Source organism: Microcoleus sp. F4-D5 (assembly GCF_036704885.1).
Taxonomy (GTDB): Bacteria; Cyanobacteriota; Cyanobacteriia; order Cyanobacteriales; family Microcoleaceae; genus Microcoleus.
This window is the reverse complement of the sequence record NZ_JAUBSX010000069.1, coordinates 1-40,421: the sequence shown is the minus strand read 5'-3', so window position 1 is coordinate 40,421 and position 40,421 is coordinate 1. Positions and strand designations below refer to the sequence as shown.

Below are 40,421 nucleotides of genomic sequence, written 5' to 3'. Positions count from 1 at the left end.
TCATTGGTTTTCTCACAGGATGGTCTTGGATCTTACATTCTTTATCTCTAGCACATCTTTAGAAAAATGGTATTAGGCTGTCCTTAATTTGGCATCTGATTCGATAGTTTGCAGCCACACGCTAGAATTAGGAAATAGATAAAATATTTTCATCCTCGATCATTTTCTTGTCGCGCCGCGCGAATGGTTGCGGGAAATACGCCTACTAAAAGTGCCAAAGCTTCATCGGGAATTTGTGCCACCGTTTCCGAATCCAAATATTGTTCAAACTGAGTTAAAATCATTAGTGCGCGTTCCAAAGCTGCCGGCTTTGCCGTTAACTGTTCCATTAACCGCACCCAATGCCGCCGAATTCCAAAAGCTTTCTGTCTTTCTTCGGGAGATAGAGGGCAAACCAAACAAAAATCCCCCACGGGAATCGCCTGCACAGAATTAACATCAAAAGCACCCCCAACGGCAGCCCCAGGCCCGGCAAACTCCGCGTGGAAGCGTTTAATCAAAATTAGACCGTTCCGGCGACGGCTATCTACCATCAACAGCTTGCCGCTGTTGATTTCTGCGAGAATGTCAGAGGAGTGGGGGTGTTCTGTCAAATCGGTGCCAAGGTGTCGATGTCGCAAGTCCGGGTCAGCAGAAAAGCCGGCGCGGATAAATATCGCTAGAGTTAAAATCAGAGCTGGATTAAGTATCAAATCTGCGATACTCCAGCGATCGAGATTATTCATTTAAAGTTATAAATTAATACTGTCACAAGGTGGTAGCGTGAGCGCGCTCGAATATCAAATGCAGGTAGAACAAGCAGTAGACACCCTGAAAGCGGAACTCCCGACGCTTTTTGAAAAAGATATCTCCTACGACATCTACACAAAAGATGTTTATTTTCAAGACCCTGTTAACAAATTTAAAGGAAAAATCAACTATCGCATTATCTTTTGGACTCTGCGATTTCACGGGCAGCTATTCTTTAGCGAGATTTACTTCGACCTGCACGGTGTAAGTCAGACAGACCCTGATACTATTGTGGCAAATTGGACTGTTCGCGGCATCCTGCGGGTTCCCTGGAAAGCTCGGATTTTTTTTAACGGCTACTCTACTTATAAACTCGATAAAGACGGCTTAATTTACGAACATATCGACACCTGGGACAGAGCTCCCGGAGAGATTTTAAAGCAGTTTTTCCGCAAGGGGGAGGATGGGAGCCTAGGATAAGTCAAAAAGGTCGATCGCGCGGGTCTATCAGGGGCGGCAACCAAAATAACTTATAATGAGTAAAATAATCATCAGCCCTCCGATTCATTTTCTGCTATTTGTAAATTGCTAAAATGAATCGTCGCCCCAGATTTATTTTCTGCTATTTGCACTCCCCAAAAACATCATGGCTGATATTGTCCAGACTGCCACCAATGCCGGCTCTTTCAAAACACTTGTGACTGTTATTGAAGCGGCTGGTTTGTTAGATTTATTGCAAAGTCCGGGCCCCTACACCGTCTTAGCACCAACTGACGAGGCATTTGCCAAAATACCTGCGAACACTATTGCCTCTTGGTTGGAAGACATACCAAAGCTCAAAAAAATTCTCACCTATCACATTCTGTTTGGCGAGGTACTAACTGAGAACTTGCTTGAGTTAAGTTCTGCTGAAACAGTGGAAGGTTCTGTCGTGGGAATTGAGACTTCAGACGGCATTAAAGTTAATGATGCTAAAGTTCTCACTCCCGATATTCTTGCCGACAATGGCGTCATCCATATCATTGATGCGGTGCTCGTACCCGCAATGGTTGCAGCATAACTAAACTTGCGGCATCTCTAAATTTAGTAGGGTGCTTATGGGCGCACCTTACATTTTAAACTAGAGAACTTATACAAGTGTCACAATTAGTAAGGTGGGTCAGAGCCCAAACCATCGCTCATCCGTCCATAACTCGGTCTGACGCACCCTACAAGTCGATTGGATCGTGACACTTGCGTAATTGCTGAACTAATTATCCTAACCTAAAATCAATCCCGATCGCGCCTGCAGCATCAATTCTAAATGCCGAGTTTCCCCTTCACCTTTCCAAACAAACTCGCCTTTCCCAAACAGCAATTTCTCGTGAGGAGATTTCAAATTAGCTGCCTCAAAGCTAATATTAGCTTCTTCTGTCGCGACATTGACAGCAACAACTATTTCCTCATCCCCCAAAATTCGGGCAAAAACGTAAACCGTTCCCTCAGCAAACAGAATTTGGTACGATCCAGTACGGAGGGCAGCATATTTGTGACGCAAAGCTATCAACTGCTTGTGATAATCTAAAACATCAAGTTCCCAGTGAGATTCTAAGGGAAAACCGCGGCGAGAATCGGGATCTAGAGCACCGGGCAAACCAACTTCATCGCCGTAGTAAATGCTGGGAGCTCCAGGAAAAGTTAACAGCAGCAAAGTAGCTAGTTCGACGCTAGCTTTATCGCCCCCAGCAATTGACAGCAACCTAGCTGTATCGTGACTGGCCAACAAGTTAAGTTGAGTTAGCTGTATCTGCCACGGGTACAGTTCTAAAACCTGTTTAATTTTTTCGCCGTACTGTTTAGCAAAAAGCGCCGGATAGGGATGGTAAGAACGGCCTTCAATTTGAGCTAAATCTACCCTGTCGCCCGCTGCAAAAGCAATAGTCGGCCCGGCAAAAAGATAATTCATTACTCCGTCAAATTGACTGCCGTCGAGCCATTCTCTCGCATCTTCCCAAACTTCGCCGACAATGTAAGCTTCGGGATTAATTGCTTTAACTCGATCGCGAAATTCCTGCCAAAATCCCGGGCTTTTAATTTCAAAAGGAACGTCCAGCCGCCAGCCGTCGATGCCGAATTTAATCCAATATTCGGCGATTTCCATAATGTATTCTCGCACTTCTGGATTGTCGTGATTGAATTCAGGAAGTGCTCGATTCCCGTCCCAACCGGCATAGTTAGCAGGAAAATTGCCGTCGTAGGCTGATAGCGGCCAACCTTCAATTTTAAACCAATCCAGCCAAGGAGAATGGGGGCCGTTTTCGAGGATGTCGTGAAAGAAGAAAAAGCCGCGGCTGGCGTGGTTGAATACGCCGTCGAGGACAATTTTGATGTTGCGATCGTGAGCGGCATCTAAAAGTTCTTTAAAAGCCGGATTGCCGCCCAACATCGGATCGACTTGATAGTAGTCGTGGGTATGGTAGCGGTGATTGCTAGCTGACTGAAATATGGGCGTGAAGTAAATTGCGTTAATGCCTAAGTCTTGCAAGTAGTCTAGCTGTTCCATCACGCCCCACAAGTCCCCGCCTTTGTAGCCTTGGAGGGTGGGGATCTCGTGCCATTCTTCCCACATGAAGTTTTGCAGGAGGCGTTTGCGGGGCTGTTTGCTTTTGGCAAAGCGATCGGGGAATATTTGGTAGAATACGGCGTGTTTAACCCAGTCCGGCGTTTGAATTTGCATACACTTTTGCTAGCTTTTACGCCTTAGGCTACAGTAGCAGAGGTTGGTAGGGGATCTAGCTTTTGGTAGAGAATAGACATTTTATCCAATTTTGTCGATCGACAAATTGCAAACTCTTAGACAAATTTCCAGTCAATCTCAGATTGAAAGCTGACTCAACCTAGAAAATCATCGTCCCGACGGGCGGCGCTGCCTGACTGCTGTGAAGTTGGACAAATTCACCGCAGTCAGGAACGCCAGTAAAAAGAACGAGCTCGAAACCAAGCAGAACAAGGACGCCAGCGGGCGCAAACAGAGCATCAGCGGGCGCGGTGCGATCGACCCGTCTTGAAAAAGAACAACAGCGCGATGAGCCTGGATGGAGAAATTGCCAAAAGGGGGAATTAACCCAAGAAACTTGTAATTAAAAGCCCAAACCCCCAACCTTATTCTTTCCTTAAACTGCCTTTATTTATTGAAGGGTATGTTAACTCACAACTCAAAACTTTTTTAAATATCCATTATGGATTGATGGGTATTTTAACTCACAGATCGAAACTCCTAACTCCAGTCCCGGACGCACTCCAACTCTCATAAACCGGGTTTTTTAACTCTTATTGAGGGTTTGAAGAAGTATTTGGATTAAACAATCCGCTTTCTGTGTAAGCGACTCAACTCAAAACTCAAAACTCAAAACTTCCTTGCTCCCCCCCCTTGTCAAGAAGCCCTCACCATCCGACACTGTACTTGGAGAGTTAATCGACCCTAGGGAGAAAGTTCCTTGAAAAAAGTTTTAGCCATCATCCTCGGTGGCGGTGTAGGCACCCGCCTTTACCCCCTAACCAAACTGCGAGCCAAACCCGCAGTTCCCCTCGCAGGCAAATATCGCCTCATCGATATTCCTGTCAGCAACTGCATCAACTCGGAAATAGTCAAAATCTACGTCCTCACTCAATTTAACTCGGCATCCCTCAACCGTCACATCGCTCGCACCTACAACTTTTCCGGCTTCACCGACGGATTTGCCGAGGTACTCGCCGCCCAGCAAACTCAGGAAAACCCCAACTGGTTTCAAGGGACAGCCGACGCAGTTCGCCAATATCTGTGGCTGCTAGAAGAGTGGGACGTTGACGAATACTTGATTCTTTCGGGCGATCACCTCTACCGCATGGACTACCAGAAGTTTGTGCAGAGGCATCGCGAAACCAACGCCGATATCACCCTCTCAGTTTTGCCTATGGACGAGAAGCGGGCCTCGGATTTTGGTTTGATGAAAATCGACGACAGCGGCCGCATTGTTTCTTTCAGCGAAAAGCCCAAAGGCGATGCGCTCAAACAAATGCAGGTGGATACTACTAAACTGGGATTGACAGCGCAGCAGGCTAAGGACAGTCCTTACATTGCTTCGATGGGGATTTACGTCTTCAAAAAAGAAGTTTTGATTAAACTGCTGAAAGAATCTCCAACCCAAACGGATTTTGGTAAAGAGATTATTCCGAATTCTGCAAAAGACCACAACGTTCAAGCTTATTTGTTTGACGATTACTGGGAAGATATCGGAACTATTGAGGCTTTTTACGATGCTAACTTGGCGCTGACCAAACAGCCTCAGCCTCCTTTCAGTTTCTACGATGAAAAGGCTCCGATTTACACTCGCCCGCGTTTCTTGCCTCCGACTAAGCTTTTAGATACTCACGTGACGGAATCGATTATTGCTGAAGGCTGCATTCTCAAAAAGTGTCGGATCGACCATTCTGTGTTGGGAGTTCGATCGCGCATTGAAGCTGGATGTACGATTCAAGACACCCTAGTCATGGGTGCTGACTTTTACGAACCCGACGCCGAACGGCATTCGAGTTTGGACAACGGCGGCGTCGCTCTCGGTATCGGTGCAAATACTACAATTCGCCGCGCGATCGTGGATAAAAATGCCCGCATCGGCCACAACGTTCAAATAATTAATAAAGACCGAGTGGAAGAAGCCAACCGCGAAAGCCAAGGTTTTTATATCCGCAGCGGCATTGTCGTAGTCCTGAAAAACGCCACGATTCCTGATGGAACTATCATTTAGTTATTAGTCATTAGTCATTAGTCGTCAGTCATTAGTTTTTTAAGTTAAAATCTGTTACCTTTAACCAAGTGACTGATGATAAATAAGTAAATTAGTGACAGATTACCAATGACCGATGACTGATGACTGATGACGAAATTAATTTTTTTTTGATTATTAATTCCAACCGCTGATGCGAGGTTGTCGAAATACTTGGCTTTATTCAAAGGCTCGCGCATTATTTATAAGGGAAATTCTCTGTTACTGCCTGCGGTGATACAGATAGGTGCGATCGCCGGTGTCGGGCGAATAGCTTCTGATTCTTGTATTTGCGCTGGTAGCACGACTGACAAATGCGCTGCCCGTTTCTGAGTACAACACAACTCTCGGAACTATCTTTCCACTCGTCGCAGCAGCCGCAAGGCCAACTTAGCAAATAATTCATCATGTTAGCACCCTCGTAACATTTAAAGCAGATCGCTTTTTAGTATTCTATCTTAATTTTTAGATAAGTGTGTGATGTAGTTAACAGACAACGGAGAGATTATGTTATATTACTTTGACTTAAATCTATTCAGACGTAATAAAAATAAGACGGTATAGGCTCGGTCTGGGGTGAGGAAAAAAGATATCGAAATGTTGGCAAATGACTGCGGACTTTAGGGTATAACACAGTCACAATTTAGGCGCCAGATTCGACCGGACTTGCTGATGAGAACGTGCTAAGATTGGCATCGGGTGAAAAGCTCCTATCGAGAAATTCGATCGCACGTGCAGAAAAAAAAGCTCGATCGTCGGCACCAGTCAATCGATTTGAGATTTGAGATTTGAGATTTTAGAGGCGACCCCACGGATAAATGCTCTTTCTTGAGGATTTTCGATTTGCGATTTTGGATTGATTCCACGGATAAATCACGTGGCGGGTACCACCTTTGAAATTCGCTTGTCAACCAGACGGGTATTCGCGCCAGCAACAGCAGCAGCTTTCCCCTCATCGCTTCAAGAGGGCTGCTGCCCAAAGCTTTCGCCGCCTCCGGAAATCCCGAAGGCGCACAACTCCTCAAAACATATCGTGGCAAAAGTTTTCACAGTCTAAAAGCTCAAAGGTATAGCAACCGCCTGTAGGCTTAGGACGTTCTTAATCGATCGAAGCATTGTTTTTCTGGTCGAATGCCTTTTGCTGCTGCTGCGGCTGCCTTCAGGATAGGCTTTCAGCGTAAGTGCCCAATGCTATAAAATCTCAAACAACAGCAGCGGGGTGAGGAAATTGCGATCGAACGCCAAGCAACAACCGAACTCGATCGAGTCCAAACCTTTGATAACCTATAATTTGAATGAGATGCCGCAGGCACTTTTACCCCTGGCATCAAACTAATTCGCCATCGGGCTGCTAATTTGGGATTTATTCTTTCTAACAACTAACAACTAACAACTAACAACTAATAAAGAGGGGATTGCTTAATGGCTGCAACAGATTTTAAAGACTATTACGCTATTTTGGGACTCAACAAAACTGCCAGTTCTGACGAAATTAAAAAGACTTTTCGCAAACTAGCCCGGAAATATCACCCCGACATGAACCCCGGGAACAAAGAAGCCGAAGCTCGTTTTAAAGAAGTAAACGAAGCTTACGAAGTGCTATCAGACCCAGAAAAACGCAAGAAATACGACCAATACGGTCAATACTGGAAGCAAGCGGCTGCAACTTCCGGCGGATGGCCGGGCGGGGGCGGTACTGCGGTAGATTTTGGCGGGGTTGACTTCAGCCAGTACAGCAGTTTTGACGAATTTATCAATGCCTTGCTCGGCCGCGCAGGTAGCCCTGGTGCTGGTGTTGGCCGCAACGGCAAGTGGAATTACAGCAACTACCGCGCCGGCGGGCCCACCGGTTTTGGCGGATTTGAAGATTTCGTCGGGTACGACAACCGCACTGCAGGAAGCTCTCTCGACACTGAGGTGGTGATTTCCCTGACTTTGGGGGAAGCATTTCGCGGTACTTCCAAGCGAGTCGCCACGGGCGAAGTTTCGATTCCTGCGGGAGTGAAAACCGGCAGCAAAATTCGGGTAAAAGGCAAAGGTCAAATTGACCCCTACACCAAGCAGCAGGGAGATTTGTACCTAAAACTAGAAGTTTTGCCTCACGCTTTCTTCCAATTTGAGGGAGAGAATTTGGTCTGCGAAGTGCCTATAACTCCAGACGAAGCGGTATTGGGAGCTTCAATTGAAGTGCCGGCACCTGAAGGTATGATAACTGTAAAATTTCCAGCCGGGATGCGATCGGGTCAGTCTTTGCGCTTGCGGGGCAAAGGATGGCCGAAACCGAAGAAAGACGAGCGGACTGATTTGTTAGTAAAAATTGCGATCGTGCCGCCGAAAGAAATTAGCACTGTAGAACGCGAATGCTACGAGAAAATTAAAGCAAATCGCACTTTTAATCCTCGGAGCAATTTAAACCAAGCGCTAATTTAAACAAACTTGCAGTGCCCGTACCAAACAAAATCACGAAGGAAAGCGAATCATCTCTTGGGTTTAGGCGGGTTTACAAATATCCTGGAGCTGAAGTCATCGATATTCGTGAACCCGCGCCCGAGCGGATTTAGCTCGCTCGACCTATTCACAATTGAGCGTTCCACTTTCTCAAGACTCTTCGCTTGCTTTTAGCTGACTGGGTTGGCGACCTTGTTTGATGTTGATGCTAATGTTTTTAGCTCCTTTCTTTTCCAAGTCTGTGATGTAGGCGTTAGTGTTATTAGAAGCTTCATCCTTGCTGTCGTAGGGGCCAAAGTAATAGGTGTGCTTGGGCGAATCTGTGTCAACTTCCACCCACCACTCGCGACCTCTACCGCTGGCCATCGGTTGAGTCAGTATCGAAACCGCCGCCAGGAACATACCTAACATATAAAGTTCAAACATAATTCCCCCTCTGCAACAAGTTAAGTAGTGTTTACTCTTCTCAACTTATCCGGGAAAATAACTCGATCGGCTCGTCCTCAGTGCTGATTTGACGGAGGTAATTTTTGAGAGTTGCTGCTGTCTAAAATCAGCATTTCGGTGGAGGAGAGTTTTAGGCTGGGCGACTCTAAGTCCCTGCTACACACACAAAGTCTGCAAGGCAAGGACTGGGAGAAGAGCGTGTTTATATTTTTGTTGAGCTTTGAGTTAACTCAAAACTCAAAGTCATTAAATCGTCAAACTTTCTGAGACTTCATCTTCACAAATTGTGAGATGCGAAGGCTGACAGCGTTTGATGCGGATGCTAAGCCTTTTGGCTCCTTCGCTTTCCAAGTCTTCGATGTAGCCTGGAGTATTGCTTGATGCTTCTTTGTTGGTGTCGAAGGGGCCAAAATAGTAGGTACAGTGGGGCAAATCGGTGACAATTTCTACCCACCATTTCTCAGACCGGCGGTGCCGAGGCCCGGCAAACACGGACAAGACTGCGACGTAGATACAAAATAAATAAAATCCGAGCATCTTTATTCTTGAGGGTGATTTAATTTATTATTTAAATGTATCAAAATAATTGCCCCCCCCGAATCAACCTCTGTGCTGATTTTGAGTCGATCGAACTGAGATTTGAGATTTGAGATTTGAGATTTTCCTCGCATCTAAAATCTAAAGCAAAACCCGCCGGTGCGGGTTATTTGCTAACTGAAAAATACTGTTTTTCCGAACTATAGGGCTGGGCAAACCTCAGCAGGCTGAGGTTTAGCGCTTGCCTTTGGGGAACTGTTCGATACCAGCCCAACCGTAGAAAACCAGCTCGTCGTTCTGAACTCGGCAGCGGTCTACTCGCAGTTGAGTCCCCTCTAAGGCAAATTTGTCTAAGTCTAGCAAGTTATTTACGTGGGCAATTATAGCTTGACCCAAGTCTACTGCTTGCCCGTCACCGCCGTAAGTAACGCTGACAAATTGGATTTTGCGTCTGTCTTCTACTTGCAATTGAGCTGTGATATCTATGTTGACGGGTTCGCTGGCATCGCCTACGGTAATTTCGGACTGAAGCCGAATTGATTTGTCGGTTCCGAAGCTGACTTCAGTGTTTTGAAAGTGCAGAGATTGCTCTTGGTACTTCAGCTTCTGGAGTTTTTCAACTACAAAAGGTGTATTGAATGAGGTGGTTAAATCCGATCGACTTAAAACTACTCGCATATTTGCCTGGGTAGGCTGCCGCAATTTGACTTGACCTGCAAAAATTGCCCCAAAATCAATTGAGACTGCTTGCAGGTATAGTTCCATCACTTCTATGCGGAGGCCGTTGTACATCAACATACCTTTGCCAATGAAGTCGAAACCGTCGATGCTTCCCTGCAAGAGTTTGGCTACGGGTTCGACTCGGATGTTGGCTTCGGCCTTTTCAGAACGTTTGAATAAGGCTGCGATCGCAGCTCCTGCTACTTTACTAACAAGGCGATCGCCACTTTGACCTTGAAAGGATGTACCGCTAAACAAAGCTGCTACCATTTATTCGTTTGCTCATCTACAGTCGCCATTATAACCTCCTATTAAGAAATGTTAAAATAGCTTGTGCTTATTCACATCATAAGCACGGATTGTTTTCACGGTGTGCGTGAAAAACAACATTTTTGATCTTTTAATTGCTCAGGGGGGTGCCTTGGAGACAGGCGCGATCGAGCAGGGCTCCATCCCAAACGGTTTGTTCGATCGAGGCGCACAGCAAATTAGCCCCCGTCAGGTTAGCGCCGCGCAGTACGGCTCCATTCAGGATCGCTTCTTCCAAGTCAGAGCCCGACAAATCAGCGCCGGACAAATTGACATTGCTCAAATCGGCAGAGTGCAAAATTGCCCGAGCCAAAGCAGCGCCGCGCAAATCGGCACCCCGAAAATCGACACCGCTCAAATCCAAATTGCCGATGGATGCCCCCGTCAAAAAAGCACCCCCAAAACTTGCCTCGCGGACTACAGCGTTAGCGAACGAAGCTCCCCGCAAATCGGCATTGCGAAAATCAGCGCCGCTCAAGTCAGCGCCGCTCAAGTCAGCGCCGCGGAGGTTGGCTCGCAATACGGCCCGCTGCAAGTTAGCGCCGGCGAGATTAGCTCCACTCAAGTTGGCTTGAGACAAGTCAGCATCGGCGAGATCGGCTCCCGCTAAGTCTGTACCCGCTAAATCGGTGCCGGCCAACATCAAAATTTTGCCTTTGCGTATGGCTTCGAGGTCATTAGTCATGAGTTTTTAGTCATCAGTCATGAGTTTTTAGTCATTAGTAGAGCGGTAGGGCGCGCACCGCGCACAGAGAGGCTGCGACTTCCAGCAAGAGCGGTAGGGTGCGCACCGCGCACAGAGAGCTGATTTTTCTAGTGTTGGAAAGGATTTGTGCCCGAGTCCTAAATGCCCGATACTTCGGCTACCCTCTGTACAAGTTCCCAATTACCAATTACCGATCGCCCATTACCCATCCAGTTATTTTATAATGCCGGAGCGGCTGCGGTCGTTCGATCGCCCAAATCCTCCAACCATACATTCGGCAGTTGGCTCGGGCGGTTCGGTAACTCCATCAAACCCATTTCTGCCAGCCTGACGACGTTGCTGAGAGTTTCCACCAAAGCCGGATCGAAGCGAATGCCGCAATGTTGCCGGCACTCTTCCAAAGCTTCGCTCAAACTCAAAGCCGGACGATCGCCGCGCGGTTGAGTCAATTCTTGAAAATAAGCGACCAACCCCAAAATCCGCGAAGCAACGGGTATCGATTCGCCTCGCAAACCCTCTGGCTTGCCGCTGCCGTCCCAATATTCGAGTTTGTGCTTGACAATTTCCGCAACTGGTGCTAACTCTGGCATTGCTTGCAGCAGTTGGGAACCGATGAAACTGCGATCGCGCCAAAATGATAGCGTTGCTTGGTCGAAAGCATCGGGAGTGCGATCGAACACCTCATTCGGGGCCGAAACTAAGCCGACTCGAAACAGCAATCCGGCCAGCCGCAGCCTGCGCAACTGCAAAGCCGGCAAATCCAGCAGTTGACCCAAAGTTTCCGACAAAGCCGCCACCTGCAAAGACGCTGTAGGATTTGAGGTATCCCGTTCGTCCACGCGCTGGGCCATCCGCAGAAAAGCTTGAAGTTTGTTAGCGTTCAAATTGCGGCTGACGCGCAAAGCTTGACCTTCCAATTCCCACAACTCGCGGGTTTGGCGGTTAATTGCTACCATTTGCTGCTGAGAACTTTGCAGGTAACTGACTATCCGCGATACCACGCCGCTAATGTCTGCCAAGGGCGGGCCAATGGTAGCCTGGATTTCGCGGTACATTTCCAGCAAATTGTCTGCCAGGGGAGAGTTGTAATGTCGCGTCTGTTCTATAAAAATTTCTGCTGCCGCCGACACCAAAGACTGGTCAAACGACCACAAACCGTAGAACTTTCGTTCTGCATCTACTTCTGGCTTGCCTTGGGGCAAGTATTCCTCGGCTGAAAGTTCGCGGCAAAGCACCATTGCTTTGTATGTCGGGGCGAGGATGATTAAATTCCATTCTTGGATTAACGGGTCGATCTCATCGAGATTTATTAAAGATACATTTTCTAATTGCCCGGTTTTGTGGGTAGCGAAACCGCTGTCGGCTACTGCACCGATGACAACGCGCCGAGAGGCATTAGCAATATCTAGGTAGCGATCTGCTTCCTGTAAATACCATTTACCCTGCTGAAACGTCACCAAAACTAGGGGTTTGAGTTCGATATCGTCCCCGCCGCTAGTTTGCAAAATGTGGTCTTCTAGGGCGTGACACAGGGCTACTAGGGTGTTTTTGAAGTATACCCCGTAGCTAGAAGGCAGTTTTCCGTCGGGAAGCGTAGCTTGTAGTCTAGCGAGAGTTGATTCTGAATTCATTGCAAAAAGCGGTGCCTGCTCTTACTTATTGTAGCGGGCGATCGAACTTCTCGAAAAGACTTTTGGTAAAAATCCGAGTTTTTGATTTTTCACCGCTTCGCAACGGACTCAACTTAGGGTGCGAACCTTACTAATTTTAGCCATTTTCTGGAAACCCTCTGTCTTTGGCTGAGTTTTTTTTATATGAGAAACCTGCCGACAGGAAGACGCTAACTTTATTAAGTATTAACTACTATTTTGGAAACAATAATTAGTAGGAATTCTGAGCGTGCTTCAACAAAATAGAAGTTTAGGGGAACAGGCGATCGACAAAGTGGCCGAGATTGCTATTGCTAGCAAATTAGACGAATCGGAAACTTTGTCGGTCACAGTTAACACCGATCCTGGCCAGCTAGCCCAGGGAGAAGTAGAGGCCGTTGCAGTTGAGGGCAAAGGACTGGTAATGCAGCAAGATTTGCGGGTGGAAGAATTGCAAATTCAGGTCAAGGATATTGCTGTCAATCCCCTGACCGCTATGTTTGGCAAAATAGAACTGAACGGGCCTGCCTTCGGTGGGGCGCGCGCAGTTTTAACAGAAAGCGATATCAACCGCGCTTTTAATTCCGAATACATCAGCAGGAAACTGAAAAACTTAAAAGTTACTGTTGACGGACAACTGGTGACAATAGACGTTAAAACTATTGAGTGCCAATTGCTAGCTGGAAAAATCGCTTTAAATGCTGAGGTATTGGTGCGGGAAAGTGCCTCAACTGAAAAGATTTATTTTACAGCAAAACCTCTGATCGCAGCGGGCGGTTGGGCAATTTCTCTTCAGGATGTCGAGTATCCCGAAAACAAGGAGTTTTCGCCGGAGTTAACTGAAGCTTTGGCGGACAAAGCTGGTGAAGTTTTAAACTTGCGAAATTTTGAACTTGAGGGAATGTCCCTGCGAATTCAACAGCTAAATGTAGAAGCTGGTTTGCTGACTTTGCAAGCTGAAGCGAAAGTCGAAGAATTCCCAAATTAGCAGTAGCGTTCTCAGCTTAGTAGCTGGTAGGGTACGTCAATTGATGTTAGATTTTAGATTTTAGATTTACTCTCCAGATGAATCTGGAATCTTGAACCTGAGTCTAAAGATTTTAGATTTTAGATTTTAGATTTTAGATTTACTCTCCAGATCAATCTGGAATCTTGAAACTGAGTCTAAAGATTTTAGATTTTAGATTTTAGATTTTAGATTTACTCTCCAGATCAATCTGGAATCTTGAACCTGAGTCTAAAATTTTTAGATTTCCACGGCAGGAGTCGTTCGCAAGTATCGGTTTTTGGGCGCGGTCAAAAACCGAAAAGCTTTTGTCATCGAGCAATTATTGGAACGCATCCGAAGACTGCGCTTTGAAACTACCTCCGCCCTTTTCTTCTCGGTCGGGTACGCGAGTTTCTCAACCGAAATTTCTCTAGAAACCCGGTAAAAAAAACCGGGTTTCTAGATACTGGCTTGTTAGTCCTAACAAAAATAATCTATCGAAGGCGATCGCACTTTTTAAATCCCTCTAAAGTTATAAAAAAATAGATAGCAATATGCGGCAAAGTATCACCGCCGTTAGAGGCAGCTATGGGGAGTTTATTTTTACTCTTGACAAGTAGTAGGAAAAATTTGGAAAAATTTTGTGAACACTGTAACTGCTTTTTTTAAAAGACTGCGTATCGGTCAATTTTTGACTCAATTTTTGACTGTATTTATGGCAGGTGTGCTGCTGTTTACCAGCACCGCTTGCAATTCGGGCGATGTTCGAGGTGCTCGGCCTGAGAATCCTCCCGTTCAAATGGGAGGAATGAATAACCCCCACAAAGCCGGTGGAGATGGATACACGAATTATCAAATGTCTACCGACCCTAAAGTCAATCAATCGCCTGCTAAAGCCGAAAAGAATCGGGCTGATTTGTCGATCGCACGCGATCGTCTCCTGGCCTGAACAAACGCTCAATCTAATTCCTCAAGGCTGCTCGATCCGGGCTCTGCACCGATGGAAACTGACAAGTTTGACCCCGCACTCGGGGGAGATAGAGCTCTCTTAGAAGCGCCAGACGGACCGCCGACTCAGGCTCAACCCGTATTCGATCGCAGCGAGCCCGATGCCAATATCTTAGAGAGAGTAGGCGCCGCCTTTAAGGATGGTTCTGCTTTCCTGAAAGATAGCGCTGAAGATGCCAAAGAAAGTTCGGTTAGGCAGCTCAATCCGCTGCAAAAACAAGCAAGCATAACTAGCGCGGAATAGCCAATTTGTAGGGGCTTTTTCTGAATAGTCCCTACACAATATTCACAAGACTTATCCAGAACTTCTATATCAGTCTTAGACCCAGCATCTGTCAGTTCACTGGGCGCACCTGACGCTATATGTATCGTCTAAAACTACTTTTTAGCCTTATTCTTGTATATGTGGGGTGCTTAGAGGCGCACCTTAATTGTAGATTGTAGATTGGGATTTGAAATTTCTAGGACTTGTGCAAAAAATGGAAAAGCGCACCATTGAAATTGCCGCTCCGGCTGGCAATGACAAACTCGCAATAACCGAGTTTCCTCATTAATGCACAAGTCCTGCTTTTATTCCTCTAAAGAAACTTTGTTTTATTTACGTTTCGAGTCAGAAACATCAGCAATCAAATCGTCTTTATCAACTTTCGGAACAAAATCAGGGCGTTCTTTGGATTCCCAACCGGGGGGGCGCTTGGAGTTGTACCAGGCGATCGAGCCGATCGTAACTGCGGCAACAAAGCCAACACCAAGAACTGCTATTGGAGCGGTCAAGCTGACACTTGATTCCGGCACTGGCTGCTGCATCAGCAGATCGATCGTTACTTGCTTGATGGGTGCAACAAGAACTGCCATGGGAGCGGTCAAGCTGATATCTATCATTAGGCTAAATCCTTATCTACTCTACTTTTACATTATCTTAAGTGCTAATGCCGTCTGGTTGATATATCGGAAGACAGAAAAATTGACAGAATTGCCGTCATAATGTTTGGAGGTTGAAAATAGGAGAGCTGATTTTATGCCGTTGGGGACAATAGCATTGCTGTTGGCTGCTAGTTTCAGCCTGGGTGCTTTACCGCTAACGGGATGGGCGGTGCGAGTCTTTACCCGCCGAGATTTGAGGGCGCTGGGCACGGGGAATGTGGGCGTGTCGGCAGCTTTCGTTCACGGGGGGAAATTAGCGGGAATTGCTGCGGTGTTGGTGGAAATTGCCAGGGGTATTGTGCCGGTGTTGGCGGGGCGATTTTGGTTTCCGGATGCACCGGAGATCGCGATCGCCCTGTTAATTCCGCTAGTTGCGGGCAGATATGCGATCGCCCGAGGTGGAGGGGTGACAAACGCTGTTTGGGGTCTTTTGGTATTTTCGCCGCCGGTGGCTGTTTCATCGGGCATTTGGGGGCTGCTGGTGTGGGGTTTGGCACAGCGGTGGTGGGGTGAGGGCGATCGGGCGAGACTATTTGCTTCCCGTTGCGGGTGTCTGTGCACGCCTATTTGGGTTTGGGTGTGGCGACAATCAATGCCCGAATTTTTAGCAGCAGCAGGATTAGCTGTTTTGTTAGCAGCAATTAATTTCAGTCAGGGTGATGATATGGCTTTATCTAAATCAGATCGATTGTTTTCTCTTGATGACTCGTTAGATGCGGCAATCTGCGGCGATAAAGCTGCTAAATTGTCTCAACTTAAACGGGCAGGTTTTAACGTACCTGCTGGTTGGATATTATCACAAGAAGCGCGCATCGGGCATCGGGCATCGGGCATCGGGCATCGAGGAAATAGCGATGAATTGTCGTCAATTCCCAATGCTGTCATTCAAACTCTAAAATCCCAAATCCAAAATCGAATGATTGTGCGCTCTTCTGCTGCGGGAGAAGATGGCGATACCAGTTCCGCTGCCGGACAATATCAAACAATTGGGCCTGTTTCAACTAAATCAGAATTGCTTGATGCAATTAATCGCTGCCGCCAGTCTTATTGGACTTCCGAAGCTGTGGCTTACCGCCGACAGCGACAATTGCCCGATACCCAAATGGCTGTATTAATTCAGCCTTATATTGACAGCCAAATTGCGGGAGTCATGTTCAGTCGCAATCCTTTAGATGGTGGTTCCCAGGTAATTATAGAAGCTTTACCGGGAGGAGCCGAGGCTGTTGTCGGCGGACAATGTACTCCGGTTCACTTAGAAATTGATTTTAGTACACCTGAATCCTTAGAAAAACAATTAAATGAACTTCAAAGTAATTCAATAATTCCTCAATATATTATAGCAGAATTGGTGAAACAAGCCCAAGCGATAGAAGCATTTTTTCACGGAATCCCGCAGGATATTGAGTGGAGTTGGGACGGGGAAAAAGTTTGGATTTTGCAAAGCCGCCCAATTACTAATTTGCAGCCTTTTTGGACGCGCACTATTGCAGCAGAAGTGATTCCCGGTGCAATTCGCCCGCTAACTTGGTCGATTAACCGGCCGCTGACTTGCGGGGTTTGGGGAGAAATATTTAAGGTGGTTTTGGGCGATCGCGCGATCGGCTTAAACTTTAATGAAACGGCAACTTTGCTGGGTTCTCACGCCTATTTTAATGCGACTTTGTTGGGCGAAATCTTTCGGATGATGGGATTGCCGGAGCAGGGTTTGGAATTTTTGCTGAGAGGGCAAAAAATGGGCAAGCCGCCTTTGGGGAAGATTTTGCCCAATTTGCCCGGTTTGTGGCGTCTGGTGCAGCGGGAGAGGGCGCTCAATGCAGAATTTAAGGGCGATCGTACTTCTATTTTCCTCCCGGCACTGCAAAGTCTGGATAAGGAAGAGGGAAGAGGGAAGAAGGAAGAGGGAAGAGGGAAGAGGGAAGAGGGAAGAGGTTCGAGCGAAGAAGCAATATTAATGCCCAATGCCCAATGCCCAATGCCCAATTATCAATATTTGTCGGAATTGTTGGAGAGAGCGGAGCAAATTCAGGAGTGGCTGAAACCGATTACTTACTACAATATATTAGGGCCGATCGGGCTGGCTATTCGCAAGGCTATTTTTCGAGTTGACGATGACTGGCTGGAGAATGATAGCGCTCCTGAAATTGCTTCGGTGCGAGCTTTACAGCAGTTGGCTCAGAAATTGCGGCAAGCTGCTGTTTCGCAGCCTGACGAAACTGTTTCAGTGGCACATTTAGCACAGACATTTGCCGAAACTCCGGCTTTACAAGCAGAATTTGAAAAGTGGCTTGATACTTACGGATATTTGAGCGAGGTGGGAACGGATATCGCTGTTCCTACTTGGCGAGAACAGCCGGAAGTTTACCAAAAACTGCTAATAACTATGGCTCAAAAAGCCGAAACAAATTTAGTCGAAAAGCGGAAGTTAGGCTTGACTTTTGGGCAGAATTCGCGATTAGATAAATGTCAAGAAAGAGCGATCGTCAAAAACGAAATTAGCGAAATTTACGCGCGGTTGTTGGCTCACCTGCGCTGGACTTTTTTGGAGATTGAAGCTTGCGGATTGGCAATGCAGGTGTTTCAGGAAAGCGGGGATATTTTTTATCTGGAATTTGGGGAAATTCAGCAGTGGATTCGCAGCGGCGCGAGTGTTTCTTTTCAGGATACAATTAGGGAAAGGCGCGATCGCCTGGTAGCCGATCGCGATCGCCCGATTCCCCCTGTAGTCTACGGCAATTTGCTGCCAAATTCTCAGAAAAGGTCGATCGACTCTGCAACATCTGCAACTAATATCCTCCAGGGAATTCCCGCAAGTATCGGTCGTGTCGAAGGCTTTGTCAAGATTTGCCGCACCGCGAGCACAGATTTAGGAGAAAATGCGATCGCCGTAGTCCCCTACACCGATGCAGGCTGGGCACCGCTGCTGTTAGGAGCAACAGCAATTATCGCCGAAGTTGGCGGCCAACTATCTCACGGAGCAATTATCGCTCGCGAGTACAAAATTCCCGCAGTGATGAATATTCCTGAAGCTACAACTCGCTTGCGAGACGGTCAAAAAGTCCGAGTAGATGGGTATCTCGGCACTGTAGAATTGCTCGAATAAACGGGAAGAAGAGTCTAAAAACTTGTTTGTAGTAACGTGAGTTTGACCGTCAGGCGATCGCCCTGGTAAACTTAGAGTGCGATCGGCATTTCTCACTCAACTGTAACTAGACGGTAAGTAGTTGGATAAAAATAATGTACCAGGACTTACGCATAAAAACCCAAGAAACCGGTTTTTGGCAGCTTCTGCCATCTGTAACATATTCTGGGGAAAAAACCCGGTTTCTGACCACCCGCTGCGATGCTTAGAAACCGGATTTTTTACGGTTTCGGCGGGCGGCAGCGAAGAGACTCGAAAAAACCCGGTTTCTGGGCCGTGCGTAAGTCCTGTGTACATCTTCAAAACCCCAGTTTCTCCAAGAAACCGGGGTTCGGGAAATTTCCCAGCGATTGTTAACTAGTCTCACGAACTTCCGGGGTAATTCCTTCAGGTTTTGCTGTTGTAGTCAGAAATTCCAAAATTTGGTCAGGAGTTAACTTTGGATTCGCCTGAAGCATTAGAGCAACTACACCCGCAACATAGGGAGCAGCCATAGACGTTCCCTGCAGGAAGCCATAACCTACATTTTCCGGCGTAATCGGAATTGTAGATAAGACTTCATGGCCCGGAGCAACCACAAAATTTATTGGTATCGAACCAGCAGGATTGGAAAAAACTGTTACCTGTTTGCCTGGAAAACTTGTTACTGCTCCGACAGCTATTCCCAAATTATCGAAAGCATAAAATGCTGGAAAACCTGGTTCGCTAGAGTTGACTTGGGCCCTCTCATTTCCCGCTGACATCACCACAAAAACTCCGCGTTGCTTGGCATATTCTAGGGCTTTTCGTTCTTCCTGCCCGTCTGCCATTCGTCCGCCGAAACTCATGTTAATCACATTTGCGCCATTGTTAACCGCATAGTAAATGGCATCAACGACAGTGGTAGTAGATTTCACACCTCCAAAACTTCCCACCCTAATTGGCATAATTTGAGCATCATAAGCAACCCCATTCATTTCGTAGCTGTTATTGGGAGAATTGATGTCAATTCCATTTCTTTTCGCCCCAATGATTCCTGCTACGTGAGTTCCGTGAAACCCAAGCTGATCGTTTGAATCTGGGGAGACAGTAGCATCGCCATCTACAAAATCCCACCCATTTACATCATCAGGAACTTTGTTGCCATCGTCATCAATACCATTCCCCGGAATTTCTTTAGGATTCCGCCAGATGTTGCCCTTTAAATCGGGATGACTCAAGTCAACGCCACTATCAAGTACCGCAACCACAACACCTTTACCCGTGTATCCTGCTTTCCAGGCTGGGGCAACATTGAGGAGGTTTAAGTCTCCTATGTTATTTTTTACCGCTGCACTGGTGAGCGGGTTAGCAGCATCCAACGGTTTACCAGTGGCCTTCGCAACTGCCGCTGCTGCATCCACCAGTCCGTAGCCAAACAAGGTGTTGAACTTATCTGTTGTCGGTGCAGCTAAGATGCTGAGGTTGTAGAGCGTGTCGCCTTCAAAAGAATTGACTCCGAGATAATAAGTACCTGCTGACAAACCTTTAAAGGAAATTTCCTCTGGATTGTTGCCTTGCTGTTGAGGAGTGTCAACAATTTCACCAAAATCAACCTTGTTGTCTTGGTTGACATCCTGAAACAGCACTAAATCCGCATCTGTACCCGGAGACATTCCCCGCAAGTTGACTTGAAGGTTGCTGGGCTGTGGGAGATCGAATTTGTAGAGTTGCACAGGTTTGTTTTTTTCAACAAAGCCGTCCAACGAATACTTGACTTCGCTGCTAAATGTGCCGACAAGTGGAGGAATAGCTTGGTTCAGCGATAACTGAATTAGCTTGACATTTATATCCAGGTTGTAGCTGGTGTTAGCGCCCGCTACACCCTGTTGAACGTACTGTTGAACGTAGACATAGTATTGGCCCGGTAAAAGAAAGCGATTTTCAATTACTTCTGGCAGACTTCCAAGATTTAGGGAGCCAGAAGCAGAGGCGATTTCGTCTGGACTCAGTTCACCATCATCATTAGCATCCCTCACCAAGAATAAATCAGCGTCCGCACTCAAACCGTTGAGTCTCAATGTGAGACTGCTGAGTGTGTCAGTGGTGAAAGGGTAAATATGTCTGAACTTGTTTTCATCTACGAAGCCATTCAGGCTAATTGAATTTTTCAGGGTACCGAGGTCTGTTACTCCTACTGCTGCTGCTTTTAGTTCGGTTTGGGGTACAAAAGAGTCATTGTCGCTACCACCAATTAGCGTGTCTCCACCCACATTGCTAACCGAACTGTCTTGGTCATCAGAACCTGTAAGTATGTCGCTGCCTTGACTACCGTGCAGCGAGTCTGTTCCTTGACCTCCAACGAGGGTATTGTTCCCAAAGTTGCCAGAGATGAAGTCATCAAAGTTCCCGCCCAATAGGGCATCGTTACCGCTACCTCCTAACAGGAAATTCTGACCGCCACCGCCATCGATCGATTCTGAAGAGACAGAACCAATCACAGTATCATTACCTTCTAAAGCCCGCAGTCCTGTGGTGAAGGGATTTAAAAGTCCTGGGGTTAGCCTCAAGTAATCAGAATTGGGAGTTAGATCGAAAAAATTACCGTCACTGCTGGAACCACTCATAATCAGATGCTCCTGGTCAGCTCAATAGGTATATCTTACTATGGTAAAACTTTCAACCCTGAAATCGCAAAGTTTTTTAATAAGACTCAAAGAAAATTCATAGGACTCAGGCAACAATCCTATGGATAGGTTTAATCCCACATTCCGCAGATCTTAACATTAATTGGGGATTTTTTGGTAATAAATGGCTGTAATTCTTTCTCTACAAGCCGAACGCTGATATGTAGAAATATGAGTTTTTATTAAGGAGTATTCCTGGATTCTCAATAATCATTAATTGTCGAGAATATGTTGGCAATTAAATTCCTAGAATGACGTTTTCTCGTCAACATATTTTTGACTATGTTAAGAACTGCGGAACGTGGGTTTAAGCAGGGGGAATTACCCTACAAAACGCTATATAACGCAAGTTCGACGCGGGCGAGCGAGTGCAACGGTCAACATAGACTGTCTCTGAAGGTGAGTTAGACGGCTGAAATCCGAATTAATTAAAAGTGTAAATAGGAGCCTCTATGTCATACATAGATAGCTTTTGAGCCTGGTATGTATAAGCAATTAGACTTGCTACTAAATTCACCATAAAATTAGCAACGTTGCGAGGGTAGTAAGGAGTTTATTTATGAAAAACTAAAAACCAGAGTGAGGACTTCAGTCCTCACTACAAAACTATCTGGGACTGCTACTTTCTTACACTAAGAAATTCTGGACAACAAAGTTACCCAGATTTCTACCAGCACTCAAACCGTTTACATTAGCACTCATGAAATGGATGCCTCCGTAAAGGCGACTCATGCCCGATTCGTCGGCCGCTTCGCTGAAGTTCTCGTAGGTTCGCAAAGTGTTGACAGTCCTGTCTCCCCTATCTGCAAAGCCAAAATCCGAACCCAATACAGAGGTCATAACTGCATCTGCTGCACCGCTAAAGGTACTGTGGCCCGACGTGTACTCAGGGAACGGCGGAGTAGTTATCAGCGGAGTCCACTGGGCATCTGCTGTCGTGTTGGGATTGTTGTCTGTGTCTGCTTGGCGGATAGCTGTCACCGGCCGCCATAAATTGTATTGGTACTTAGCATCCCAGCAGCTAATAGCTGCATCGGCGAGGGAAAAATTTAGCAGGGCGAACAAGCGGGCGGTATCTTCTAAGGATTGACCCGTGAGAGTCGCTGTTTCTTCGGCGATTTGGTTCCAGTGACCCGGAGGCGTAAACGTCCCAGCGCCGTTGGCCCAGAATTTGGCGATTGCTGTTTGGTCTGGGGTGCGCGTGAGGCTGTCACTTTTGCCGATTTCTTTGACGTAGTTAACTTCCTCTGCGTACTTGGCGCTGTCAAGGGCGGGCGGGCCCGACGGGCGGAACTGAGAACCGCTAGTCATCGCAAAAGGAGTCACGTCCCGCCACTGTGGGGCCAGCGCGGCGGCAAGGGCGGGGGGAGTCGGCACCCAACTACCGGGGTCGGTTTTGGGGGTGTACTGCACTACTTTCGTGATGCCGTCTGTACTCCGCGAACTGATAATTTGGTCGGCAACTTGCTGTCCGAGGGCTATCCCGTCTTGTTTGGCTTTGCCGTCGGTAATTTTAGCTAAAGACGATGCGTATGCTTCGTTGAATGTGGCTGCTTGCGCTGGGTAGACGCTGACTAAGACGCGGTGGGCGGCTGCGGCGGTGGCAGCTTCTGCTGATGTACCTGCTGGTGCATCTATGTTGACCCGGTAAGGGCTGTATTTTTTGCTTATCGAGTTAACAGCATCGTGAATGGCTGCGTGAACCATTGCCATGTTGCGGGAAGCGAGGGGAGGCGCGCTGCTGGCAGTCCGCACTGCATTCAGCATGACTCCGTTCCACTCGATGACAGGGTTTGCCGATAGCTGATTTGTGAATTGGTCGCGGCCGATCGTACTGCTGTTGACTCCCGGCAAGACTGCTAAATACTCGCCCGTGAGTTTGTCTTGAATTACGGTACTGTTGCTGTTGATGCCGGTGCCTTGCTGGATGTTTAAATCTTCAAAGCTGAGGCCGTCTAGCAATCGAATTTTGTCATTGCCGTTGCCGAAGTCGGCGATGTAGTCGGCAGCAGCTAGAGTTGGGCCACCGCTGCCTTTAGCAATGGCAAATATATCATCGCCTGTGCCGCCGCTGACGGTATCGCTACCTGCGCCCGCATAAATTATGTCGTTGCCGGAATCGCCATTAATTAGGTCGCTGTCTTTGCCTCCCCAGAGGATGTCATTATCTGCACCGCCGGTGATAGTATCGTTACCTCGATCGCCGCAGATTTTGTCTTTGCCTGCATCGCCTTCGAGAAAGTCGTCTCCGCTGTTGGCATAAATTATGTCGTTGCCATCCAATCCGTCAAATCTGTCTGGTTGGGTGGTTCCTTCAAGATAGTCAAATTTAGGACTAGAGGTGAGGGATGCCATGTTTATTTATTGGATATTTTGATTAAAGCGCAAAGGTTCGTACCGTCTGTAGATGCTTAGGTGAGTTTACCCTTTATTTAACAATATTAAACTTTCTGGTTGAGAATTAAACGCCACAACCAAGCTTTATTTAATATTTAACGGGCTTTTTATGAAGTTTTGCGCTTTGAATCTGCGTAAAAGTACAGACATTAAAAATGCCTCAGATACTGCAAGGTTGTTGATTTTTCATAAAAAAACAGTTTTTTTTTATATTTAGAGCAAGATACTTTTTACCAGCATAAAAGGCGCGGATTGTGTAACGGAGTAAGTATATATTTATTAAGCACTCCTCAATGCTGCGATCGGGTCGAGTTTGGCGGCTTGGCGGGCGGGGACGACGCCAAAAAAGAGGCCGACTGCACCGGATACACTGACAGCCAGGGCGATCGCCACAGGCGAAATACCAGCTTGCAAGGGCGTGAAATTACCTACAAGCAAGATACCGCCGATACCTACGCAAGTACCGACTATCCCTCCGGCGGCTGATAAAATTACAGCTTCGACAATAAATTGAAATAAGATATCTTGTTGGGATGCGCCGATCGCCTTTCTGAGCCCAATTTCCTGAGTGCGTTCGCTGACGGACACCAGCATAATGTTCATAATCCCAATGCCGCCTACTAAAAGGGAAATGCTGGCAACAGCAGTTAACATAAGTGTCAGAGCCCCGGAAATCGCACCCATTGTTGCCATTAAATCTTTTTGATTTCTCACTGTAAAGTCATCTTCGGTAGTAACTTTGTGCCGCAGTCTCAGCAAGTTTTCTACCTGAAATTGCGCCGCATCCATTAGCAACTCATCTTTAATAGAAATGTATATCGACGTGACAGCTAAACCGTAGGGAGATGTCCGCCCGACAATGCGGTTGGCCATTGTGGCGATCGGCACTGCGGCCGAGTTATCGTAATTCGTACCAAAAGATGTGCCTTTGGGTGCCAATACTCCAATTACTTTGAGGCTGACATTTTGGATACGCACCTGTTCGCCCAAGGGATTTGTATTGCCAAAAAGTTTTTCCGCTAATTCTGAACCTAGAACCACAACTTGGTTACTTTCCTTAACATCTAGTTCGGTCAAAAACTGCCCTTTTGCCATTTCAAAGCTTCTGACTTCTAGAAATTCTGGAATCGTGCCAAAAATTAGAGCCGAAACATTTTTGTTGCTGTAGCGAACTATTTCGGAACTGTTAAGTTCTGCTGACACGCCTTGAACGGAGGGGACTTGAGTTGCGATCGCCTTTGCATCTTCTACTATCAGTGTTTGAGGCGCACTTGCGATCGAACTTCGCCTGGCGTTGGGAACTCCGGGCCTCACGATTAATACGTTTGTACCCAGGGATTGAACTTGTCCTGCTACAAATTTTTGAGCTCCTTGTCCAATTCCCATCATGGCAATTACTGAAGCGTTGCCGACAATCATGCCAATCATTGTTAAACTGCTGCGAATTTTGTTGGCTAGTAGCGTTTGACCGGCCATTTTGACGCTTTCAATAAAATTCATATTTTTTTTAAAGGAACAAGAAGGAACAAGAAAGAAAGCCATATGTCATTGTTTGCTGTGCGTCAAAACCCCAGGGCATTGGGATTGCGACGCACAGCGAAAATGACACAGTACTTAATAACTAAATACTAGAGTCAACAGTCAACAGTCAATAGCCTACCGTCAACAAACTAATTAAGCACTTCTCAATGCCACAATCGGGTCTAATTTAGCAGCTTGTTTTGCAGGTACGATGCCAAAAAATAAGCCGATACTGCCGGAAACACCGACTGCAAGTGCGATCGCCACTGGGGAAACACTAGCTTGCAGGGGAGTAAAAGCAGAGACTAAAAGCACGCCGCCAATACCGAATCCAGTACCGATAGCACCGCCTGCCGCTGACAAAATCACAGACTCGATCATAAACTGAATTAGGATATCTTGCTGAGAAGCTCCGATCGCCTTTCTCAATCCAATTTCTTTGGTACGTTCGGTAACAGAAACCAGCATGATATTCATAATCCCGATGCCGCCGACAAACAGCGAAATTGCCGCCACGAAAGCCAACATCAAAGTCAAAGCACCAGTAATGCTGCCCAAAGTATTCATTAAATCTTTCTGATTTCGGACAGTAAAATCATCCTCCTTAGTAATTTTATGCCGCAATCTCAGTAAATTTTCTATTTGAAATTGGGCCGCTTGCATCATAGTTTCATCCTTTATGGCAACCGAAATAAACGTTACTTTTGTACCGTAGGGAGACGAGCGACCAACGATGCGATTGGCCATTGTTGTGAGCGGCAAATAAACGTTCATATCTTGATTGTCGCCAAAACTTGAGCCTTTCGCCTGCATGACACCAATCACTTGAAAACTCGAGTTTTTGATGCGAATGTATTGACCAACTGGCTGTGTATTGCCAAACAATTGTTCGGCTGCTTCCGATCCTAAAGCAGCCACATTTTCTTGTCTTTCTAAATCTAATTTGCTTAAAAATCGACCTTTACCAACATCAAAGCTTCTGACTGTCAGAAATTCTGGGGTAGTTCCGACAATGGAAGATGAGACATTTTTGTTGCGGTAGGTAACGAGTTGACTGTCATTGAGAGTTGGTGCGACTTCTTGAACAGAAGAAACTTGAGATGCGATCGCCTCTGCATCTTCCACTACTAAAGTCTGGGGCGGAATCACCGGGCGGGTTTGCGCTTCAGGACTTCCGGGAATAATAAATAGCAAGTTTGAACCCAGAGAGTTAACTTGTCCCTCGATAAATGTTTGAGCTCCTTCGCCGATACCGATCATAGAAATTACCGAAGCATTGCCGATGATAATTCCTAACATCGTCAAGCTGCTGCGAAGCTTGTTTGCCATCAAAGTTGTGACGGCCATTTTGACGCTTTCAACAATATCCATAATTCGATTTTAGATTTTAGATTTTGGATTTTGGATTTGGCGTTTGGATTATTCGTCGTGTCAACTTAATATTTAAACCCATAATAAACTCGCGTGTAGCCGAGTCTCGAACCCCCTAAATACCCCTTAGTAAGGGGGACTTTGAATACTCTTGTCCCCCCTTCTTAAGAGGGACTTTGACTGCTCTTGTCCCCCCCTTGTTAAGGCTTGTTAGGCGGGATATCGGGGTTTGAAAACACCCTAGAGCGATCGAGATAAATAATTCCCCATGCCCTATGCCCCATGCCCTATGCCCTATTTCTGATTCTTGATAATATCCTCCAGCTTTTTACCTTGAGGAAGTTCGGTAAAAACGCGATCGCCCGCTGCGGCACCCTCTAAAATCTGAATCTTGTTGCCAATAGTCGAGCCAACGGTAACAGCTTTAAACTTCGGCTGTTGTTTCTCATCGGGAACTAGCACGCCTGTTTGACCTTTATTAGTGACAATTGCCACCGTAGGCACAACTAAAGCATTGCTCAGCTTTTGACCGACAAATCTCAAATCTACATTCATCCCCGATTGCAGCGAATCTTTGCCCGTATCAATGGCAACTCGCACTTGAAATAGCGTCACATCCCGTTCCTTAACAGCTTCCGGCGCAATTAATTTAACGCGGCCTTTAAACACTTTATCTGGATAAGCATCGGCGACTATTTCAACTTCTTGACCAGGTTTAATTTGACTGATATCAGCCTCCGGGACTTTAGCCAAAACTTCCACATCTCTAGCTAAAGCGACAATCGATGTCGAAGTGGCCGAAGTAGCTTCCGAGGCCGAAGTTGCCGGAGTTACAAAAGCTCCTTGGATCGCGTATCTTTGGGTAATAACTCCCGCAAAAGGAGCGCGAACTTTCGTATCTTCTAACTGCACTTCTTGAAAGCGGACTTGAGCTTGAGCTTCGGCTAATTCAGCTTTAGCTTGAGCTATTTCTTCCGGGCGAGAACCGTTTTCTTGTGCCGCCAATTGGCTTTTTGCTTCAGCAACTGCTGCTTCGGCTTTGGCGATTTCTTCTGGACGGTTGCCGTTTTCTAGCTGCACTAATTTGCTTTTAGCTTCGGCAACTTCTGCTTCGGCTTTGGCGATTTCTTCCGATCGCGTGCCGTTTTGCAATTGATTCAATGCTTGCTGCTCGACTTGCACAGCAGCTTGCAGTTGCTGAATTTGCGACTCCCGACTTTCTTGCAGTTGTTGCAGGCGTTTTTGGGATTCGATTAATTTAGCTTGGGCAGTGCGATTTTCTTTAATTAGTTCATCGAGTTTATCTTTAGCCAGAGCACCTTCTTCCACTAACGGCCGATTGCGTTCTACCCGTTGAGCTGTTAGTTCGGCTTGGGCTTTACTCGAGTCAATTTGCGTTTGTGCTTGGGCAATTTCTTGTTTGACACTGCCAGTTTGAGCGTCGGCTAAACGAGCTTGAGCTTGGGCTAAACGAGCTCGCGCTTGGCTGACTTCTTCCACGCGGCTGCCGGCTCGCAGTCGCTGCAAGCCTGCTTGAGTTTGCTGCAAGCGGGCTCTGGCTCCTGCAACTTCTTCCACGCGGCTGCCGGCTTGGAGTTGCGCGAGACTGGCCTCGGCTTGCTCTAAGCGCGCTCGGGCGCTGGCGATGTCTTCCGATCGATTCCCGGCTTCGATTTTTGCGAGTTTTGCTCGCACGCTGGCTTCGCGGGCTTGAGCTTGCTGGAGTTGAGCTTCTACATCGCGGCTTTCCATGCGGGCCACGATTTGTCCGGCTTCCACTCGATCGCCCTGTTCCACAAATAATTCTGCGATCCGGCCGGAGCCTTTGGGGCTGAGATTCACGCGCTGTACGGGCTGCACCGTGCCGCTGGACGTGATCCGCACCGTGAGGTTTTGCGCTTCCACCGGCACTGTCATAGTGGCGATCGCATCTACTTTCGGCTGCGATCGACTTTTAGCTATATACATAGTGGTCGGTACAGCTAGCAACCCGGCTGCAACCAACCCAATCGCCCACCGCTGCCGTTTGCGCGCGGGTTTCTTCGGAGACTGCTTTTGGGCGGTTTTGTTATCTGCAATTTTGGTCTCTGCGGCCTTGGTGTCTAGAGTCTGAGAATCTTCCACCTTGACCTGAGCAGTTTCCTTTTTAGGGCTAACGATCATACCGACTCACCTAATTTAATCTCAGGATTACCTTAAAGGTAAAATTTTTGCTGATGCGTGGCATCGTCTTTCAGACTCATCCGATCGGGTGATTTATAAAAAGTTCCCGAACCAGCACCTGCAAACAATTATAGCTAATCTTTGCAAGTTATTAAAAAATGTTAAGTTTTTTTCAGCCAAAAGAGGTTGCCCCAAACAGAATCGCTCCCGGCTGCTGGCAAATAAAAATATATTTTAGGAGATAATATTATTTTTGGGATCTAGGAGTGCGCTTCTGACCAGCAACAAAGGTGGATTTGACATCGATCGACCGTCACTAGGTCATTGCGGACTCGTGATAGCGATCGCAGCGGGATCGGCCAGTGCGAATCTCGCAACGACACACTATGGACACACTTGTTCTCATAAACCCGGTTTCACGGGTAGCGCTGCGTAAATCCTGAATATATATCCGCTCTGTGCCCGCAACAGGTTAAAATATTTTTCAAATTCGTTAAAAATGGAAAATCAAAATAATGAATCGTCCTCAAAGCGTTACAGTTCTGGCCATCTTGCAGCTAATTAGCGGCGTATTCAGCCTCCTTGACGGCTTGTTCATCTTACTTTTTGCAGGCATTTTTGGCGGTATCGGTGCGGCTGTCGGCGGGGCGAAAGTTGGTACTGTAATCGGCGGCTTCATTGCAATTTTTGCTGCGATAAGTTTTATTTTAGGCCTCCTATCCTTACTCTTAGCTTGGGGTTTGTTTCAACTCAAAAAATGGGCATGGACGGGAACGTTAATAGTCCACATCATCGCCACCCTCGCGCAAATTGCCAAAATGTTGGGCAGCGGCGGTACAGCAGTCAATTTTTTAACTCTGGGTTTTGCAGTGGCTAGCATTTACTATCTGCTGCGGCCGGATGTTAAACAAGCATTTTCTGCTGAACTCCCCTTTTAATTAACGGTACTGAATTCTCGGATCGAAAAAAGCATAGGAAATATCAACCGCCAGATTAATCAGTACAAAAGTCACAGACACAAAAATTACTCCTCCTTGGACAATGGGGTAATCCCGCGTCAGAATACCGGTATAAATCCAAGAACCAATTCCCGGCCACGAGAAAATTGTTTCAGTCAAAATAGCGCCGCTTAAAAGAGTGCCGAACTGCAAACCGATAGTTGTGACGATCGGCAAAAACGCATTTTTTAAAGCGTGTTTCAAAATCACCCAATATTCAGGCAATCCCTTAGCCCTCGCAGTGCGGATATAGTCTTGAGAAAGCACTTCCAGCATCGCAGAACGAGTGATGCGAGCTATAATAGCTAGGGGAATAGTTCCTAAAGTCAAAGCTGGCAGGATTAAATGGGCGATCGCATCCCGCAAAGCCGCCAAATCCAACCTCAGCAAGGCATCCAAAACATAAACACCCGTAATCGACTTAAAACCAAACCCTAAATCTACACTAATCCGCCCGCTTGGTGGCAGCCATTTCAGATAAACAGCAAACAAATAAATCAACATCAATCCCAACCAATACACGGGCAAAGATACGCCAATTAACGAACCGCTCATCGCGAGATTGTCCAGCCAGCTATTTTTCCTCACAGCCCCCACAATCCCCGCCGGAATTCCGATAACAAGTGCCACCAACATCGCCACCACAGACAGTTCAAAAGTAGCAGGCCACCGACTTGTAATTTCATCAATTATCGGAATACCGCTAATAATGCTATTTCCTAAATCAAAGCGGATCAAACTCCATAAAAAAGCCAAATATTGCAAAGGTAAAGGCTGATTCAAACCTAATCTCGCTCTCAACATTTCCACCTGTTCGGGAGTTCCCCGTTCTCCCAAAAGCACTGTAGCTGGGTCTCCCGGTATCAAATGCAAAAATATAAATACTAGCAGAGTGATTCCGAAAAGGACTGGCAATAGTCCCAGCAAACGTTTAAGAATATATTTAGCCATAATTTAGATTTGAAATTTGAGAACAAGAATATGAAAAAAAGTAAATTTATGTAAAGTCTGAGAAACCAAAGAGAATATCTTTTGGTCAACAGTGACATACTTACGCACATACTTACGTAGACATAGGCTATAGTAAAATTGATGTTATTTTGGGTGAATATTGCAGGCGATCGCACTAGCAGCAGAGAGAAACGAGCGATCGCACTTTATAACTGCAATCTACGCATTTAGTTACATAAATTAATTTGTGAGGTGTATAATGCCTTGCTCAACAAGATCAGCACGCGCGATCGCCTTGATCGACACTCAAGTAGAAGATTATCAAACTCTAGTTGCAGGAGTAAAACCAGGAACAGAAGTGGTGGTTCTGGAAGCAACAGGAGATGCGATCGACCAAATCACTCAAGTCTTAGCAACTCACACCAATCTTGACAGCATTCATCTAATTTCTCACGGCAGTCCAGGCAATTTGCAACTGGGCAAAACAAGACTGTGTTTGGATAACCTCAAAACTTATGAAAACCAATTACAGCAATGGCGACACGCTTTAACTATAGATGCAGACATCCTGATTTACGGTTGCAGCGTAGCATCTGACCTCACCCCCAATCCCTTCCTGCAACGCATTGCCGCCCTCACAGGTGCAAATATCGCCGCATCTGGCAATCCCACCGGGAGTGCAGCCCAAGGCGGCGACTGGGAACTGGAAGTGACTACAGGAAAAATTAAAGCACCCACAGTGTTTAAGCCAGATGCAATGGCAGCTTACAGCCACCTCCTCTCTCTTTTCTCACCTCCGACCAGCTATAGCGTGGGGTCACCTCCCGAGTCATTTGCCATAGGGGACTTCAATCACGATACCTTCTCCGACTTGGCTGTGGTGACTCTTAGCTCCAACGTCTCTATTTTGCTGGGAGATGGTAAAGGTAGCTTTGGTACTGCCACCAACTATAGCGCTGGGTCATCTCCGCGTTCAGTTGCAGTGGGCGACTTCAATCAGGATACCTTCCCCGACTTGGTTGTGACGGATGATTTATCCAACAGCGTCTCTATTTTGCTGGGAGATGGTACGGGTAGCTTTGGTACCGCTACCAGCTATGGCGCTGGGTCAAATCCCAGTTCGGTTGCAGTGGGTTACTTCAATAACAATACCTTCCCTGACTTGGTTGTGACGAATCCTTACGACAAAAGCGTCTCTATTTTGCTGGGAGATGGTACGGGTAGCTTTGGTACTGCCACCAGCTATAGCGCTGGGTCAGATCCCGAGTCAGTTGCAGTGGGCGACTTCAATCGCGATACCTTTCTCGACTTGGCTGTGACGGATGATTTCTCCAACAGCGTCTCTATTTTGCTGGGGGATGGTACGGGTAGCTTTGGTACTGCCACCAACTATAGCGCAGGGTCATATCCCGAGTCAGTTGCAGTGGGCGACTTCAATCGCGATACCTTTCTCGACTTGGCTGTGACGGATTATTTATCCAACAGCGTCTCTATTTTGCTGGGAAATGGTAAAGGTAGCTTTGGTCCTGCCACCAGCTTTACCGCAGGGTACCGTCCAGACTCAGTTACAATAGGGGACTTCAATAACGATACCTTCTCCGACTTGGTGGTGACGAGTTATTTCCCCAACAGCCTTTCAATTTTACTGGGAGATGGTACGGGTAGCTTTGGTAATGCTACCAATTATATTTGGGGAAAGTCACATCCCCATTCAGTTGCAGTGGGTGACTTCAACAACGATACCTTCTCCGACTTGGCAGTGGCGAATATTGGCTCCGACAAAATCTCAATTCTGCTTGGCAGCACATCTGTTGACGTAAATTTCGGGGCTCTCACCTACAGGCAAAATGAAGGAACCCAAGATACAGCAATTAATATTCCTGTCACTCTCAACAAGACTCCACGGATCGACGTAACCGTACCAATTGTCATCAACCCCAACAGTACCGCTACTCAAGGTGTTGACCAAGATTACACCCTTTCTACTACTACTGTTACGTTCCCCGCAGGTGCTTCGGGTACTGCCCTGACTCAGAATATTGCAGTCACCATCAAACCTGACAACATCCCTGAGAACGATGAAACAGTCATTTTAGGCTTGGGCGCGATCGCAGGTGCTGTTGCGGGTACAATCCCTGAAACCACGCTGACTATTGGAAAACTAGCGCCTAGCTTTGAATGGCTCAAGCAATTCGGCACACCCAACGACGATCTCTTTAAGAGCGCAGCACTTGACAGTGCAGGCAATGTCTATCTGAATTTCAATGGCTCGGTAGCAAAATATGACAGCAGTGGCAGCCAGTTGTGGCTCAAGCCGTTAGGGGCTTCCGGGGAAGTGAAAGTCGATAGTGCTGGCAATGTCTACCTGACGGGAAGCATTAGCGCTTCACCGCCGGGGATATTTAACGGACTCGACGCTTGGGTAGCTAAGTATGACAGCACAGGCAGCCAGTTGTGGCTCAAGCAGTTCGTCGGAACCCCTAATTTTAATGACTATCCCTCAGGCCTAGCTGTGGATAGTGCCGGCAATGTCTACATTTCAGGAACAACCGAATATACAAGTTCCGGTGCAGGTGGAGGTCCCAGAACAGCCTGGGTAGCGAAGTATGACGACAGTGGCAACCAGTTGTGGTTGAAGAATGTCAATTCTGACACCCACGACCGCTCCTCTGGCATAAAAATGGACAGCAGTGGCAATGTCTATCTGACGGGTACAAACTATAACTTTTCAAAAGGCTATCCACCGGATGTTGACACCTGGGCAGCCAAGTATGACAGCAATGGCAATCAGTTGTGGTTGAAGCAATTCGGGACTGCTGACTCTGACTACCAAGAAATCACAGCCCCCTCAGATTTAGCAGTGGATAGCGCTGGCAATCTCTACCTCACGGGATCAACCGACGGCGCTTTGGGAGGCACCAATGCAGACAGTCAAGATATTTGGGTAGCCAAGTATGACAGCAATGGCAACCAGTTGTGGCTGAAACAATTTGGGACTGCTGACTCTGACTCCTCCTCACAGTTAGCACTCGATAGCGCTGGCAATTTCTACCTGACGGGCAAGAACTATGACTCTTCAAAAGGCTATCCACCGGATGTTGACACCTGGGCAGCCAAGTATGACAGCAATGGCAATCAGTTGTGGCTCAAGCAATTCCGGACTGCCAACTCTGATGCCCTCTCAGATTCCTCCTCAGACTTAGCAGTGGATAGCGCTGGCAATCTCTACCTCACGGGAGCAACCAACGGCGCTTTGGGAGGCCCCTATGCAGGGGGTCAAGATATTTGGGCAACTAAGTATGACAGCAATGGCAACCAGTTGTGGCTCAAGCAATTCGGGACTGCTAGCGATGACTCTCCCTCCGACTTAGCAGTCGATCGCGCTGGTAATGTCTACCTGACGGGAGAAACCAACGGCGCTTTGGGAGGCCCCAATGCAGGCGGTCAAGATATTTGGGTTGCTAAACTCGGCACGATCGCAGAGGTAGTCACACCAACACCAGTACCAACACCAGTACCAACACCGATACTAATATCGACGCCTACTCCCACAACAACGCCGACGCCTACTTTCACACCAACTCCTACGGCAACACTAACGCCCTCGATCACACCAACGCCAACTCCTACATCAACACCAACGCCATCTGTCACGCCAACGCCAACTCCGACACCAACACCAACGCCATCTGTCACACCGACACCAACGCAGTCCAACTCCGATCCAATTATCGGTACTGATGGCGACGATATGCTTGCAGGCGATCGCGGCAACGATACCATTAGCGGTAAACAGGGAAACGATACCCTCGACGGTCTTGATGGCAACGATCGGATGTACGCTCATCAAGGTAACGATTTTCTCGAAGGTGGCAACGGGGATGATACCCTAATCGGTGGCAAGGGCAATGATACCCTAATCGGCAATAACGGTGAGGATGTTTTATTTGGCGATCGCGCTTTTGACAGTCTCATTGGCAGTGATGGCAACGATACTCTTTACGGCGGTAAGGGAAATGATACCCTATTTGGCAGTTTGGGAAATGATTGTTTGATTGGAGGTTTGGGGAGCGATCGATTCCTCTTAGGACTTGAAGCTGGAACGGATACTATTTTAGATTTTGAAGACGACAAAGATTTGCTGATACTTGCTAGCGGTATCACCTTCTCCCAATTGGCAATTACTCAAAGTAACAGTGCAACTTTAATCCGGTTTGTACCAACAGGAGAAATCTTGGCATCTCTGAGCACGATATCGGCGAGTCAAATTAATGCTGCCGACTTCACTTTCATCTAAAAGATGACTTACGCATAAACTCTATCTCTAGGGTACATCTCGCTCTAGCTTCTCAATTTTTGCTCACTTCCTCAAAAGATTCCGACCCCAAAGGACTCGGAATCCAACCTTGAATATTCTTGCGTTTCCCTAAAAGCGGCTGCGAATGTACGATCGGCAAACGCACAGCTTCCTCGTGCAAAATCTCGCTAACTTCCGCATAAATTTTCGCCCTAGCTGCTTTATCCCCACTCGCCCTCCCCCGATCCAAAAGTTCCAGAACTTTCGGATTTTTCCAATTTCCCAAATCCGCCGTCGAACCCGGCCCGAAGTGAGGATAATAAAAATTGTCTGGATCGCCATAATCTCCAATCCAACCCATCATAAAAGCTTGAAATCCAGGAGGTTTTAGCCGATCGGCTAAATAAGCAGACCAATCCTTTGTCAGCAATTTTACCCGAATCCCGATCGCGCTCAAATCCGCCGCCAAAGCCTCAGCGATCGGCTTCGGCGTGGGAAAATAGGGACGGCTAACGGGCATATACCACAAATCCAAATCAAAACCGTTCGGATAACCGGCTTTCGCCAGCATTGCTTTAGCTTGCTGCGGGTTAAATTCATAATCTTTAACTCGATCGGACGCCGCCCAATTCAGCGCAGGCGGGATAAATTGCGAATCGTGTTTTCCGAGTTCTCCCCAGAAAGCTTGGACTATTGCTGGCTTGTTAATTGTTTGGGCGATCGCCCGCCTGACTTCGGGTTTTGACAAAGGTTCGTAACTCGGATTTAAGGCTAAATAACCGACATTAAAAGAAGGTCGCACAACTGTTTCTAAATTAGTATCTGCTTGAACCTCTTTTAATTGATCCGGCGTTAAATCTACCGTAAAATCAAGTTGTCCTGCTCTCAATTGAGCCAATCTCGCCGCCGGATCGTCAACAAAACGAATTACCAATAGATTGACTTTTGGCGTGCCAGTTTTCCAATAATTTGGATTTTTTGCTAAGATAATGCGATCGCCCGATCGCCATTCCTGAAACACAAAAGGCCCCGTACCCACCGCCGGCGACCCCGGAGTGCCGTATTTAGCACCCGCTTTTTTCACCGCCGCCGGACTCGCCATCCCGAAATAACCAGACCCTATCGCCGAGGGAAAAGCAGCAAAAGGTTGATTTAAAACAAACTTAATCGTAGACTTATCAACAACTGCCACATCTTTTACCAGGGAATTTTTATCTCCCTTAAAGCCACCAAAAAAATCCTTCCAAATTTGATAAGTTTTGCCAGATTCTCGATAACCGTTAGGATTTTTCGCATCCCACCAGCGCTCCACATTAAACTTAACAGCTTCCGCATCAAAATCCGTACTGTCGTGAAACTTTACCCCCGAACGCAACTTAAAAGTCCAAGTTTTACCATCTTTAGAACTTGACCATTCAGTAGCGAGACTCGGCTCAAGTTCCACAGTTCCCGGTTTGAAATCAGTCAAGCGATTGTAAATTTGGTCGATAACAATCACCGAATTCCCGTCAGTAATATTTCCCGGTTCCAGATTGACCGGCGGCCCACCCGCACCGTAAACCAAAGCCCCTGGAGGAATTGCAGCAGGAGCGATCGGACTGGGAGAATTATTGCTAGCAGTATTTGAAGGAGTGCCGCAATTTGATAAAATTACAGCCATCCCAAAAACTAGACATAATAAAAATAAACGCCAGGATTTTAACAATTTCATCTCAATAGCTCCCGTTTACTAGCAAACTGCACTCATGTAATAATAAAATGGTAATTCTCCCCGGCTTTTCCCTCTGCGAACTCTGCGCTCTCTGCGGTTAATTTAATAAATTCTATCAGAACTTACGCAACTGTCACAAGCACTAGCGGCTAAGCCACACCATCCGCCCAAAAACAAGACCCTAAACATAGTTAGGGATAGAACAGGCCAACTCCAGTTCTATCCTAACTATTTCTGAACCTATCAAGCAGCTTTTTCTCCAAAAAACTTTAGCCGTTTCAACCACTTCTGCCAGTATTCCAGCAATTGTTCGCGTTCCAACACAAATATTTCCGCATCTTCATCGGGAAGAGCCACAACAATCAAAGCATTAACAATTTTATTACCAAACAGAGTCTCACCATAGCATCGATTAATTGCCCCACCATAAGCAACTAACTGTAAAGGCTTGTCGTAGAGTTTTTCTACTTGCAGTTTAGGTTCTTCAGCAGTCGTCCACTCAATAGTGCATGGAACACCTTGATAACGGGCAACTAAATCAACTTTCCCGGCGTATCCTTCCACATAATTTGGCACAACAGTCTCGACCAACTGGACATCGCTAAGTTTCTCCAGTACAGGCTGAACGCTATAACAATAGGGCTGAATTAGGCTGGAAGCCGTGGGAGATAACCCTTGCAAATAATCCTTAACCCACTGATGCAATAGTTCTCCCCGGCGACGGCTGGTTACAGCAATGCGATTTGCTTCTGTGTTCCCTACTTTCTTGCGCCAATTAGAAAGGGCAGCTACAGACTCAATCGGCTGTGTAGCCTTAAGTATTGTGGTAACTGCTGGTAGCAGAATCCCATTTTCATCTTGGTAGTCAAACCGTCCATTAGCGCTGGTTCTTTTCATGATAAGAATCTCCCAAAAATTGCTAAATTGAATTTCGCAATTTAGCTTTGGAGATATCTCTCACGTTGAGGCTGACTTAGACTGACTTAGGCTGACATATCTACAATCTTCAGTTTCAGCCTGGTATTGAATAGCATTTTTGCTCCCGAATAAGTAATATAAGAGCAGCCCTAACCGTGATTTAATGCTAGATAGAAGATACTGGACTCGCTTTCAGGTAATAGAGAGGTTAGTCAATGACGCTGCCGCGTGACTTTTTAATTAACATAGGTGGTAACTATGATCTTTCGCCAGAGGAAAAGGAGGTTTTTGTAATCTGGTTTAGCAGCAACAAGACAGGGTTGGAGATAGCAACAAAACTCCATATCAGCAACAGTGCGCTTACCACTCGCATGAGCCACGTTTACAAAAAGTTCAGTATCAACGGTAAAGGCCCAGGTAAATATGGTCGCTTGCTCAATTTTCTGACTGCTGAATATCGTAAATTCAAGGCTTCGGGCTCTCCAACTTCTAATCTGTCAGAGGATGAGTTAAATGACTTGGTGCAAGAGGTGCGCCAGAATTGCCGCGAGATGATTCAAGACCAGTGCGGTACAATGCGATCGCTCACGATGTCGCAACCCATTGACGTAAGTGACCTCTACACCAACGTCAATATTCTGGAAAAAATTACCAGTCATCGGCGGCGCGAAATTTATGAACTGGTGCAAGACTTTGACCCGAAAAACTTCGATCGCTTCGGACTTGGCAGAGTAACTGATAAACCAAGACCAGGACTAGAAGCGGTTGAGAAATATTCAAAATTAATGGTGTTGGGTAAGCCCGGGTCAGGAAAAACCACATTTTTGAAGCATTTAGCAATCCAGTGCGAGCTAGGTAAATTCCAAGCTCATCGCGTTCCTATTTTTATCACGCTCAAGCAGTTTGCAGAAACCGAAGGAAAACCGAGCTTACTGGAATACATTACCCAGATGTTTTCTGATTGTGATGTTTCTGCTGACCAAATAGCTGTCCTTTTTAAGCACGGTAAGACACTGGTTTTACTTGATGGTTTAGATGAAGTAAAAGTTGAGCATAACAGCCATGTCATCAACCAAGTTCTTTATTTATCGGACAAATTTCGCACCAATCACTTTGTAATGACTTGTCGGATTGCAGCAAAAGGTTATAATTTTGAGAAGTTTACAGAGGTTGAAGTCGCAGATTTTGATGACAAGCAGATAGCCACCTTTGCCCGAAAATGGTTTCAAGCTAAGGAACCAGCGAAAGCAGAGGAATTTATTCAACAGCTTAGGGCAAATGACGGGATTCGAGAACTGGCAACAAATCCGTTACTGCTAACGCTGTTATGTTTGGTGTTTGAAGAATCAGCCAAATTTCCCGGCTTACGTTCAGAACTTTATGAAGAAGGAGTAGATATTCTGCTGAAACGATGGGATGAAACGCGAAACATACAGCGAGAGCGGATTTATAAAAATTTATCATTGCAGCACAAGAAAGATTTACTCAGTCAAATTGCCCTAAGTACCTTTGAGCGGGGAGACTATTTCTTTAAACAGAAACAGCTAGAACAGTACATTTCTGATTACATCCGCAATCTGCCGGATGCTCAAAACGACCCGGAGGCGTTGCAACTCGATAGTGAGACGGTTTTGAAGTCCATTGAGGCGCAACATGGGTTATTGGTGGAACGGGCGCAAAAAATCTACTCTTTTTCTCATTTGACATTTCAAGAGTATTTCACAGTGAGAAAGATTGTTAAATTTTCTGAGGAAAATAGTTTTCACTACCTTGTTAGTCACATCACTCAGAAACGGTGGCGTGAAATATTTTTTATCACTGCTGAGCTGTTGCAAAAGTCCGATGCCCTGCTGATAGTTATGAAGCAAGAAATTGATAGTATTTTATCTTTAGAAACAGAATTACAAGAGTTTTTACAATGGTTAAATGAGAAGGCACGATTAGTTGAGTGTAACTATCAAAAGTCAGCAGTAAGAGCGCTTTATTTAGCTTTTTTTCAAAATTTAGAAAAAACGCCACTAGACCATCTTTACCTCAAAATTGATGACCAATTCAATTCAGACTTTCAAGCGTTGTATTACGTTTGTGGGGGATTTTTTTCTCAGTATCGTAATATAATACCTTATGAATTCACTACTTTTTTGTTTGTAAATAAATTTAGTGACGGTTACTTTAATCCTCACCTTGTTTTAATCAAACTCCCTGACAGGTTTTATCAGAATCCCAACGTTAATTATGAGTATCTCTACTCATGTATATCGAGTACATACTACTTCCAAGCCCCGACAAGTAGTTACTTTAACTCTCATATACTTGCCATCTTGCCACCACCTGAATACTATCTTGATAAAGATTCTCCTGACTTTCCCTATCGCTGGAATTATCTTGAGGAATGGTGGCGTGTCAACAATCAAGACTGGACAGATCAATTTACAGCGCTGCTCAGTGACCATCGCAATCTTGGTCATGATTGGCAATTCACTGACTCACAAAAGCAACTATTACAGCAGTATTATGATGCCAATAAGCTGCTAATCGACTGTCTAAATAGAGGTTGTAATGTATCTCCTGAAGTTCGAGAAGAGATTGAAAAAACATTGTTGTTACCAAAAAATGAAGTTCAAAAGTATAGCAATTCCATTTGAGATGTAAATATGGATTTCTATGGTAAAATAGAAAACTTTGATAATAAATGAAAGGGAAGAAAGCAAATGTCAGCCAATCAAAATGAAAAAGAAAGACAAATAGAAGGTTTAATCAAATTTATAAATAGTAATGGAGACTCGCGAGAAATGAAGAGAGCCTTAGCCGTAAAACTGGCTCTACAAGGTTATGTGTACAGAGCGATAGAAAATATACTAAATGTATCTCAAGGTTATGTAAGTAAATGGAAAAAAAGATTTATAACACAAGGAATACCAGGTCTAAGATTAGGCTATAGAGGAGCGAAAACCAAGCTAACAAGAGAAGAGGAAGAATCAACCATACAGTGGTTATCATGCCAAGAATATTGGGATATATCCGAACTAGAAATATATTTAATAGAGGAGTACGATGTCAT

At 46.2% G+C, this 40,421-nt stretch carries 28 protein-coding genes; 12 read left to right on the top strand and 16 right to left on the bottom strand.

The window, feature by feature from the left end; translation table 11 throughout:
- Nucleotides 1-149 precede the first annotated feature (149 nt).
- The gene (locus tag QUA80_RS25550) at nucleotides 150-725 is read right to left on the bottom strand and encodes a hypothetical protein (RefSeq protein WP_333427805.1); all 576 of its coding nucleotides are present in this window, start codon (nucleotides 723-725) and stop codon (nucleotides 150-152) included.
- 58 nt (nucleotides 726-783) lie between these two features.
- Between QUA80_RS25550 and QUA80_RS25545 the strand changes: the two genes are divergently transcribed.
- Together QUA80_RS25545 and QUA80_RS25540 are read left to right on the top strand one after the other, a co-directional pair.
- The gene (locus QUA80_RS25545) at nucleotides 784-1,209 is read left to right on the top strand and encodes a DUF2358 domain-containing protein (protein ID WP_333427806.1); all 426 of its coding nucleotides are present in this window, start codon (nucleotides 784-786) and stop codon (nucleotides 1,207-1,209) included.
- 166 nt (nucleotides 1,210-1,375) lie between these two features.
- On the top strand, nucleotides 1,376-1,789 hold the full coding sequence (locus tag QUA80_RS25540) for a fasciclin domain-containing protein (protein WP_333427804.1): 414 nt from the start codon (nucleotides 1,376-1,378) through the stop codon (nucleotides 1,787-1,789).
- Nucleotides 1,790-1,987: 198 nt separating this feature from the next.
- Here the strand turns inward: QUA80_RS25540 and QUA80_RS25535 are convergent, their stop codons facing one another.
- Nucleotides 1,988-3,445, bottom strand: coding sequence for a glycoside hydrolase family 13 protein (locus QUA80_RS25535; RefSeq protein ID WP_333427803.1), 1,458 nt, complete (start codon nucleotides 3,443-3,445; stop codon nucleotides 1,988-1,990).
- Nucleotides 3,446-4,205: 760 nt separating this feature from the next.
- On the opposite strand from QUA80_RS25535, the gene QUA80_RS25530 reads away from it, so the two are divergent.
- Both QUA80_RS25530 and QUA80_RS25525 read left to right on the top strand, forming a co-directional pair.
- Nucleotides 4,206-5,495 (top strand): glucose-1-phosphate adenylyltransferase, encoded by a 1,290-nt coding sequence (locus QUA80_RS25530; protein ID WP_333238079.1) that lies wholly within the window; start codon nucleotides 4,206-4,208, stop codon nucleotides 5,493-5,495.
- 1,440 nt (nucleotides 5,496-6,935) lie between these two features.
- Entirely contained in the window at nucleotides 6,936-7,943 is a 1,008-nt protein-coding gene (locus QUA80_RS25525) for a J domain-containing protein (RefSeq protein ID WP_333427802.1), read from the top strand.
- Between the two features lie 168 nt (nucleotides 7,944-8,111).
- On the opposite strand, the gene QUA80_RS25520 is transcribed toward QUA80_RS25525, so the two are convergent.
- From QUA80_RS25520 to QUA80_RS25500, 5 genes are all read right to left on the bottom strand, one after another.
- Nucleotides 8,112-8,387, bottom strand: coding sequence for a DUF1816 domain-containing protein (locus QUA80_RS25520; RefSeq protein WP_333427801.1), 276 nt, complete (start codon nucleotides 8,385-8,387; stop codon nucleotides 8,112-8,114).
- A 267-nt stretch (nucleotides 8,388-8,654) separates the two neighbouring features.
- On the bottom strand, nucleotides 8,655-8,945 hold the full coding sequence (locus QUA80_RS25515; protein ID WP_333427800.1) for a DUF1816 domain-containing protein: 291 nt from the start codon (nucleotides 8,943-8,945) through the stop codon (nucleotides 8,655-8,657).
- A gap of 234 nt (nucleotides 8,946-9,179) precedes the next feature.
- Nucleotides 9,180-9,935, bottom strand: a complete 756-nt coding sequence (locus QUA80_RS25510; RefSeq protein WP_333427799.1) for a DUF2993 domain-containing protein — start codon at nucleotides 9,933-9,935, stop codon at nucleotides 9,180-9,182.
- A 130-nt stretch (nucleotides 9,936-10,065) separates the two neighbouring features.
- Entirely contained in the window at nucleotides 10,066-10,659 is a 594-nt protein-coding gene (locus tag QUA80_RS25505; RefSeq protein ID WP_333427798.1) for a pentapeptide repeat-containing protein, read from the bottom strand.
- A 239-nt stretch (nucleotides 10,660-10,898) separates the two neighbouring features.
- On the bottom strand, nucleotides 10,899-12,311 hold the full coding sequence (locus QUA80_RS25500; RefSeq protein ID WP_333427797.1) for an HD domain-containing phosphohydrolase: 1,413 nt from the start codon (nucleotides 12,309-12,311) through the stop codon (nucleotides 10,899-10,901).
- Nucleotides 12,312-12,579: 268 nt separating this feature from the next.
- Here QUA80_RS25500 and QUA80_RS25495 point away from each other — a divergent pair, with 268 nt between their 5' ends.
- The 3 genes from QUA80_RS25495 to QUA80_RS25485 all read left to right on the top strand — a co-directional run bounded on the left by QUA80_RS25495 (nucleotide 12,580) and on the right by QUA80_RS25485 (nucleotide 14,569).
- Complete coding sequence (locus QUA80_RS25495) at nucleotides 12,580-13,317, top strand: DUF2993 domain-containing protein (protein ID WP_333427796.1); 738 nt, start codon at nucleotides 12,580-12,582, stop codon at nucleotides 13,315-13,317.
- Between the two features lie 643 nt (nucleotides 13,318-13,960).
- A complete protein-coding gene (locus tag QUA80_RS25490) occupies nucleotides 13,961-14,266 on the top strand; it encodes a DUF6658 family protein (RefSeq protein WP_333427795.1) in 306 nt (101 codons plus the stop codon).
- Nucleotides 14,267-14,317: 51 nt separating this feature from the next.
- Nucleotides 14,318-14,569 carry a hypothetical protein gene (locus QUA80_RS25485; RefSeq protein ID WP_333427794.1) on the top strand — a complete coding sequence of 84 codons (252 nt, stop codon included), beginning with the start codon at nucleotides 14,318-14,320 and terminating at the stop codon, nucleotides 14,567-14,569.
- A 350-nt stretch (nucleotides 14,570-14,919) separates the two neighbouring features.
- Here QUA80_RS25485 and psb35 read toward each other — a convergent pair whose 3' ends face one another.
- A complete protein-coding gene (gene psb35, locus QUA80_RS25480) occupies nucleotides 14,920-15,132 on the bottom strand; it encodes a photosystem II assembly protein Psb35 (protein WP_333238084.1) in 213 nt (70 codons plus the stop codon).
- Between the two features lie 211 nt (nucleotides 15,133-15,343).
- Between psb35 and QUA80_RS25475 the strand changes: the two genes are divergently transcribed.
- Nucleotides 15,344-18,349, top strand: a complete 3,006-nt coding sequence (locus QUA80_RS25475) for a glycerol-3-phosphate acyltransferase (protein ID WP_333427793.1) — start codon at nucleotides 15,344-15,346, stop codon at nucleotides 18,347-18,349.
- A gap of 392 nt (nucleotides 18,350-18,741) precedes the next feature.
- Here the strand turns inward: QUA80_RS25475 and QUA80_RS25470 are convergent, their stop codons facing one another.
- From QUA80_RS25470 to QUA80_RS25450, 5 genes are all read right to left on the bottom strand, one after another.
- The gene (locus QUA80_RS25470) at nucleotides 18,742-20,973 is read right to left on the bottom strand and encodes a S8 family serine peptidase (protein ID WP_333427792.1); all 2,232 of its coding nucleotides are present in this window, start codon (nucleotides 20,971-20,973) and stop codon (nucleotides 18,742-18,744) included.
- A 687-nt stretch (nucleotides 20,974-21,660) separates the two neighbouring features.
- Complete coding sequence (locus tag QUA80_RS25465) at nucleotides 21,661-23,388, bottom strand: phosphatase PAP2 family protein (RefSeq protein ID WP_333427791.1); 1,728 nt, start codon at nucleotides 23,386-23,388, stop codon at nucleotides 21,661-21,663.
- 321 nt (nucleotides 23,389-23,709) lie between these two features.
- Nucleotides 23,710-24,930 carry an ABC transporter permease gene (locus tag QUA80_RS25460; RefSeq protein ID WP_333427790.1) on the bottom strand — a complete coding sequence of 407 codons (1,221 nt, stop codon included), beginning with the start codon at nucleotides 24,928-24,930 and terminating at the stop codon, nucleotides 23,710-23,712.
- Between the two features lie 174 nt (nucleotides 24,931-25,104).
- Nucleotides 25,105-26,322: an ABC transporter permease gene (locus tag QUA80_RS25455; RefSeq protein WP_333427789.1), complete on the bottom strand. Its 1,218-nt coding sequence runs from the start codon at nucleotides 26,320-26,322 to the stop codon at nucleotides 25,105-25,107.
- Nucleotides 26,323-26,616: 294 nt separating this feature from the next.
- A complete protein-coding gene (locus QUA80_RS25450) occupies nucleotides 26,617-28,485 on the bottom strand; it encodes an efflux RND transporter periplasmic adaptor subunit (protein ID WP_333427788.1) in 1,869 nt (622 codons plus the stop codon).
- A 515-nt stretch (nucleotides 28,486-29,000) separates the two neighbouring features.
- Between QUA80_RS25450 and QUA80_RS25445 the strand changes: the two genes are divergently transcribed.
- The gene (locus QUA80_RS25445; RefSeq protein ID WP_333427787.1) at nucleotides 29,001-29,423 is read left to right on the top strand and encodes a hypothetical protein; all 423 of its coding nucleotides are present in this window, start codon (nucleotides 29,001-29,003) and stop codon (nucleotides 29,421-29,423) included.
- Here the strand turns inward: QUA80_RS25445 and QUA80_RS25440 are convergent, their stop codons facing one another.
- Nucleotides 29,424-30,434 carry an ABC transporter permease gene (locus QUA80_RS25440; protein ID WP_333427786.1) on the bottom strand — a complete coding sequence of 337 codons (1,011 nt, stop codon included), beginning with the start codon at nucleotides 30,432-30,434 and terminating at the stop codon, nucleotides 29,424-29,426.
- A gap of 259 nt (nucleotides 30,435-30,693) precedes the next feature.
- Between QUA80_RS25440 and QUA80_RS25435 the strand changes: the two genes are divergently transcribed.
- Entirely contained in the window at nucleotides 30,694-34,731 is a 4,038-nt protein-coding gene (locus QUA80_RS25435) for a DUF4347 domain-containing protein (RefSeq protein WP_333427785.1), read from the top strand.
- 52 nt (nucleotides 34,732-34,783) lie between these two features.
- Here QUA80_RS25435 and QUA80_RS25430 read toward each other — a convergent pair whose 3' ends face one another.
- Nucleotides 34,784-36,442 (bottom strand): ABC transporter substrate-binding protein, encoded by a 1,659-nt coding sequence (locus QUA80_RS25430; protein ID WP_333427784.1) that lies wholly within the window; start codon nucleotides 36,440-36,442, stop codon nucleotides 34,784-34,786.
- Between the two features lie 243 nt (nucleotides 36,443-36,685).
- Complete coding sequence (locus tag QUA80_RS25425; protein ID WP_333427783.1) at nucleotides 36,686-37,339, bottom strand: hypothetical protein; 654 nt, start codon at nucleotides 37,337-37,339, stop codon at nucleotides 36,686-36,688.
- 236 nt (nucleotides 37,340-37,575) lie between these two features.
- Here QUA80_RS25425 and QUA80_RS25420 point away from each other — a divergent pair, with 236 nt between their 5' ends.
- Entirely contained in the window at nucleotides 37,576-40,005 is a 2,430-nt protein-coding gene (locus QUA80_RS25420; protein WP_333427782.1) for an NACHT C-terminal helical domain 2-containing protein, read from the top strand.
- Nucleotides 40,006-40,071: 66 nt separating this feature from the next.
- The coding region (locus tag QUA80_RS25415; RefSeq protein WP_333427781.1) for a helix-turn-helix domain-containing protein at nucleotides 40,072-40,421 on the top strand (350 nt) is incomplete at its 3' end.

Coding starts and splice junctions, on each gene's coding strand:
- QUA80_RS25550 (WP_333427805.1), bottom strand. CDS start 725: ATGAATAATCTCGATCGCTGGAGTATCGCAGATTTGATACTTAATCCA.
- QUA80_RS25545 (WP_333427806.1), top strand. CDS start 784: ATGCAGGTAGAACAAGCAGTAGACACCCTGAAAGCGGAACTCCCGACG.
- QUA80_RS25540 (WP_333427804.1), top strand. CDS start 1,376: ATGGCTGATATTGTCCAGACTGCCACCAATGCCGGCTCTTTCAAAACA.
- QUA80_RS25535 (WP_333427803.1), bottom strand. CDS start 3,445: ATGCAAATTCAAACGCCGGACTGGGTTAAACACGCCGTATTCTACCAA.
- QUA80_RS25525 (WP_333427802.1), top strand. CDS start 6,936: ATGGCTGCAACAGATTTTAAAGACTATTACGCTATTTTGGGACTCAAC.
- QUA80_RS25520 (WP_333427801.1), bottom strand. CDS start 8,387: ATGTTTGAACTTTATATGTTAGGTATGTTCCTGGCGGCGGTTTCGATA.
- QUA80_RS25515 (WP_333427800.1), bottom strand. CDS start 8,945: ATGCTCGGATTTTATTTATTTTGTATCTACGTCGCAGTCTTGTCCGTG.
- QUA80_RS25510 (WP_333427799.1), bottom strand. CDS start 9,935: ATGGTAGCAGCTTTGTTTAGCGGTACATCCTTTCAAGGTCAAAGTGGC.
- QUA80_RS25505 (WP_333427798.1), bottom strand. CDS start 10,659: ATGACTAATGACCTCGAAGCCATACGCAAAGGCAAAATTTTGATGTTG.
- QUA80_RS25500 (WP_333427797.1), bottom strand. CDS start 12,311: ATGAATTCAGAATCAACTCTCGCTAGACTACAAGCTACGCTTCCCGAC.
- QUA80_RS25485 (WP_333427794.1), top strand. CDS start 14,318: ATGGAAACTGACAAGTTTGACCCCGCACTCGGGGGAGATAGAGCTCTC.
- psb35 (WP_333238084.1), bottom strand. CDS start 15,132: ATGCAGCAGCCAGTGCCGGAATCAAGTGTCAGCTTGACCGCTCCAATA.
- QUA80_RS25475 (WP_333427793.1), top strand. CDS start 15,344: ATGCCGTTGGGGACAATAGCATTGCTGTTGGCTGCTAGTTTCAGCCTG.
- QUA80_RS25470 (WP_333427792.1), bottom strand. CDS start 20,973: ATGAGTGGTTCCAGCAGTGACGGTAATTTTTTCGATCTAACTCCCAAT.
- QUA80_RS25465 (WP_333427791.1), bottom strand. CDS start 23,388: ATGGCATCCCTCACCTCTAGTCCTAAATTTGACTATCTTGAAGGAACC.
- QUA80_RS25460 (WP_333427790.1), bottom strand. CDS start 24,930: ATGAATTTTATTGAAAGCGTCAAAATGGCCGGTCAAACGCTACTAGCC.
- QUA80_RS25455 (WP_333427789.1), bottom strand. CDS start 26,322: ATGGATATTGTTGAAAGCGTCAAAATGGCCGTCACAACTTTGATGGCA.
- QUA80_RS25450 (WP_333427788.1), bottom strand. CDS start 28,485: ATGATCGTTAGCCCTAAAAAGGAAACTGCTCAGGTCAAGGTGGAAGAT.
- QUA80_RS25445 (WP_333427787.1), top strand. CDS start 29,001: ATGAATCGTCCTCAAAGCGTTACAGTTCTGGCCATCTTGCAGCTAATT.
- QUA80_RS25440 (WP_333427786.1), bottom strand. CDS start 30,434: ATGGCTAAATATATTCTTAAACGTTTGCTGGGACTATTGCCAGTCCTT.
- QUA80_RS25435 (WP_333427785.1), top strand. CDS start 30,694: ATGCCTTGCTCAACAAGATCAGCACGCGCGATCGCCTTGATCGACACT.
- QUA80_RS25430 (WP_333427784.1), bottom strand. CDS start 36,442: ATGAAATTGTTAAAATCCTGGCGTTTATTTTTATTATGTCTAGTTTTT.
- QUA80_RS25425 (WP_333427783.1), bottom strand. CDS start 37,339: ATGAAAAGAACCAGCGCTAATGGACGGTTTGACTACCAAGATGAAAAT.
- QUA80_RS25420 (WP_333427782.1), top strand. CDS start 37,576: ATGACGCTGCCGCGTGACTTTTTAATTAACATAGGTGGTAACTATGAT.